Origin of the sequence: Vibrio sp. Vb1166 (genome assembly GCF_033338695.1) — a bacterium.
GTDB classification, from domain to species: domain Bacteria; phylum Pseudomonadota; class Gammaproteobacteria; order Enterobacterales; family Vibrionaceae; genus Vibrio; species Vibrio alginolyticus.
The window spans coordinates 114,712-161,694 of the sequence record NZ_JAWOTE010000009.1 but is presented as its reverse complement, the minus strand read 5'-3'; the positions used below and the strand labels follow the sequence as shown (position 1 = coordinate 161,694).

The following is a 46,983-nucleotide window of genomic DNA, read 5'->3' as shown; positions in this document are numbered from 1 at the left end:
TCAACAATCTCAACTGTGCCTTGCGCTTCAGGTACAGACGCCGATTCAATCGACAGCTTATCGCCATCGATGTCAGTGTCGTTTGGCAGAACATCAATCGTCACTGGCGTGTCTTCGTCAGTGACAGCGGTATCATCTTTTGCCACTGGCGCATCATTCACTGGTGTGACATCGACGTTCACCGTGGTGAATTCCGATACCCCACCGGAGGTAACGATGTAGGTGAAGCTGTCTGTACCGTGGAAGTTGTCGTTTGGCGTGTAAGTGACACTGCCGTCCGGGTTGACCGAGACCGTGCCGTTGGCTGGTCCATTGTTGGTATCCAGCGACACCACTTTGTCGTCGCCTTCAAACGTGTCGTTACCTAGGACGTTAATGATGGTCGGCGTGTCTTCCACAACCGTCGCGCGGTCAGATTCAATATCTGCCACAGGCGCAACCATAAAGTTTACCGTTTGGCTGACGCTTTCACCGCTTGGATCGGTAGCCGTAAAGGTTAACGCTTCTGAGCCGTTCCAGTCTGCCGTTGGGCTAATGGTCGCGATGCCATTTTCTATTGAGACATTGACATTACTGTTGCCTGAGACGCTAAACGTTAACTCACCATCGGCGTTATCCACATCACTGAAGGCCGTATTCAGATCGATGCTGTATGGCGTAAAGTCTTCCGCCAAGGTTTGGTCTGCAATGCTGCTCTCAACCACTGGCGTGTCGTTTACGGCATTTACGGTGACGTTGACCGTTGCTTGGTCGGTCAGCGCACCATCGGTGATGGTGTAAGTGATTTCAGCGTCACCATGGAAGTTCTCAGCTGGTGTGAACACCAATTTGTCGTCAACAATCTCGACTGTGCCTTGCGCTTCAGGTACAGACGCCGATTCAATCGACAGCTTATCGCCATCGATGTCAGTGTCGTTTGGCAGAACATCAATCGTGACAGCGGTATCTTCTTGTGTTGTTGCCGCGTCATCTTTTGCCACTGGCGCATCGTTCACTGGCGTCACATCGACGTTCACCGTGGTGGACTCTGATACCCCACCTGAGGTGACGATGTAGGTGAAGCTGTCTGTGCCGTGGAAGTTGTCGTTTGGCGTGTAAGTGACGCTGCCATCCGGGTTGACCGAGACCGTGCCGTTGGCTGGACCGTGATTGGTATCGAGCGACACCACTTTATCGTCGCCTTCGAACGTGTCGTTACCTAAGACCTTGATGACGGTCGGCGTGTCTTCCACTACCGTCGCTTTATCTGCCACGATGTCCGCCACAGGCGCTACCGTGAAGTTCACCGTTTGGCTAACGCTCTCGCCGCTTGGATCGGCGGCAGTAAAGGTCAGCGCTTCAGAGCCGTTCCAGTCTGCCGTTGGGCTAATGGTCGCGATGCCATTTTCAATCGACACCAACACGTTGCTGTTGCCAGAGACGCTAAACGTTAACTCGCCATCCACGTTATCCACATCGCTGAAAGCGGTATTTAGATCGATGCTGTATGGCGTAAAATCTTCCGCCAAGGTTTGGTCTGCAATGCTGCTTTCAACCACAGGCGTGTCGTTCACCGCATTCACGGTGACGTTGACCGTCGCTTGGTCAGTCAGTGAACCATCCGTAACGGTGTAAGTGATTTCAGCATCACCATTGAAGTTCTCAGCTGGTGTGAACACCAATTTGCCATCAACAATTTCGACTTTACCTTGTGCTTCAGGTACAGACGCCGATTGGATAGACAGCGTATCACCATCAATATCAGTATCGTTTGGCAGGACATCAATCGTGACAGCGGTATCTTCTTGTGTTGTGGCCGCGTCATCGTTTGCCACTGGCGCGTCATTGACTGGCGTCACATCGACGTTCACCGTGGTGGACTCCGATACCCCACCGGACGTAACGATGTAGGTGAAACTGTCTGCCCCGTGGAAATTGTCGTTTGGCGTGTAAGTCACGCTGCCATCCGGGTTGACCGAGACCGTACCGTTAGCTGGACCGTTGTTGGTATCGAGCGACACCACTTTATCGTCGCCTTCAAACGTGTCGTTACCTAAGACCTTAATGATGGTTGGTGTGTCTTCCACAACCGTCGCGTTGTCTGCCACGATGTCCGCCACTGGCGCAACTGTGAAGTTCACCGTTTGGCTAACGCTCTCGCCGCTTGGATCGGTGGCCGTAAACGTCAACGCTTCTGAGCCGTTCCAGTCTGCGGTTGGAGTGAACGTAGCAATACCATTGACGATCGCCACTTGAATGTTGCTGTTGCCAGAAACGCTGAAGCTCAGCTCGCCATCCACGTTATCCACATCGCTGAAGGCCGTATTCAGATCGATGCTGTATGGCGTAAAGTCTTCCGCCAAGGCTTGGTCTGCAATGCTGCTTTCAACCACAGGCGCGTCGTTCACCGCATTCACGGTGACGTTGACCGTCGCTTGGTCAGTCAGCGCACCATCGGTGACGGTGTAAGTGATTTCAGCATCGCCATGGAAGTTCTCAGCCGGTGTGAACACCAGTTTGCCGTCAACAATCTCGACTGTCCCTTGGTCACTCGGCACAGATGCTGAGTCAATCGACAGCGTATCGCCATCAATATCGGTGTCGTTTGGCAGGACATCAACCGTTACTGAGCTATCTTCCTCTGTAATTGTTGTATCATTAGAGGCAATAGGCGCATCGTTAACTGAGTTTACTGTTACCGAAACTTGAGCTTCATCCTCTAACTCACCATCTGTGATGGTGTAGCTAATCGTTGCATTACCGTTGAAATTTTCAGCCGGAGTGAAAACAAGCTTACCATCGATAATCTCAACGATACCTTGCTCTTCTGGTACAGAAGCAGAGGTAATGATTAAATCATCACCTTCAATATCACTGTCGTTAGCGAGCACATCAATTACAACCTGGGAATCCTCGTCAGTTTGAATCGCATCATTAGTTGCTATTGGCGCGTCATTAACAGGCGTAATATCTAAGTTAGCAGTGCCATTAATAACACCGCCATCGTTATCAATAATGTCATAGGAGAATGACACTTCAGTGTCATCATCAGCCTCTGGAATGTAAGTCCAAGATCCATCGCTGTTATCAATTAAGGTGCCATTCCCACTCTCAATAGTGACGTTTGTAATGACAAGAGTATCGGCATCATCAATATTGACATTAGATAGTAATTCTTCAGTAGTTATCGTGATTGGATCGCTATCTTCCTCAACAGCGCTTAATGTCACTGGAGAATTAGTAAGTGGCTTACTTGAGCCATCCCCACTTGTCTCGATACCTGTTGTGAAGAAGTCATTTAAGGTCAACGCTTGTGTTTCAGATAAGCCGAGGGATTCTAGGCCAATAGTTTCAAAGTTTGTTGAGGCTAGCACTTCAGTACCATCTCGTACAATCGTGGCACTATTTTGCAAACTGGAGCCACTATTTTCACCCGCTGCAGGTGCGAGTTCTTCATCAATAGCAGAAGGGTCTTGACCTTGCTCAATAGCACTAATAATCTGTGCTACATCGTCTGAAATATCTTTTAAGCCTTGCTCTTGAGCAAGCTGAATTTTCAGGTCTTGAGGCGCAGCATCTGTCATTGCCACTATCACTTCACCTGGTAGAGGCTGCTGTCCTTCTGCAAGGACTCTCAGCTGCCCATCCAAACCTATTACGACGACTTGATTACCGAGTGGCACTAATGCTGTACGATCCATATAAACCTTAACCCTAAATAACTGTCAAGTTTTTGACTAACAATACTAATTTGCTATATATTGCCCTAATATATAGTGCAATAACAGCAATTTGATGCTCAATAAAGTAATTATGTGTCATACATCAATAAGAATCCAGATGCATAAGTGTTTTATTTTATTAAAATCTGGACACTCGTTTCTAGCCATTACCTCCATCTTTAATTTGAGATCTTAATTCAAGTTTTAGGCAGATTTAGTAGGTTGATTTATCAAAATTGAAACAAATGAACAGCGAATCAACAGGTTACTTCATCGCATATTAATGTTATTGTGCGCTAAATTATTGACGCCCTTATAAGTATTCCACTTATAAGCCCTATCACCTCGAGAATTTTTACCATTATCTAGGAGAATCACAGTGAAGTGGACTCGTGCCAACGCCTTTTGTATTGGTATGTTCACCGCTAGTCATGCGTTTGGGCAAACGCTAGAGCAAGCGGTTGAAAACACATTAAAAACCAATCCTGACATCAAAAGTGCGTTCAATGAATTCGTTAGCAAGCAGTATGTGAATGAAGCATCTGGTGGTGCTTACCTCCCATCCGTAGACTTAGATGCCGGTATCGGTTACGAAGGAATCAAACCCGCAGAGTCAGGGCGAGATTCAACCGACCTGACAAGAAAAGAAGCCACCGTGACACTAACCCAGCTAATATGGGATGGCTCAGCGACACTTAATGATATGGATCGAACAGCAGCTGATGCTGAATCGGTCCGTTATCAACTTCTAGCTGATGCCCAAGACACCGCTCTAGAGGTCGCGAAAGTTTATTTAGACTCAGTAAAAGCTTATGAAATTCTTACACTTTCCGAGAATAACTTGAAAGTGCATAAGAAGATCTATGAAGACATTAAAAAGCGAGTTAACTCAGGTATCGGTTCTACAGCAGACCTAACCCAGGTAGAGGCTCGTTTAGCAAAGGCTCACGGTAACTTGGTGGCAGCTCAGAACAACTTATATGACAGCCACACCACCTTTACACGCCTTGTCGGACAGTCACCACAAGGATTGATTTTCCCAAGAGCGGACCAAAACTTTATTCCCTACACCATCGATGAAGCGATTGACTTGGCATTCGAGTCACACCCAGTAATCAAAATCTCGGTAGCTGATGTGGACTCTGCAAAGTTCCAATACAAGCAATCTAAGGGAGCTTACTACCCAACGATATCGGTAGAAGCGGCTCAAACATGGCGTGATGATGCAAGCGGTATTGAAGGAAGCAGCGAAGAGACAACAGCGATGTTGCGCATGCGTTACAACCTCTTTAACGGTGGTAGTGACGTAGCCAACGCTGAAAGTTTTGCCTACCAACTAAATAAAGCAAAAGACTTAAGAGAACGTGCATACCGCCAAGTCGAAGAAGGTCTTCGTCTATCTTGGAGTGCGTTAGATTTAACACTTCAACAAAAAGAGTTCCTAGCGGATCACGTAGATTCGGCCTCTGAAACTGTCATCGCCTACGAAAAGCAGTATCGCATTGGAAAACGCACTCTGCTGGACTTGTTAAATACTGAAAACGAACTTTTCGAAGCGAGAAAGAACTACTTGGATGCTCGATACTCAGAGCAGTACGCCAAGTACCGCGTTATGAACGCGACTGGCCAATTGTTAAATGCCTTGCGTGTCGATGTACCTACAGAATGGAATGAAAAGGTGGAGTACTGATCATGAAACCAGTGAAGATTCTATTTGCATTGGGTATGCTCGCCATCACTCAACACGTTGTTGCTGAAGACGAATATGAGTATCGTCCTGTACCAAATGCAGAACAAATAGCAGATTTGCAAGATGACGATAACGATGGTGTCATCAATGCTCGAGATATGTGCCCAGGTACACCTGAAGGCTCAGAGGTCGACAACGACGGTTGTGGAGAATACATTAAAGCATCAGATAACATGCAAGTGCGGATACTTTTTGCTAACGACTCTGATGAGATCAATCCAGTCTTCAGAAGACAAGTCCGAGAGCTTTCCGACTTTTTAAAAGAGTACCCTACTACTTCGATAGAGCTGCACGGCTATGCTAGTAAAGTTGGTGGTTCAAAGCATAACCAAGATCTTTCTGAAAGACGAGCACGCAATGTCCGTGAAGCCCTACTAAGCTACGACATCGAACCGAGTAGAGTCCGCATTGTTGGTTTTGGTGACACTCACTTAGCACAGCAAGGGACCGATGAAGTCAGCCATGCTTTAAATCGTCGAGTAACCGCATCAGTCGTTGGTTACAAAGGCGAGATAAAAAGAGAGTGGACAATATTCACAACTCTTCCAGAAAGGTAAAGTACCTGTTTTTGTTTGCTCTGCAAGCACAAAGCAAACAAAAACGAGTGAATACTTAACCTCAGAAAAGGAGCTTCGGCTCCTTTATTTTTACTCATTTCGACAACCGTATTATGCTTTAGGAATCGGCACTTTAGTGTTACTCTAGCCACGTCATAACAACGAGAGTTTTGAAATGAGCAAACTTACATCAGATATCCAAGCGAACCTTGACCTTTTTGTTGCAGAAACGAAAGAAAACCAATTGGTTTGGGGTTTACGCAATGAAGAAGGTTGGCTATCTTGCGATTCAACTGAATTCGAAAACAGCGAAGTCATGCCTTTCTGGTCTTCTAAAGAAGATGCAGAAGCACATAATGTTGAAGAATGGGCAGATTTTACTGTACTAGAAATCCCATTAGATATCTTTGTTGAAGATTGGCTTTTGACTCTTGCTGAAGATGGTGTTCTTGTTGGAACTAACTGGAACGATCAGTTAGAAGGCAAAGAAATGGAGCCTCAAGATCTAGCAAAGCTTTACATTGATTAAAGATTTCTGACCTCAACTTTATGTTGAGGTCTTTCTTTTTATGCCTCTTCTTTCAATATCTCGACCAAGTGCATAGTTTCACTACTCTTTTTCTTAGTACACCCAACTTAATCACAACGCTGATGCGTTAAAAGCGCTATGATAACTCAACTTTAAAGGCACCTTAAATTAAAGGCTCGTTTAAACATGCGCGTGCTCTATCCCTTGCTTGCGTCACTTTTGCTCACTCCAGTATATGCAAGCGACACTCAAGATATTGAACCAAACCAAAATATCACACAGTGGCACTCTGTCTACCAAACCACACTACGAAGCAACCCTGAGTCGGCATTGAGCATGCTTCAAGATCGCTACCATACAGCGAAATCGGACAGCGAAAAGCTCTACGTAAGTGGATTGATTTATGAATATATGTCAAACATAAATCAGCCTTACTACGGCAGCAGTCAAGTCTTAGACAACCCTTTTTCTCAATTAGAATCAGAATATATTCTTGCCTTAAATGAACGTAAGCATGGTAGTTACGAGGCCTCAGTAGATAGCTTTTCTTCTTTGCGACAGACAATGAAGAAAATATCCGATTCCGAAGGCAAGGCTCTGATGAACTATCAACTTTGTTATACGCTGAATCAACAAGGTCGTTATCACAAAGCAAACTTTTATTGCTCATCCATAGAGAGCCACTTAAATCATAAGCATCAAGAAAACTTCCCTGTTGATCTTGCTTTGCGCGTGGTAGCAAATAACTACAATTACCGTGGTGACTATGAAAAAGCCTTAAGTTTGTATCGACAGTTGATGGCCAACATGTCGACGCAAAGCGATCCTTCAGGGATTTACAATGACGTCGGCAATTTACTTGCAGAGCTGGGGCAATTTGAACAATCAGAGCAATATCTCATTCAAGCCTTACTGGTTCGCCAAGATGAAGGGACACCTCTTGAAGTTGCGCAAGTCGAACATAGTCTAGGAGCGATGTACAGAAAATCCAAAGAACTCGATAAGTCCATCAGCCACTACAAAAATGCATTAACGATTCTCGAACAACTTCATTATCCATACGGGCAAGGGTTGACCTATTTAGGGTTATCTGCTGCTTTGGCCGATTCTGGGCAATTGGATACCGCGGTAGATTACATTGGAAGAGCATTAAACATTGCCCAAACTTATGAGAATACGCACCTTGAAACAGAGGGTCATTTGGCTGCTGGATTGGCATATTTAAAGAACCATACACCCGAAAAATCGATTGAACACGGTACAATTGCGTTAAGATTAGCGGTAAAAAACGCTAGGCCCTTATTGCAAGCGCAAGCCCAATTACTCCTCTCAAAAGCATACCAAGCTCAAAATGATTACAAAAAGGCGCTGGAGCATCACAAGGCCTACTCGACGATTGAACTAACGAACCGAGACGCGAGTAATATCAAGGCGTTAGAGGCACTAGATCTCACTAAAAAAGAGTATGAATATGATCTACAAGTCGCGCAGTTGAACAACGAAACTCTTCAAAGTCAGTACCAGTTTGAAAAACTCACAGACCAACAACGCACTTATAATTTTGTTGTTTTCTGTTTATTGGTTCTCCTCGCTCTGGCATTGATGGTTCAGCGACAAACACGCTTAAAAGCCAAAATAGACAGCTTAACGTGTGCATTAAACAGAGCGGCAATTATAGAGACGATTAAAAGCCACACCTCCAAAGCGGAAGGAGACTTCCGCTACGTTCTAGCATTAATCGATCTAGATGACTTTAAGGCGATTAATGATCAGTATGGTCATCCGACTGGCGACTTAGTACTACAACAGGTATGCAAAGCGCTTAAAGCTAAACTTAATAAGGGAGAGTACTTGGGTCGTTTAGGTGGAGAAGAGTTTATCTTGCTATTGAAAAACGTCGATGAGATTGACGTTCCCTTTAGAATACAAAGTCTGCATAAAACAATTTCAGAAAAGAGTGTACATTCGCTTAATAACCATCAATTGAATATATCTGCGAGTCTGGCCTATCTATCAACCTCAATGCCACTCACCAACTTTGATGAGCTCTATTCGATATTAGACCAAGCGTTATACAATGCTAAGAAGCAAGGAAAAAACTCCCTTGTGGATGCATACAACGAGCCGATCAGTTTAAGTGCTGAGTATATTCTCTAATAAAACCAAACCACCAGCGTAGTGGTTTGTTATAGGTGGAAGCATCAGTAAGCCATTCAGATGCAACACCATCATCAAGGAGTCTTTGTGCCCAAGGCAAGAAAAAACATTCAGTCTCTAGAGCGAGGTTTTCTAATCCTCGAGTTGCTCTCGATGAGTGAGTCTCCCCTATCATTACAGACGATCAGTAATGCGATCCAGTTAAATAAGACGACTGTTCACGGGTTACTTGCGACTCTACACTCTCTTGGATATGTATCCAAACACAACCATAGCTACAGCCTAGGGTTTAGATGCTATGAACTGTCTAAGCCGATTGAACAAAAAAACGAAGCTATCCGACAGCATTTTGTTCCATTGCTGAAAAAAATGGCCCAAATGACTAACAACACTGCTTACCTCGCTGTACAAAGTGGCGCTAAAGAGTACTTGTATATCGATGCTATAGAGCAGGATAACCCTCTTACTATCCGTAGCCCGAGAGGGAAACGAGAAGGACTCACAACATCTGCGATCGGCAAGGTTTTTCTTAGTTTTGATGATGAGCTTCGCCGAACATTGCGCCTTGAAAGCCAAATATCCCCCACGTTAGAAACTGAACTTAATCAGGTTGTATTATCAGGTTACGCACTCGATTTAGAAGAGGCAGAGCCAAACCTCAATTGCTTAGCGATCCCCCTTTATTTGGATGGTAAAGTCGTTGCTGTTGCAGGTGTTAGCGGTGCTGCCTCCGAACTGACGGTCACTAGGCTAAAACACTTTGCCAGCATCTTTCTCAAATTTTAAGATTTGACAATGTCGAATCCTAGGCCATTTTTATACTGTTTTGATTACATGCTTATACGTCGCCTCTAATATGGTCGTTGTTCAACTCAACAACGTAGGAGAAGCGATGTCTACTGTATTAATCACCGGCGCTAACCGTGGCTTAGGCTTGCAATTTGTCCGCCACTACCTTGGAAAAGGTTGGCAAGTTATCGCAACTTGTCGTTCACCAGAAAATGCTAAGCAGCTCAATGAACTAGTAACCCAATCCAATCAACTTCAACTGATGGCTCTAGACGTCACTAACCAACAAGATATCGATCAGTTAGCCACTCAATTAGCGGATCGTCCGCTCGATCATTTAGTTCTTAATGCAGGTGTATTAGGCGAAGAGTGTGCAAAGCTTGGCGAAATGACCCAGAAAAAATGGCTAGAAGTACTAAACATAAATACCGTCGCACCTGCCCTGCTAATTCAAGCCCTACAAGACAACGTTGCGAAAAGTCAGCACAAAACCATCGTGGGAATCTCAACCCGAGTTGCGAGTTTAAGCGATAACAGTTCAGGTAACATGTACAGTTATCGAGCATCTAAAGCAGCGCTTAATCAGGTTCTAGTATCAGCAGCACGCAATCTCGAATCGCGAGGAGTAAAAACTGTCGCAGTTCATCCCGGCTGGGTAAAAACCGATATGGGCGGTGAGGACGCAACCTTTTCTGCCGAGGAAAGTGTTGCAGGCATTGTTTCGGTCGCAGAACAGCTAACACTTAAGCTATCCGGAAGCTTCCGCGTATTTGATGGCTCTACAATCGAATGGTAACTGTTCTCTAAATGACGTCTCCCGGCCAAATTGAAGGCCGGGAGAATACAGTAAACTAATAGGCCAAAAAGATAAAAGCTCGCACTATCGTCAGACAAGCGAGCCGTTATCGTCTATGGTGTTGTACTACCGTCAAACGCTGAGGAAGTCAGCGATTGCAGAGGTGTCATTTAGACAATGATTTCCCGTGAAACTCACTCAATCATCCCACTCAGGCGCTAGCCCTTCAGGGTTTACTTCGCGGCCATTTCTTTCCAACGCATCTATCTTTGCAATCGTCTCTTCACTCAGATTAAGTTCAAGTGCTTTCAGGTTACTTGCCAAATTCTCTCGTTTAGTTGAAGACGGGATCACCGCGTAACCTTTTGACAAAGCCCAAGCAAGCGCGACTTGAGCGGGCGTGGCCTGATAGTCCTCAGCAATACCTGCAATAGTTGGGTCCCCAAGTACTTTCCCATATGCCAAGGTCATGTAAGACGTTACCTGAATATCGTTTTCCTGCATGAAGCTGACCAACTTACGATTTTGCAAATAAGGGCTAAGCTCGATTTGGTTAGTAACAATATTCTCTTTACCGACCACTTCTATCGCTTGTTGCAACAAGTCAATATTAAAGTTGGATACGCCAATATTACGGGTTAACCCTTGCGATTTAGCTTCAAGTAATGAAGCCATGTATTCGTTCAAGTTATTGTTATTGCCAGGCCAGTGGATCAAGGTCAAATCCACATAATCTGTATTTAGCTTTTCTAAGCTCTCTTTTAGACTTGGAATGAGTTGTTCCGTGTTCATGTTATCAACCCAGATCTTGGTCGTAATGAATAGCTCATCACGTGCAATACCGGACTGTGTCAATACTTCACCGATTTCTGCCTCATTACCGTAAATCTGTGCAGTATCAATTACGCGGTAACCCACTTCTAACGCATTACGGACTGAATCCTTAACTACTTCACCCTCTAAACGAAACGTGCCGACGCCAAATGATGGTACTTTCATCTAAATCTCCTGACTTATCGATTTTATAGTTGATTCGAAGCAAAACTTTACGCCGCAAGAAACTTTCCGTAAAGTTAACAATACTCAAATCTAATTTGAAATATATTCAACAATGAAAGCTACTCTAGATGAAATGCGCACCTTTATGGCCGTGGTCGATACGGGTTCAATCAGCTCTGCGGCTGAACTGTTATCGATGACCGTCTCTGCGGTGAGTCGATCGGTATCTCGGCTAGAAGCCAAACTCGAAACGACCTTGTTAAATCGCACAACCCGTAAGTTAGATGTTACTAATGAAGGAACGATATACCTCGATAAAGTCAGACATATTGTAGAAGCAGTAGAGAATGCCGAAGCACAACTGAAAAGCCAGAAATATAAGCCTTCTGGCCTCCTACGAATAAACGCAGCTACCCCCTTCTTACTGCACGTACTAACGCCGCACATTGCTAAATATCAGAGCTTGTATCCAGAAGTCGAAATCGATCTCAATTCCAATGAGGAAAATATTAGCCTTTTGGGAACAAAAACCGATATTGCTTTTCGTATCGGTGAGCTACAAAACTCAACCATGCGCGCGATATTTCTTGGTAAAAGTCGGATTCGAATCGTCGCGAGTCCAGAGTATTTAAGACAACATGGTACTCCAACCTCAATAGATCAGTTACTCAATCACAAGCTACTTGGATTCAACAAGCCGGAGTATCTTAAGGAATGGCCGATCATGGATGATAAGAACAAACTTCTGCGTATTATGAGTAGCCTAAGATCTGATAATGGCGAGACGCTAAGATGTTTAGCCTTACATGGTGCGGGGATAGCTTGCCTGTCTGACTTTATGACCTACTCTGACCGACAAGCTGGTCGCTTAGTGGGCGTGCTTAGTGAACACACGCATAATGTCGAACAGCCCGTTCATGCGGTGTATTACAAAAATGCCAGTACCTCACGCCGGATCAGCTCTTTTATTGACTTCATCAAGCAAGAAATCAAGGTAGAGAACCAGCAGTTCCTTTAAAGACCACCGCTGTTTGTGGCAAAACACTTTTGTCTTTTTGCCGCTTTTTCTCACAACAAAAATCTCATAGTGTCCTGAATATCAGGGAGGCACCTTGCCTCCTAGTACTCAAAGTAATAGTCAGGCTTCATAATGCATAAAGATTTAAGTAACAGATTCACCATCGGGGTTGAGCTCCCCCTAGATAATGACTGGACCCAAGAAGGCCAGAAAAAACGCCTGCTCCAACGAGAACCGTTCGGCGTACCAGACATGAGTGCACATAAACAGCGTATTATGTTAGCCGATAAGTTAGGCTTTAACGTAGCGTGGGTGAGAGATGTCCCGTTGTACGACCCTAACTTTGGAGACGCGGCACAAATTTATGAACCGTTCAGTTATCTTGGCTATCTCTCTGCGTGCACCGACAACATTCTACTAGGGACAGCAGCGATAGTATTACCGTTAAGACAACCTTGGCTAGTGAAAAAAGCCGCTGCGACCATCAACGAGTTAAGTGGTGACCGCCTGATACTCGGTGTGGCTAGTGGAGACCGCCCTAGTGAATATCCCGTTTTTAATGCCAACTTTGACAGCCGTGGCTCAGCTTTTCGAGAAAGTGTAGAGATTTTGAAAGATACGCAAAATGATAAGCTGGGTAACGATCTACAGTTATTACCCGAGTTTGCTGATATTCCTATCTATGTCGCAGGGTTAGCGCAGCAAAGTCCACAATGGATAGGAGAAAACCTAGACGGCTGGCTCGCCTACCCAGGCACACCTGATGATCATGAACACCGCGTTGCACTTTGGCGCTCCGTAGCGGGAAACAAACCCTACGCCAGCTTTATTCATCTTGATTTAGTCGATAACCCAAATGCACCAGTCGTTCGGCATCATTTTGGTATCCAGGCCGGAGTCAATGGCTTGAGCGATGAGCTAGAAAAAATGCAAGAAGCAGGAGTCAATCACATCGGGTTGCATTTCCGTCGTAATAGCCAACCAATTGATAAATCAATGGAACAGATCGCTCAGTACGTGTTGCCACGCTTTAACTAAGATCAAATAAAAATATGTGCCACCTTACTAAGGGGTGGCACGCTAGGCTTGGCAGTTGGAAAAACAAAAGCCGCAATAACGGCAAAACTCTTTTGTTAAAACAACAATAATAGTGTTATTTTAAAGTAAGTCTTGGTTGAATAAAGTCGATGAACGCGGAAATACGTTTAGAGACTGAAGAAGATTTGTAGAACACAGCATTGACCTGTTCTCGTCCAGTATTTGTGATTTTTTCCGATTCAAACAATGCCACTAACCGTCCAGAATCAAGATCATCTTTCACCATAAAGCCAGATAAACATGCAATGCCGTTCCCTGCCAACACTAACTGTCTAACCGTTTCACCACTGCTGGATAGGATATCAGGCTCTATCATCTCAAACCCTCGTAATGGCCACTGATTTAACACTTTAGCGCCAGAAAAACCGATCAAGTTATGACTGCGCAAATCGCTCACCGCTTCAGGGAAACCTCGTTTAGATAAATAACCAGGCGTGGCAACGATAAATAGTGGGCTTGTTCCTAAAGGTTTAGCATGCAGTGTTGAATCCGATAATCGTCCAATACGTATCGCCACATCGGTTCTTTTTTCCAATAGATCCACAAAACCCTCATTAGAGGTAAGATCGAGTTGAATATCAGGATAAGCCTCTTTAAATGGCTGAATTAACGGCACGAGTTGATGTAAAACAAATGGGCTAGCGGCATCAACTCTTAAGCGCCCCTTGGGTAATTCACCTCGTGTGATGATCTCTTCTTCAGCTTGCTGTATTTGTAGTAAACCTAAGCGAACCGCTTCAACAAACTGATGCCCTTCCTCAGTAACTTCCACTCTGCGCGTCGTGCGATTCAGCAAGGTTACCCCCAGCTGTGATTCAACTTTACTAACCGCACGAGATACCCTAGCGACTTGAATACCTAGTGCATCAGCAGCGGAAGAGAATCCACCACTATCCACAACTGCCATGAGAATCTCTAATTCATCTGATCGGGTTAACATTTCATCCCCTTTCTTAACTGCGCATTTTCATCATTTATAACAAAAGTATTTTGTAATAAACACCATTTTTCGCAACGAATAACTCTTTAATAATACACGACATGGAAACGGGCTATTCGTTTATCCATTCATATTCAATGATTATAAGAGAGAGTTGTTATGCCTTTAGCTTTACTTGCATTGACGCTGAGCGCCTTTGCTATTGGAACCACGGAGTTTGTAATTGTCGGTCTGATACCGACTATGGCCTCCGACCTCAACGTATCATTACCTTCAGCGGGTCTTTTAGTTAGCCTGTACGCACTTGGTGTCGCGGTTGGTGCTCCCGTTTTAACAGCGCTGACTGGTAACTGGAAAAGAAAGTACGTTCTGCTTTCTGTTATGGCACTGTTTGTTCTTGGCAATCTGTTAGCCTGGCAAGCACCTGGATACAACACACTAGTTACAGCAAGGATACTGACCGGGCTTGCACACGGTGTGTTCTTTTCGATCGGCTCGACTATCGCCACTGGCCTAGTGTCAAAAGAAAAAGCCGCTAGCGCAATTGCTATTATGTTTACCGGTCTCACCGTAGCTCTAGTGACGGGCGTGCCACTTGGCACCTGGATTGGCCAGACATTTGGTTGGCAGGCAACCTTCCTAATCGTCGCGATCCTTGGAATCATCGCACTGATAGGAAGCGCTCTGCTAGTGCCGAGTAATCTGAAACAACCACCAGCAACCAAGCTGTCATCGCAAGTAAAAGTCTTGACTCAGCCTCGTCTACTTTTGGTGTACGCAATCACCGCGCTCGGTTACGGTGGTACGTTCACAGCCTTCACTTACTTGGCTCCTATTTTGGAAGAAGTTTCGGGGTTTGGCTCTAGCGCTATCAGCCTAATTATGTTGGTTTATGGTGTATCAGTCGCATTCGGCAACATCTGGGGCGGAAAGATGGCCGACTCTATGGGGCCAATCAAAGCTCTGACAGCGATTTTCTCGGGCCTAATTGTGGTATTGCTCGTGTTTAGTGTCACAGCATTTAATCCAATTTCTGCAGTAGTGACCATTCTTGTCTGGGGTGCCTTTGCCTTTGGTAACGTTCCAGGACTTCAAGTTTATGTTGTCAAACTAGCAGAGAAATATTCACCTGATGCAGTCGACGTCGCTTCTGGTCTCAACATTGCTGCATTTAACGTAGGTATTGCACTGGGTTCTTGGGGCGGTGGCCTTATCGTGGCCAATGCTGGGCTGATGCACACACCTTGGATTGGCGCGATCGTAGTATTAGGTGCTCTACTACTAACCCGTTTCAGCGGAATGCTAGACAAGCGTGGAGAGCAGCACGCAACGGCACACTGATTCACGTTCCGAATCGATAAAAATCACTTAAGTTAGCCCGGCATTACGTCGGGCTTTCAATACAGAGTTTAAATACACCATTGACTGAGGTAGAAAGTTTATTCTACCCTTAGGTAAAACAAACGTTCTACCTGGTATGTCAAATAGTGAAAGAAAAAATCGCAGCAAGCCTAGAAAAAGCATTCAGTCAGTATGGCTTCGCCGAGCCGAGCGTACCCCAACTCAAAAACGCCTGCGAAGTCAGCCTGAGAACCCTGTACAAATACTACCCCTCCAAGGAAGCGATGATTGTTGCAGCTCTCGAGCATCGCCATCAAAGGTATTTGAGTTTTTTGCTCGAAGACGCCCCTGCCAATGGAACACCGGCTGTATTACACCTATTCACTCGCCTCGAGGATTGGATGAAGGAGTTTGCACCGAATGGCTGCATGTCCATCAATGCATTAGCAGCCTATCCAGAAAATCTATCGATTAATCAAGCAGTAAAACAACACAAATTGGCGGTCCGTCAGCTTATGCTCCAACTAAGTCAGCGAGAAGACCTCGCAACCACACTCTTCTTGTTACATGAAGGTTTATCCAACGCATGGCCGGTTCTCGGTCACGCTGCCTTTGCATCCGCTGAACACACTCTGCTAGAACTAATGAAGGAGAACAATCAATGACCACAATCCCGAAAGTAATGAAAGGCGTCCAACTTATCGGTCATGGTGGGCCAGATATGCTTCGTTACCGCGATGATATACCTGTGCCAGTCCCCTCGCCTGATGATGTATTGATCCAAGTAGCCGCCGCCGGAGTCAATAACACCGACATCAATACCCGAACAGCATGGTATTCTAAAAACGACGCCAATAGCATGGATGCAAGTTGGTCAGGAGACGCGCTATCTCTCCCTCGAATCCAAGGTGCCGATGTATGCGGTACCATCGTCGCTGTTGGTGAGAATATCTGCCCATCACGAGTCGGCCAGCGCGTGCTCATCGAACCATGTATTACGCGCTTCAACAGTCAAGCACTTAGCTTGCCTTGGTACTTCGGTTCAGAATGTGATGGTGGCTTTGCTCAGTTCACTGTTGTTGACAGTAAACATGCATATGCAGTGAATAGTAGTTTATCGGATATCGACTTGGCCTCCTTCCCTTGTTCTTATTCAACTGCAGAGAACATGCTTGTCCGCTCTAATGTCACAGCGAGCGATACCGTACTGATTTCAGGGGCATCCGGTGGTGTTGGCTCTGCCGCAATCCAACTGGCGAAGGCGCGTGGAGCATACGTCATTGCTATCGCCAGCCCAGAAAAGAAAGAACAGATCACGGCATTAGGAGCAAACCAAGTTATCCCTCGCGATGCAAATTTAACAGCGACTCTCGGAGAAAACAGCGTTGACGTAGTGATTGATTTGGTCGCAGGAGAGCAGTGGCCACAATTTCTTCAGGTACTAAAGCCAGGATCAAGATACGCTGTTTCCGGCGCCATAGGCGGCCCAATTGTCGAGCTGGATGTAAGAACTCTTTACCTTAAAGACCTAGCGTTATTTGGTTGTACCGTTTTGGCACCAGAAGTATTCGGTAACTTGGTTCGCTATATCGAACAGAACGCAATTCGTCCCTTAGTCGCGGAGTCATTTCCCTTGAACCAGATAGGTCAAGCGCAAGAAGTATTTTCACGCAAGCAACATATTGGGAAACTGGTTTTGGAAATCACATAGCTTTTGTGATTAACAACGACCTATACAAGTCATTGTAATTTGAGAACCCTTTAAGCATTCTACAAAATGTTCAGTAATTAGGAGTACGCTACGGTTGGCTTAGCTTGTTATCCCTTTTCATCACGCTAAGCCAGCTTGTAAAAATATGCGGTGTTTGCTTCTGAGTTATAAATGTTTAATACCAACATTATCTTACTTCTGGCGTTCATGAACAGAACCGAGATCTGAACGACTTCGGTGTTAAACCTACGATTCTATTAAATATTTTCCTGAACGCGCTCACATCTTGGTAACCCACTCTAAATGATATTGCGTCAAATGTTAGGGTTGTCGACTCAAGTAAATCACAAGCTTTTTGTACTCTTAAGCTTTGTATGTATTGGTTAACATTGAAACCTGTCGCCTTTTTAAAGCGTCGCTGCAATGTCCTTTCTGTTAAACAACTCAACTCTGCAAGCTCTTTATTGCTCAGTTTTCCTTGATAATGATCGTTTATATAGTGCTGTAGTTGAACAATTACCCCATCACCATGTTGGAAGTTTGGAGTAAACTGTTGATAAAAGCGTTGCTCTCTCGGACCAGTATCAATAACCAACATTTTTCCTAGCAGGCGCATTACTGCCGGTGACGCAAATAAGGAAACCAATTCCAAACCTAAATCCACCCATGACATCATACCCCCAGCCGTAATGATCGTTCCTTCGTTAATAAGGATGGCTTCTTGTCTTACGTGGATATCGGGAAACTGACTCGCTAATGAAGGAGCCAAGCCCCAGTGTGTTGTACAAGACTTATTGGTCAACAACTGGGTTTGAGCAAGAATAAAAGTACCGGCGCAGGCGGAGGCTAAAATCGCACCTTTACTATGTTGGACATTTAACCAGTCGAGTAGCTCTGGCTCTGGTTCTAAGTAATATTGACCAGTGCCGCTAGGCGGAATCATTACCGCTGTTTTCACATCGAAGTGCGTGTTTGGCCAGTGATCCAATATCTCTACTTCAAAGTGCACATCAACGCCCAATTTAGCCGCCGCACGGTTTGCCATCTCGAAGAGTTCGCTTAAACCATATACGGAGGCTTGCGAGCTATCTGGGTAATTAACGAGTGCTATTTTCATTTATCTTCAAGTGTCGCTTTTTGACTCTTTTGTGTCATTTTAGACTCTAAAGAAGGTGGCTAAAAGTCTTTATATTATTCGTACCGCAATGATCCTCAATAAAAGGAAAAGAAAATGACTCAAAAAGCCCTACTTGTAATTGATTTGCAAAACGACTATTTCCCGGAAGGAAAGTTTCCTTTATGGAATACAGAATCGACTTTAGACAATGTTAAGAGAGCAATAACTAAAGCCAATGAGCAAGACATTCCTGTGATTCATATTCAGCATATTGCCGACCCTGCCATGGGTATTGCCCCATTCTTCAATGAAGGCAGCGACGGTGCCAATATTCACCCAGAAGTTCTTGCTTTAGCGCCGAATTCCGAAATCGTGGTAAAGCACTTCGCAGATAGCTTTGAAGGAACACGTTTAGAAGAAGTATTGGCAAGCAAAAATGTAACGGAGTTACTTGTATGCGGAATGATGACACAAAACTGCGTGACACATACTGCTATTTCAAAATCTGCGGACAAGTATGATGTTTCGATCTTAATGGATAGCTGTACCACGGTCGATGAAATGATTCACAACATTGCACTTCACGCTGTCTCAACGAGAGTTCCCCTCGTAACTATTGAAGATAAGCTGTAATACACGCAAAACCTTTCGCTCACACAATGCGGGCGAAAGGTCACACATATATGCACTTCCATTGATATTTGCTTACTTTGTGTTAAACATTGGTTTCCAAATAGTTACAAGGAAACGTTTATGAAATGGATAGTCGTATTGTTTATTAGCTTATTTTCAGTTTTCAGCCATGCGAAAGAGTGGAAACAAATTCGCTTCACTGTTGAAGGGGCTTACCCCCCATTTAGCTGGACGACAAAAGAGGGAAAGCTAGAAGGGTTTGAAGTCGACCTCGCTAACGCGTTATGCAAAGAGTTAGAAGTAAAGTGCGTTATCTCAAAAATGGATTGGGATGGCATCATCCCTTCTCTCCTTAGTCGCAAGAACGATGCGATTATTGCTGCAATGACAATCACAGAAGAACGAGAAAAGAAAGTCGATTTCACCGTCCCTTATGCAAAAGTACCGACTCGTTTTGTAATGAAAAATGATAGAGAAATCAACATGGATGACGGCAGCCTAAATCGTTTATCTATTGGAGTTCAAAGAGCCACAATTGGTGATAAGTACCTTTCTGCCTTGTATCCAGATATTGATATTCGTCGTTATGGTACGTTCGATGAGGCATTTACCGATCTACTCAATGGACGGTTAGATGCTGTATTTGGCGGCTCAATCGGTTTAAGTGCTGGTTTTCTTGAAACTGCACAAGGTAAAGGCTATCACTTTACTGGACCAGCGTTTACAGAGGAAAAGTGGTTCGGCCGTGGCATTGGCGTAGCAGTGAGAAAACAAGACAAAGAATTAAAAGCATTACTCGATAGCGGAATACAAAAATTGATCCAGAGCGGTAAGCATAAAACCATCGCCAGCAAGTATTTCTCCTATAGTATTTACGAGTAACCTCGTTATTTTTTTATAGTCTGCGCGGTATAGGAAACTTCCCTTTCCCTATATGGCGACAAAAACAGAGCCCTCGAGCAATCGCCCGAGGGTTATTTTTATAAAAAAGCCCAGCTATATAAGTAACCCGCTCCCATGGCCATCGTTAAGATAACGATTAGGAAGGCAGCGATCATTTGGTTCTTAAAAATTGATTTCAACAAAATCACTTCTGTAAGACTTGCGCCAGCACTACCAATAATAAGCGCCATAACAGATCCAAGAGCCATACCTTTTTGTACTAGTGCCGCGCTAAGTGGAATGACCGCCTCTGCACGGATGTACAATGGAATACCAATGATTGCTGCGACCGGAATCGCGTACCACTTCGCTTCACCAGCGAACTCCGCAATGAACTCCGTCGGGATGAAGCCATAGATAAATGAACCAATCGCAATGCCCATCATGAGATAAGGGAACACTTGCTTAAAGTCTTTCCAAGTTGATTGCCAAATACGTGCCCAGCGGCTAGGTTCTTTCTCTTCCAAGACTGTCGCTGTTGCACTACCGTCTGATGAGCAGCAAGACACTTCCACTTTAGGTTCAGGTTTTGGTGCATCACCACAACAAGATGTTTTCGCCGCAACTGGCGTAGGTTCATTGCAGGCGCTGGTACCACAGATTGATGCTGGTCTCGCTTCTTCTTTTTTCTTGCTTGAATCGCCACAAGAAGTACCGCACGAAGAAGAACCTACCGCTTGATATGCTTCTGGTTTGACGTAACGTTCAAACCCTAGTTTTTCAAGTACATAGCCTGCTACCACTGATACTGACATCGCGATAGCAAAGTAAAATACCGCAACTTTCCAACCAAAAGTCACCACAAACAAACCAATAATCACTGGGTTAAGCAACGGGCTTGCAAATAAGAACACCATCATAGGTCCAAAACCAGCTCTTGCACGCAACAAGCCTTTTAAGAAAGGAATGGTCGAACACGAACAGAAAGGCGTAATCGAACCTAGCAACGCAGCAATGAAGTAACCTTTACCCTTTTTCGAGCTGAGAATAGATTGAATTTTTTCTGGCGTTAGAAAATCTTGCAACACACCGACAATGTAGCTAATTGCCAGAAATAAGATGATAAGTTCGGTTGCTAGAAACGCAAACATATCCAGCGCTTCTTTAGCCATAGTTATAATTTCTGTATTCACATTTACTCTCCTCGTCATTTTTCGCTAACAAGCTTACCTGATAGACAAGTCTTTATTTTGATATTTCTGGAATTATAGAATCACAAAACAAAAAATCAACAGAATATTTCCATAAAAATGGAATAATAAAACTAGTCATTACTTATCATAAAGTTACATGTCGTTAGCTATGCAGACTGGTTGTCTATGATAATTTCAGAGCATCTCGAATCCTTTTTATCAAACATAACCTAAAATTATCAAAATAAGAAAAAACCATAATTATTGCAGCAGCACCCTCTGAGTTAGTATGACTTTCGACCATTCTTAATAATAAGGAAAACCTATGAGAGCGATAACTTACCAACGAGATAACGATACTTTCTCTTTATCCGAATTACCTACACCAAAACTAGAAACCCAATTTGATGTATTGGTTAAAGTTAACGCTGTTGGTTTGAATCCTGTCGATGCAAAAATTCATTATTGGTCAGACATGGTCACTAACATGGATAACAATTTTGTTGGCGGGTTAGACGTATCAGGAGAAATAGTCTCTGTAGGCGATGCGGTCGTTGATTGGAAGGTTGGCGATAAAGTGTTGTATCACGGAAACATGAGACGCCATCACGGAGGATTCGCTGAATTTGCTATCCATGATTCAAGAACGCTTATAAAGCACCCTCAGGTTCCGGTTGAAGTAGCAGCATCTACACCTTGCGCAGCCTGGACCGCATATCGCGCTTTGGTAGACAAGCTCGATATTTCAAATCGAAGCAGCATTTTTATCGCCGGAGGTGCTGGCGGCGTTGGAAGCTTTGCTATTCAGCTAGCAAAGACATTTGGTGTTGAACAGATCATTGCTACTAGTTCAGAAGCTAATCACGCATATTTGTCCTCGTTAGGAGCAACCCATACGATTGATTATCATCATGAAGATGTAGTTCAACGAGTAATGGACATTACCGGAAATCATGGCGTTGAGGTTGCACTCGATTGTGTAGGCGGTGATAACGACCGAATTGCAGCCTCGGTGTTAACCTTTGAGGGAGAAATGGTGGAGCTCGTCAAGACTGTCGACCCTTCTCAATATCCAGATGCCTTCTTAAAAGGCTTGGGCTTCCACCAAATAAGTTTGGGCTCTGGTCATGTCTTTGGCGAGAGAGGGTTTGCAAGTATCGTTAATGCCGGAAAGGAAGTGTCTGAGCTATTAGAAAATGGAGAATTGGAAGTACCGAAACTGAAGATCATCGGCTTAGAGGATGTAGGTAACGCACTCTTGGACATGCGAAATCAGAGAACAGTTGGAAAGATTGTCGTTAATCTGAACCAAAAATAATTAATAAAGATCTCGAGGCAAACTGGCAAAGTAATGAGCAAGTTAAAGCATCTTGTTACTTTGCCAGATATGAAAGACCTTTATTTTGTCTATAACGATGAATGAAAAACAAAACCTCTTGCCATACTTCCCTGCGCTTCACCAAAATTAGGCGTTTTCGAGAGTGTCTCTCCAAGTCGCTAGCAATTTAATATGACGTGGTTCAATCCCACAGCAACCACCAATAATGCTTGCTCCCTGCGCATGCCACTTTTTAGCATACTCAAGATATTCAGTCGGAGAGAAATGACGAACTTCCTGAATGGTCTCGTTGGCTTGGTGCGCTTGCTTTATCGGAGCAAAGCTATTTGCGAAAACACCTATCGTCAATTCTCTACCTGACTCACTCAATACTGCTTGTGTATCTATGATCGCTTGCTCGACAACTTCAGGAATAGAGCAATTGAAAAAGATACCTGAAACATTTGTTTTCAACAGCGTATTAACCGCGACTTTAAGAGATTCCCCTGAGCGAAGGCGAGGCAAAGAGTTAGGCTCATCCATTAAGGTGAAAGCAAGATAATTGGGCTTATCTGTTTTGGCTAAAATTATTGATAGAACTTCAACTTCAGCGAGGCTAGACACGGTCTCAGCTAACCAAATATCAACATATTGATCTTGAGCTTCAAATAACTCAGAAGCCACTTCCAGTGCCCTTTTCGGCTCGAATAATTCAGGCCTGTAAGACCCCATTACAGGAGGAAGAGAACCCGCAACGAGCACTCTATCGTTAGAGCTGGTGACTACATCTCTGGCAATTTTGGCTGCAGATTTTGCTAACTCAATCCCTCGCTTCGCATAGAGTTCCTCTCCTAAGTGAAATGGAACACATGCATAACTGTTAACAGTGATAATCTCAGCGCCAGCGTCTATGAAATTCTCATGGGCCATTTTTACATATTGTGGTGATTCAATTAGCGCTTGTGCACTCCAAAGCGGCTGAGAAAAAGGGGCGCCAATACGTTTTAACTCTCGCCCCATGCCACCATCTAAAATTGTTACTTTCTTCATTTAGACATCCATACCGCCAAACATCCATAAGCTCTATTCAAACACAATTTTTATCAATTCAAAATGAAATTGTTATGTTTAAAGTGAACAAAACTTAATGGCTGATTAAACACTCTAGTATTTACCAGACCTTTCATTCGGACCAAGATAATGTTATCGCCATTAACTTCGAGTAAAAAGCCCATTATCTATGTCTCTCGGCGAGGCGGGCGTTACGAGCCACAATAGTGCATGAAGTGATTGAGGGACTCGCCCTCAATCAAATTTTCTTTTTATTATAAGACTTTAGATAAAAACTTCTGCAATCTAGGGTTGGTGGGGTTATCAAAAAATCGCTCAGGAGAGTCAGAAACCAAAAGCTCACCATCTTCCATAAACAACACCCTATCAGCGACCTCTTTTGCGAAACCCATTTCATGAGTAACCACGACCATCGTCATTCCGTCCTTGGCCAAATCTTTCATCACATCAAGAACTTCTCCAACCATTTCAGGATCTAGTGCTGATGTGGGTTCGTCAAACAACATAATGTTGGGCTTCATTGCTAACGCACGAGCGATTGCGACGCGCTGTTGCTGTCCGCCTGATAAATGATTAGGATAATTATCCATTCTCTCCGACAGACCGACTTTATAAAGCAAATCTTTTGCTTCTTTCTTCACCGATTCAGGGTCACGTTTAGAAACCTTTAAAGGTGCTAACATGACGTTCTCTATCGCCGTTTTATGTGGAAAAAGGTTGAAGCCTTGAAATACCATGCCCACATCAGCGCGTAGTTTATTGATATCCGTAGATTTGTGGTACATATCGATACCATCTACGATTATAGACCCACTATTTATTGTCTCTAATTGATTGATCGTCCGTAAGAATGTTGACTTACCAGAACCTGACGGTCCTACGATGACAATCACTTCCCCTTTTTCTACATTTACCGATACGTCCTTGAGCGCATGGCAGCCATTAGGGTAAATTTTATTAATTGTTTTTGCTGAAATAATGTATTCCATTAATGACTCCACCATTAATCACTTGCTGCCAATTTCTTTTCTAACGTTTGTATTGCCCAAGATAAGGTACTAGTCAGAAGCAAATAAAGGGCCGCTACGGTAAACCAAACTTCAAATGGGGCAAAACTACCACTTACGACTTCCCTGCCCGCTTTTGTCAGATCAGTAATCGAAATCACGGAGACAAGTGAGGAATCTTTTATCAGGTTGATAAACTGCCCGGCTAAGGGAGGTAATGTCTGCTTAAACGCTTGAGGTAAAATGACATAAATCATCGCTTTGGGATAATTCATTCCTAGTGAACGCGCCGCTTCCATTTGTCCTCTTGGGATTGACTGGATTCCTGACCGCACAATTTCTGCGACGTAAGCGGCGGTAAACACGGAGAGCGCTATCACTCCCGCAGTAAAACGCTCAAGGTCAAGCACAGTACCAATAAAGAAGTAAACGATAAAAATCTGTACTAAAAGAGGCGTTCCACGAATGACCTCGACATACACAAGCGCCAGCTTTTTTAATGCCGGATTGCTGGATATGCGCATTAGTCCGACAACTAAGCCCAACGCTAGAGCAATGATAAGTGACCAGAGTGAGATTTTAATGGTCGTCACAACACCATCTAAAATTGGGCCAGAGCGCCACTCTTTTATAGTTGCTAAGGTATCTCCTTCAAAAATAAGATCACCTTCATAGACGTCGACAGACTTATATTGGCTTAGTTCAAGAACAATATCACCATGAATACTCTCCAGAGCCAGTTGGTTATTCTCGTCGAGAATGATGTTCCCATCGACAGGCGCGGTAATGGATGAAGCAGCGTTAGTGGCAATATAAGGAAGGACACGCTCCCAATTCCAGCTGTAATCGATTCGCTTACCTGACAGATAGACAAGACCGCAAATTGATAGCAAAACAAGAACAAAAACAGCGTTCCACAATAGGGATTTAAAGTTATTTTGCATGTGATTCCGAGAATGACTTTGATTAAAGTTGGTTGGGTATTTGAATAAAGAAAAGCGTTAGCTTCACAGCACGAACCGTTTGGTTGGCGATGAACCGAGCCAGAAGCTAACCGCTCCTCTACAATAACAAAATGATTACTTAACTTGCTTTAACCATTTATCGTCGTTAAACCACTTATCGTAAATGCGATCGTAAGTTCCATCGCCCTTAATTTGACGTAAATAGTTGTTTAAGAAGTTAAGCGTATCTGGATTTCCTTGCGGCACAGCCCAACCCAAAGGCTCGTAAGTAAACGGTTTAGCCAAGTGCATTAACTGCCCTTTGTTTTCCGCCACATAAATAGAGTTGTAAGGAAAGTCATAAACAAACGCATCTACCTTTCCGTTGGCAACCTCAAGTACCGCTTCAGACTGAGTTTCGTATAGATTTATCTTAGCTTTCGGAAGGTATCGTTTTACCGCTTGCTCACCCGTTGTCCCAAGCTTAGTTGCAACAACATAATCTGGACTATTGAGATCACGGTAACTAGACACTTTACCTTCATGCTTGAGATCTACGAGAATAGATTGACCAATAACCACATAGGGATCAGCGAAATTCACCTGAGTATTTCGCATAGGTGTGATAGTCATCCCGCCCATAATCATGTGACACTTACCAGTCAACAGTGTTGGGATAATGCCATCCCATGAAGTGTTTACCGGCACAAACTTAACATCCATGGCACGCGCCATTTGCTTACCCAAATCGATATCAAACCCGATGTACTGCCCATTTTTTGCTGTCATTTCAAAAGGCATATACCCAGAATCAAAGCAGACTTTTAGCTCCCCTGTACTTTTGATGTCGTCTAAAATTGGGTCTGCATTAACCGTCGTCGAAACAGCTAACCCCAGTGCAGCAAAACACAATAACTTTTTCATGGATATTCCTTTATCATTTGTTGTAAAGTTTTTTTATACACGACAATAGAATAAAAAACCACAAACAATGACTTTTTAATCACTAGAATTTGTAGGATCGTTACTAAGCTGGAAGATCTGAATGAAAATCTATACCAAGCCATTGCAATTGAATTGCATGCATTAAGTGATTAAGTTGTAGGCAGGTCACTATAACGACAAGAAACATACGCTTTGACTGAATAGTCAGCGTTTCCGAGAGTGGTTTAATTAATAACGAAACCATACAGATATTCGCTTTTTCACATTGACCGTAATGTCAAAAGTGCTTGAGTTTTATTGTTGACAATTCTTCCATAGTTAATGGTCACAAATGTGATGTACAGCACATTTCTATAATGGCACTATCACCTTTGTCGAGAGATATTAACAAGGATTCGTTGGACATCTTGACTTTGTAATACAAATAAAAAGGTGACTATATGAAAAAACTAATGACGCTCTCATCACTATTATTATTCAGTTTATCTGCTACTGCTGGTATTCATGTCGAACACTCTACAAACAAAGTTGTTCTCAATGACTTTACGACAAAAGATGCCGCTTATAGCTCTGCGTTTGATCTTGTCGATGAATACCAAACGCTATCAAAACATGAACTTAGAAATCGTCTAAACATCATTGGAAGCGGTTTCCCTCGTGATATTGCAATCGATGATAGTAAAGTGAGAGTTGAAGAATACGCACTTAACCGTGATGAAGTTAAATATCGTGCAATCATAAACTTCGATTATCACTTCAGAACAAGTGACGGCGGTAAAAACTAAAAAATCATCTGCACCTTTACTTTCTTAGAGCCCTTCCTATTTTAAGAAAGTAAAGGTGTCTAATCATATTGAAACGACTGCTTTTCATAAATCGCTCTCTCCTTACATAAACAGTATCAATCCCTACCTCTATCGTTTACATAAAAATAATTTTTCCAATCTTCATTGAGATACATTTCGTCGTTTGGCGCTTTATCATTCACTTGGTTCGCCATATGGATTCCACATCACTTAAATGAAAAAGACCCTTGAAATTGAGTTCACTTTTTTATGAAGATTAACTCAACCTAAGATTGACAATTTTCGTTATATTTTTCTCGTTTATAGCAATATATAAAAAAACTCTTTTTGTTTTAATTAACCATAAGACGTAAAAAAAAGGCAACAAGATACTTCTTGTTGCCAAAGAAAAAATCATCATTCAAAAAATATGAAAATGAAAACTAGCAGTGGACTAGCTAACAAAACAATTATATCCAAAACACTTTAACAAGTAACGATCAATATAATCCATTATATATGGATGAAAATCAGCACTTATAAAATTACACCGATAAATAAAAAGCCTGAAAATAGTTTCAGGCTTTTTATATTTATTAATTTTTTAGAATGAATATCTCGCAGCTATTGCAAGAATATCGTCTTCATTGTCTACATCTGTAATTCTGTATTCTGCTAGTGCTTTAAAATTAGAAGTCAAATCGTACTCTGCACCTAGTGAGTAGTAATCGACGACATCTTCATCATCACGCTCTAGATTGTTATAGCCAACTAGTGCCCAAAGCTTATCTGTTACTTCATAAGTGGCAACTGCTTCAATACCGGTGTAATCAATATTACTTTCAGAACCATCTTTAGCCCAGTTTTCACCATCACTGTATAAAACAGAGGCATAAAACTTGTCGTATTCAAATGCAATAGCACCCGTTAGCAGCTCTGCATCTTCTGCACCCGATTGCCCTTCACCTTCGTTGTAACCAAGCGCAACTTTGAAGCCATATGGCAACTTGTAGTCCGCCGCCGCACCATAAGAGGCTGCATCTGTTGACACTTCATCGTTTTCAGCCTGATAGCTAACATGAATATTCAAACCTTCATAGCTTGTCGTTAGCTTAAATACTGAATCGGAGCGACCGGTACCATATAGATCCGCACTTACGCCAGCAGCTTCATTACCAAACTCCGGGAAAATATCCGTGTAATCAGATACTAAAGTGACCGCACCGTATTGACGTCCATAACTTACTGTTCCGTAATCTGCACCAACTCCTACATAGCCTTTTCGGATATCAAATTCATCATCTTCAATCTCATCAGCATCTCTGCGATTAGACTTAAATTCCAACTCATATAAGCCGAAGGCATAAAGATCTTCATTTATTTTAGACTCACCTGAAAGTCCTACACGAATGTAGCTATTATCTCCGTCAGCATTTTTATCATCAGAGAAATAATACATCCCTTGCGCTCGGCCATGAATATTTAACACTGATTCTTGATCTTCATAAACTATGGCTGAATTTGCAGCACTTGCAGAGAAAAGTGCTGCGATTGCGATCGACGTTCTTGTCATTTTCATTTAATTACCACTACTTGTGTTGTTTGAATCGAGTGAAATTATGAACAGTGGCAATTATTTTTAAAGTGCAAATTCAACCATATTCTATGGATAAATATAAACAAGCCCTCAATCTAAAACATTATGTCCTAGTACTCATATTAGTTGAGATAATCCATCCAAACAGGAGGCGTCCCTATTATTTTTTGAACAGTATCAATGAATAGTTTGGCTAATGGTTGTTGATTTCGGTGAGTATACATTGCATATATTTCCCCTATTGCGGGAAGATTATAATCAGGAAGCAACTGGACAAGATCTTGTTTACTCAAACTCTCCTGAAGAAAGAACTGCCCTATTAAAGCATACCCTATATCAGATTTTACGGCATCGAGCATTAACTCAGTTTCATTCACGAAGTACTGCCCGTTGATATTATACGTTCTAACGTCGCTTGATGACTGGCTTGGCGCTATACGTAGTTTATCCGCCTTAAAGTTAGCATTAGAGTATATTACTGCTGGCATTTTTATAAGCTCTTCTGGAGAGCTCGGGGCTCCATACTTGTCAATAAAACTCTTCGATGCAACCAGTGCCATATTATTGCTTGCCAACTTACGCACTATCATGTTGGACTCTCGGATTGGTCCGATACGAAACACAACATCAAAACCTTCGTGGATAACGTCGACTCGATTATCATCGAGCAGCAGCTCTACAGTAATGTTTGGGTACTGTTTTATAAACTCTTTAACTGCCTGATTTAAGTATGCTCTGCCAAAGAAAGTGGAGCTTGATATTTTCAAGTTACCCTTCGGTTCATCCTGAAATGTAGCAGCAATACTACGAGTTTCGGTTAGAACCTCTCTTACTTTCTTGGCTTGCGCCACCATCTCAACACCTGCATTGGTCAGGGATAGCGAACGCGTGGAACGGTTTAACAGCCGTAAGCCCAATTCATCCTCTAGCTTTTTGATCTGTTTTGACAAAGCTGAACGATCTATATGATTTCTGTCAGCAGCCTTAGCAAAAGTTCCGTATTCAGAGACATCCAGTAGTAATTCAAGTTGGCTTGCGAGATCCACTGCACAATTCCTTATTTAGTTTTTATTCTTTATGTGATGGGAAATGGATTTTACAAAATTAATTTCAATTTTTTATGGTTCAAATTGCATCAGTGAATTGCAAATAATGCACGAATTAAAAACGCTTTAATTTTCGTCGCTATCTTTAGCTTCTGTTTAGTTATTCCTATCTATTATGGCTTATTACATTTAACAATACTCCACGTCTTTAAAACCCTAAACTGACCTTTTTCAAACCAAAAAGTGAGCATTTTGACCAATATTTAATCGTGCATTTTTATCACTACTCTATGTTCGCTGAGGGCCTATTTACCCATAGGTACAATGAATACAATGCCGTTCCTTTTAGTATGAACAGAATCATTTAGGGCGCGACAAATGTTAAAGAAAGTTTTCGGCATTGGCCTTTTATCCGTTTTAGCTGCTTGTGCAGACGAAGAGATAACCAAACAACCTAATACTCCCTTACCTACGATAGACGTCTCCAAAGTCATCTATGAGCCCGTTCAATCGTGGTTCACCTTTACAACAAGGCTTCAAGCCCCAGAGAAAGTTTCTTTAATGCCACGCGTTTCCGGAGTTATTGAAACGGTAGAATTCAAAGACGGACAGAGTGTCAACAAAGGTGACTTACTCGTCACTCTTGATGATCGAACCTTCAAAGCTCAGGTCTCACGACTTGAAGCGCAAGTTAAGAGTGCTCGAGCTGCGCTAGAGCAAGCAGCAAACGAACAAAAGAGAGCCGCCCAACTGGTTAAGCGAAAAGCCATCTCAGCGGAACAAGCAGAGGCCCGAGATACCGCAGTAAAGCAACGCTCTGCAGAACTAATGGCCTTGCGTGCTCAGTTAGAATCCGCAAAGTTAGATCTTGAGTTTACGAAGATATATGCCCCTATTAGCGGCACTATTTCAAGAGCATTCATTACTAAAGGAAACAATGTAAACGCAAATCAAAGCGTTATATCAAACATTGTCTCTAACGATCAGGTATATGCATACTTTGATGTCGATGAGCGAACTTGGAACCGTTACTTCTCGACAATCAATGCCGACTCTAACTTACCTACTCGTCTTGAACTATCTGGACAAAATGGGCAGGTGTTTTTTGGACGCGTTGACTTTGTCGACAACTCCATCAACGAAAACACCGGTACTTTGCAGGTTCGAGCGGTATTCGATGCAACAAAATCAAACTTAAAAGTGGGATCGTTTGGCCGAGTTCAGATATCAACAACCAAACCAGTTGAACGAGTTCTCGTTCCAGAGCGTTCTATTGGCACAGATCTAGAAAACCGCTTTGTATTAACACTCAATGAAGAGAATACGTTGCAATACAGCATCGTAACCTTAGGCGAACGTTACGGAACATTTCGTGCTATCGAGAATGGCTTGAACGCCGACTCAATTATTGCGGTAAATGGCCCAGCAAAAGTTGGCCCAAATAGCAAAGTCACACCAAAAAATGTCACGCTAGATATTAGCAATACTTCATTGATTATGGCTTCAAACTCAACATCGTTGCCAAACAAACGTTTAGCTCAAGACTAAGAAGACAACCGAATGAAATTTGCACACTTTTTTATTCAAAGACCCATATTTGCCTCTATGTTATCGCTATTGATATTAATAGTAGGCGCAATTTCACTTTTGCAGTTGCCTGTGAGTGAATATCCAGAGGTTGTCCCTCCTACAGTAGTAGTTACAGCAAACTATCCTGGTGCGAACCCAAAAGTAATCGCAGAAACAGTTGCTACGCCTCTGGAGCAAGAAATTAATGGTACAGAAAACATGTTATATATGTTTTCACAGGCAACCAGTGACGGCAGAATGACATTGACCGTAACCTTTGCTTTAGGTACGGACTTGGACAAAGCTCAGGTTCAAATTCAAAATCGCGTCACTACAGCTTTGCCCCGGTTACCAGAAGCCGTCCAACGGTTAGGAGTTGTTGCCGAAAAAGCCTCTCCTGATCTCACCATGGTTGTGCATATATATTCTCCAGATTCTAGCCGTGAAGTCAGTTATTTAGCTAACTACGCTAATTTAAACTTGAAAGATGAGATAGCTCGGCTCGGAGGCGTTGGTGATGTGCGCCTTTTCGGTGGTGACGAGTACTCAATGCGCTTGTGGTTAAATCCAGATGAGCTCGCTTCTAGAAATCTAACCGTAATGGACGTTGTCTCCGCCGTCCGATCTCAAAACCAACAGGTGGCAGCAGGCTCATTAGGTGCGCAACCAGCCGCTAATGAAAACCAATTCCAAGTTTTGTTGAACGTAAAAGGCCGCTTGGAGAATATTGATGAATTCAACGACATTGTAGTAAAAGTTGACGAAACAGGGGCTTTGACACGTCTTAAAGACGTTGCACGCGTAGAGCTAGGTCAAAACTCTTATGCACTGCGCGCCTTGTTAAATGGTAAACCAGCGGTGGCGATGCCCGTATTCCAACGCCCTGGTGCTAATGCTATTGAGCTATCTAATCAGGTTCGTTCAACCATGGACCGTTTACAAGCAGCCTTTCCAGCTGGAGTTTCATATGAAATAGCCTACGACCCGACCGTCTTTGTTCGTGGATCGATAGACGCGGTAGTTCATACTCTGCTAGAGGCAATTGTACTAGTTGTTGTCGTAGTCATTTTGTTTTTGCAAACATGGCGCGCGTCTATCATCCCTATCATTGCGGTGCCTGTTTCATTAATCGGTACGTTCGCCGTAATGCAAATGCTTGGAGTATCGATTAACACGCTTTCGTTGTTTGGGCTTGTTCTCGCCATAGGCATCGTCGTCGATGACGCCATTGTCGTCGTCGAAAACGTGGAACGGAACATCCATAATGGACTTGCACCACTAGAAGCAACGAAACAAGCAATGACCGAAGTTACCGGGCCAATTATTGCAATTGCTTTAGTGTTATGTGCGGTGTTCATCCCGACGACCTTTATTACAGGGTTATCCGGTCAGTTTTATAAGCAGTTCGCACTAACAATTACGATCTCGACGATTATTTCAGCAATTAACTCGTTGACGTTATCGCCTGCTTTATCAGCACTGCTATTACAAGATAAGAACGCAAAACCCGATCGGCTAACCAAGCTCTTGGATGCGGTTTTTGGTAAGTATGTTTTTGCGCCATTCAATAGAATTTTTGAGTATAGCTCGAACCAATATCAAGCTCTGGTCAAGAAGCTGATTCGCTTTAGCCTTGTTGTTGTGGTGGTATACATTGCGTTACTCGGGGGAACGGTTTCTCTATTCAAAGCTGTTCCTGGAGGATTCATTCCTCAACAAGATAAGCAGTATTTAGTTGCGATCGCCCAACTTCCAGATGCAGCAAGTTTAGATCGAACAGAGTCCGTTATTAAAGAAATGGAAAACCTCGCGCTGGCAACACCTGGCGTAGCACAAACCATTTCTTTCCCAGGCTTATCGGTCAATGGTTTTACTAACAGTCCGAATAGTGGCATCGTTTTTGTTACGCTTGAGGACTTCGATAAACGAAATGATCCAACTCTCGGAGCAAATGCGATTGTTGCATCTTTGAATAAGAGCTTTTCAATCATTGATGAAGCCTTCGTTGCGATTTTTCCACCACCACCAATCCAAGGACTTGGCTCTACTGGCGGCTTTAAACTTCAAATCGAAGACCGTGCGAACAAGGGGTTTGATGAGCTCTTCAAGCAATTGAACTTGGTAATAAGTGAGGCATCAACAAGACCCGAGCTGATGGGATTATATTCCACATTTCGTATACAAGTGCCGCAGATGGACATCCAAATAGATCGTGAACAAGCGATGCTGCAAGGTGTTCCTCTAGAGCAGGTTTTTGATGCGCTTCAAGTTTATTTAGGATCATTATACGTCAATGACTTCAATATGTTTGGTAGAACATACAAAGTGAATGCCCAGGCAGACATGAACTATCGTCTCGAACCTGACCAAATACTTAACTACAAAGTAAGAAATGCTGCCGGACAAATGGTTCCTCTCGGCGCTGTACTGGAGATCATACCCACGATTGGGCCTGACCGCGTGATGCACTATAACGGCTACCCTAGTGCAGAACTAAACGGCAGTCCTGCTTTTGGTTACAGTTCAGATCAAGCCCAAACGGCTATTGAGGAAGTACTGGATCAAAACCTAGCAGAGGGAATGGTTTATGAATGGACTGATGTAACCTACCAGCAGATTTTGGCTGGTAACACGATGGTGTATATATTCCCACTTGTTGTCTTGTTAGTTTTCATGGTGCTAGCTTCGCAGTACGAGAGTTTAAAACTGCCATTCGCTATCATTTTGATCGTTCCTATGACCATTTTTTCTGCACTAGCAGGTGTTTGGTTCATTGGTGGTGACAACAATATATTCACACAAATTGCTTTGATTGTCCTTGTGGCTCTAGCGTGTAAAAATGCCATCTTGATGGTGGAGTTCGCTAAAGAACTTAAAGACAATGGCCAAGATACCTTATCAGCGATTTTGGAAGCATGTCGTTTACGTCTTCGACCGATTCTAATGACATCAATTGCATTTACCGCTGGTGTTATTCCATTAATGATTGGTACAGGGGCCGGAGCGGAAATGCGACAAGCAATGGGTATTGCCGTATTCTCGGGTATGGTAGGCGTAACGGTATTTGGATTACTACTCACACCTGTTTTTTACATGTTAGTGAGTCGAAACAAAAAACGTCAAACACTATAACCATAATATAAATACTCATTTAAATTCATACTAAAGGGAGCTATTGCTCCCTTTTCTTTTGGTTATTAAGTATATTAATAATTTCTAGACAGAGCAGTAGTTATACATGAAACTAATACGCTAATATCTAACTTGGATAAACATTGTGGATTTAGCAAATAAACTACACCTGCTTTTAGAAGTCTCTAAAGCTGGATCTTTTGCAAAAGCAGCAGATGGGATGAATATCGACCGCTCTGTTTTATCTAAACACATCAAGCAGTTAGAAGAGCACTTAGGCGTTAGGCTATTAAACAGAACAACTCGCTCTCTTTCATTAACACAAGTCGGCCAGCAAATAGTTGAAAAAGCAGACCAAATATCTCAACTCCTTGATGATACTCAACAAATAGCGGAGAACTTTCAGACTGAGCCTTCAGGGAAAGTACGAATTTCAAGCTCAACATTATTTGGAAAACTCTATCTACAACCTTCGATAGAGAAGTTTTTACATAAGTACCCAAAAGCAAGTGTTGAACTAATGCTAGATGATCTTCATGTAGACGTGATTAGAAGTAATTTTGATATTGCTTTTCGAATCGGACCTATGAGGGACTCATCAATGGTAGCAAGAAAATTAGCAAAAAATACGACTGCAATCATTGCTTCTCGAAACTTAATTGAAAAACATGGTAACCCAGAAACGCCTGATGAGTTAGTTAAGCTACCTTTTATTATTTATTCAAATGGTAATTTTATTGTCGACAAACTTAAATTCTACGACAAAGAAAAATCAGATGGTTTAGATACATACCCAATATCAGGGTCATATATGGTAAATGAAGCTGAGCTAATAATTGAAAGCGTAAAGTCAGGTCTGGGCGCAGCACTTATAGGTCAATTTATGCTTCCTAACAACCTAGAGTATTCTAATTTAGTTCAACTTTTACCAGAATATGAAACTCAAGATTTTGGTGATATTTATGCTATGTACTCACACCGTCAGCAATCACCATTGGTTAGGGCATTCATTGATATCGTTCAAGAAGAAATTGGCATACCACCAATATGGGAAAAGCATTTCAATAAAAGCTAGGCGATTCTATTTAACCAAAATTAACAGAAAAAATCAAATAAAATCAACAAGTTAAACCATAAAGAATTTAAGATTCAACGAAGTTTAATGTTAGGTGAATTAAGTTCCATTCTAAATGGCGCTTAATTCACTAAATATAAAACATTCTTGGTTTATAATACTAACAAATCCATCACCTATACAAGTTACGATGTATATTAAAGAAAAACACACCTCGGTCACTAGTTTGTTAGTATATAAAATATCTTATCTTATTTTTTTGGTTATTTATACGTTAGCAACGATTTATTTTAGCGTACAAATGGACAAAAGCACATCGGAGAACTCTCTTATAGAAATGACTCAAATAGCATTTGTGCTTTTTTCATCGTTAATGTGTTTGTATAAATCTAAGGAATATCTTGAACTCAAACACATATTAGTAATAATGTCTTCATTTTTTATGGTTATATTCGTTAGAGAAATGGACTACCACATAGAGCAGTATTTCTCTCACGGTTCATGGAAGTACCCTGCTTGGATTATAATAGTCTCGGTCTGTTATTTTTGTTTTAATAACATAGTTAACATAAAAAATGAGGTCAAATTTTTCATTTCTCATTCTAGCTTCACGACATTAACGATTGGCTTTTTCATTGTTTTCTTATTCTCACGCTTTGCAGGGTATGGTGATTTTTGGGTCGAGTTTATGGGGAACTCATACAATAGAGACGTGAAAAACTTGGTCGAAGAAAGCTTAGAGTTACTAGGTTACGCGATACTTTTAAACGGTGTTTTACTTATTAAAGTAGAAAACCACTAAGTATAAATAAAAGTTCATAGCTTGTAGTTCAAGCTTTGAACTTTTTTGGTTAAAAAAAAGCAGCAAATTATATTTGCTGCAAATGATGAAAAAAACAATATGCGTAAGTTAACTTCCTAGCAATGGATGCGTTAACGAGTTAATAATAACGAACCGTAACAATTAAGTCTCGTTGAAAATAATCCATAAAGAATGGCATTTATTACACTGTTAATTATGTAATCTAATCTAGTTATCACACGCCGTCGTTTTTATATCTTATCTCTTTCCGTCAATAAATAGCTCTTCACATCAGATCCCATTTATCATCCCACAACAGTCGGATTCAAAACAAAGCAATAAAAATCAATAAATTAGAAGTAGCCACTTAAAAAATAAAAAGGAGTAAAAACGAAACTATATCAGATAGAACATATTAAAGATCACCGACTCTGAGAAGAAAGCCGTTCATACTCGTTACGCATACAATCAATAAAGACTTCCATCGCCGGCGTCACACACTTCCCAGCATGATAAGCGCAGAGTGGCTTGATCATCTGTGAAAATTCGGTGAACTCAAGCTCTTGTAAACTGCCCTCTTGCAACTCTTTTTCAACCGTAAAACGAGGTAAGTAAGAGATACCAATATTACTCTCAACGCAATTTTTGATCGTATTAATACTGCTAAGTTCGATCATGTTGTCGATGCTAATATCACGCTCCTGAATAATGCTCTCAAACATCCGTCGAAAAAGGCACTTAGGGCCATTGCTTATAAACCCTAAATCAATATGTTGCTCTCTCTTCTTTAAATCTAGCCCTTTTAAAAGCGGTGAAGCAACCAATACCAGTGGCTCGTGCTCAAACTCGTGGACCTTGAGCGTATCGTCATTACCTACTCGATAAAACACACCTAAATCAGCTTTATCCGCTATCAACTCATCTCGAATCTGATAGCAATTTTGTGATTGCAGAGAGAGTCTGACATTGGGCGCTCTGATCCTGAACTCTTTTAAAACATTAGCCATCTTATAAGCAAGTTGAGTCTCAGCAACCAGCACTTTCAATTCACCGGTCGGCTCCGAGTTTTCTTGCTGTGCTGTTCCCTCAATATTTTCCATCACTCGCGACAGTTCATAGACGTAAGGCAGTATCTTTTCTCCCGCTTGAGTCAAAACCATCTTACGCCCTATTTTTTCGAACAGCTGCAGAGACAGATCTTGTTCCAACTGCTTGATTTGAAAGGTGACGGTTGATTGCGTGCAATAAAGCTTCTGTGACGCTTTTAGAAACGATCCTTCTTCAACAATAGCTTTAAAAGTAAGAAAGCGTTTTAGATTCATGACTAGACTCCACAACCAACAGTTCAATAAATTAAAAGTCTAAGTTTTAATTTATTCAATTTTTTAATCAATTGTAGCGAAGTATAGTACAGTAAAAACAGGAGAGATAGAGATGACCGCCATCTACACCGCATTTTTTACTTACGTAATCATTACTTCAATTACACCAGGGCCAAACAACATTTTATCGCTCAGCATCGCGACGCAATATGGACTAAAACGCTCAACAAAAGTGATTTCGGGGATGTTTTGTGGCTATGTTGTTTTGATGCTACTTTGTGGCGCTTTCACGTATAACATGATCAGCCTCTTGCCCGTGATTACACCTTGGCTAACATGGATTGGAGCAGCTTATATTGTTTGGTTGGCTTGGGGGCTTGCTACGAGTGAGATCAAAACTTCATCGGATAATTCTAAAGGTATCAGTTTCTTAACAGGTTTCGGTTTGCAGTTCGTTAATGTGAAAATCATTCTTTATGGAATTACCTCTATTTCTACGTTCGTACTGCCCCACACTCAGAATATCTACTGGATCTTAGCGACTAGCCTCATTCTTGCTTTGATCGCACTTCTTAGCAACGTAGTCTGGGCCGTTGCAGGAAAGCTACTTCAATCGCAATTCCAGAGATATGGCAAAGTCATCAATATGAGCTTAGCAGCAGCTCTGATCTATTGTGCGACACAGTTATTTACTTAAGTATATAGTTGATCATCAAGAACAATATTGCTCTTCAACTTAGACGACTACGTTTATGTGAAGAGCAAATTCTGCTCTACAAATCGCTGCGGTTTCTCGTGCCCTTACTCGCTCCTCCCGCTCCTTCATACGGCAGTTTTTGAAGAAGTAGATTCAACGTCACTTAATCAACCTAAAGATACGAAATCTTTTTTAGTTATACAGACACGGCCTTGGCGACCTCGGCAATAACTAAGCATTACTTAGTATACACAAATCAGAAAAACTAAGATAATCTTAGTCATCCAAGTCCTTCGTATGAACTTTAAGTGTTGTTTAATAATCCACTCCCAGCCCGCCTTAAGCATGCGCGTAAACAAGCGAATCTATCCCAAAAAGCACTGGGCATCCGTATCGGCATGGATGATAGTTCTGCAAGTGCAAGGATGAATCAATACGAAAGGGAGCGCCATACTCCCGACGTAAAAACGCTCAAACTTATCGCAGATGAGCTAAACGTACCTCTAAACTATTTTTTTTGTGAAGATGAAATCACCGCTGAACTTGCTGCGAATCTCCACAAGCTGTCAAATGATGACAAGCAAAGAGTGCTTGAGAGCACAGCCCAGTTGATTGCGGACGCAATCGTCACGAACAAGTCGAGTACGTAATTGGGATTAAACGCCTAAGAATACGTATCAATACCAAAGAATCAAAGAGCATAACTAAGGGTTCAACATGGCTACAACAAAAGCACTTGTGGTTTTTTCCGGTGGGCAGGACTCTACGACCTGCTTAATCGATGCATTAAATACATATGATGAAGTTCATGCTATAACGTTTGATTATGGCCAGCGTCATTCAGATGAAATAGATATCGCTATCGAATTAGGTAAGCAACTTAACATCAAAAGCCACAAAGTCCTGGATGTAAAATCAATTAATGAGTTAGCGATAAGCTCGCTGACAAGAGACAACATTCCGGTATCTAATGACTTAAGCGACGCTAACGTACCCAATACATTCGTTCCAGGGAGAAACATTCTCTTTCTTACTTACGCATGTATCCATGCTTACCAGCTTGGCATTCAAGACATCATTACGGGAGTTTGCGAAACAGACTTTAGTGGTTACCCTGACTGCCGAGACAACTTTATTCGCTCTCTAAATCTCTCTTGCAATTTAGGTATGGATAAAGCCTTCAATATTAAGACTCCTTTAATGTGGCTTACTAAAGCCGAGACCTGGGCTCTAGCTGATAAGCATAATATGTTGGAATTTGTTCAAAACAATACTTTAACATGTTACAACGGAATCGTTGGTAAAGGCTGTGGTGAATGCCCAGCGTGCCTACTGCGACAAAGCGGCTTAGAAGAATACTTAGCGAGCAAATAGTCTTTGTTAGCGGTAATAGCGCTGGGATAAAACCTTTTGCGTTAGCTTCTAAACGTTTTATCTCAGCGTGAAACTCCAGCCAACAGAGCTTCATTTTGATGCCGCCAGATTGGTGGCATCAATTAAATGCGAAACGATTGTCGAACCAAAGATAGCACCACACCACAACAGCCAACACTGCTTAGCTTTTACAACGCTATAAATTGTTTAGATATATCGACAATGTTTCGATAGCAAAGCTACCAACGGCATTACTCGCGAAACCGGAATTAGATAGAAAAGCTACCTCGAATGATGACGAGTCTCTCGTCTAAGCAATACTCAAATATTTATGAGTTTGAACAGACAAACGCCAATTGCGGGCAATGCACGTATCAATACACAATTGCGTAGCACGAGGCTTCTGGCTAATTGGTTGTAGTGCAATGATAGTCTCAGCCGCTACGTTCGCATTTGCTAAAAGATCATCAAGGTGGTCGATGTCTTTCTGGGTGCCGACTGGATGCTTAATCTCATTTGCCCGCTCTAATGCGCTATTAAGCACTGGTAATTTACCTTTCATTGCTACTTTTGGTGACACTGTCACCCACGTATTTTCTGAAGTAATCACTTCTGATGTGCCACTGGTTTCAATTTGGCATTGGCACCCCATATCTTCAAACGCCTTTGTTAAAGGGCGCAGATCATAAATACAAGGCTCTCCACCAGTAATCACGATATGCTTAGCATTAAAGCCTTGCTGTTGATATTGCTCTACGATGTTCTCGGCAGATGCAACACACCACGTCGGAGAATCTTCCGTTTTCACCAGAATATCGCCTATTTGACGTTGATCATTCTCATCTGCATACCACGTTTGTTTGGTATCGCACCATGAGCAACCAACCGGACACTCTTGAAGCCGAACAAAAACAGCAGGGACTCCAGTGAAAACCCCTTCCCCTTGGATGGTTTCAAACATCTCATTTAGCTTATACAACGCAGAACTCACTCAACTCATAACATTTCGAGGCGAAGACCATAATGGACACGCGTGTCTAGGTCAATTTAAACCAAAAATTAATTGTTAAAATAGACCATTTTGTAGTTTCATAGCGTAATGAATATAGGTTTCTGGTTAACGTTAAACCAAGCCTTATTCACTGACAGCTCCCAAAAAACTTTAAGGTAAGAAATGATGTATAAACTGATCGCACTAGATATGGATGGCACGCTACTCAATAGTGATAAAGCCATTTCTGAAGAAAACAAACAAGCGATCGCAAGAGCTCGAGAAGCAGGCGTTACTGTCGTTCTCGCTTCTGGTCGCCCATTAGAAGGAATGCAAGACAAGCTCGACGAACTGAATATCCATTCCGATCGAGATTTTGTTCTTTACTATAACGGTTCGATGGTCAAGAACGTAGGCACAAACGACATCATCCACCAGCAAATCATAGATGGTAAAGCTGCAAAATTGGTGGCGCGAAAAGCCGAAGAGCTAGGTGCGTACGTCCATGCTTTTAGTCAAGTTCATGGTTTAATCACCAACGAGCACAACTCTTACACCGATATTGAAGCAAAGATAAATGGCTTAAATGTCACCGAGATGAACTTCGAATCACTAGAAGACGATCATCCAATCATCAAAGCTATGATGGTTGCAGAGCCAAGCAAACTAACAGAAGTTATAGCAGCACTGCCAGCTGAAATGCGCGAAGCGTTTACGGTTGTTCAAAGCGCTCCGTTTTTCCTTGAGTTTCTTAACCCTGCGAGCAACAAAGGTATTGGTGTTGCCGCAATTGCCGAGTATCTGGGAATTAAACCGGAAGAAGTTATCTGTATGGGTGACGCAGAAAATGACCACCACATGCTGAAATACGCTGGCCTTGGTATCGCGATGGCAAATGCAATGGAAGAAACCAAGCAAATCGCTGACTACATTACGGCAAGTAATGATGAGCACGGTGTCGCTAAAGCTATAGAAAAGTTCGTGCTCAATGCATAGCCCTTTCCGCCATGTCTGTTGCGTTAAGCTTCTTACGTTTAACACCCCTAGCCGTCCAAGATAGGCAAGCGGCGTTTTTCGTGGACTAAACGTGTAAAAGCCTTGCTGTAATGCAAGGCTTTGTTTTTACTCAAATACTAATAGATAACAAATACAGCCATCAATCTAGCAACGTTTTGCTCGGTTGGTTTTCACAAGTCAGCTTCCTTGCAAGCAGCATAAATAACAACATTAATAATGGATAATGTAACGTCGACAAGACTAATGACCACAAACCGCTAAACGATACGATAATAGCCGAGTACAAATAGAGTTGATCAACAAGCAACAATGCCAGCGTTACAAAGATCATCTGCCGAGTATCTAAATGTGCTTTCGACTCTTTAAATGTCATGACCAACGCTGATGCAGTGATTAAAATTGCTAGCCAGCGACCAAACACAGGTAATGGCCAGATGACGGAGATGACCGCTGTTGTCGCAGTCATAATGAACCAGACGCCTTTTGAGCTTAGAACTTGATCAACGTTCACATCTTGATTTGTCTCCAGTCGAAGAACATGCCAAGCCACCAAGCTACCTAACAGCGCGCCAAATAACATATCTAAAATAAAGGCACTGCCGAGGAAAAACTTACCTGACACCACTGTAAGAGTGATGAACACGAAGACTGCCGTTGTTCCATTCAAACCAAAATACTGGGTTCTATGAAACAAGAACGTCAGCACACAAAACCACACAGCGATAGGCAAGCTAGGAAAACTAAAGCCAAAGCTGTGCGTTAACTCCATCATTGGTATATAGACATGTGGGCGCGGTAGCGAAAAGCCTTGTTGAGCGACAAGCACCATAAGCGACGTTGCACTAATTGCGAAAAAAAGTCGGTACACAAACCGGCTACCAAAGCGCATCATGGCAAAAGGAAATAGAAAGAGTAGTACCGTTGGTTCTGTCAGATCTATAACGAGTTTCGAGATCTGACTAGCTACCTCGTAACTCGTTTCTGACAACGCCCCTACCCAACTCTGTATATCTATCAGCCACGCCAATTCAACCTGACGAAATGAAGGCGCGGATTCAATCAGCTGAGTCACATAAGATACAGATTGCTTTGTAGCTTGATCAAAAAACTGAGTGACTTGTGGCCATTGCTCAGGATAACGATACAAAGATGATGGTAATTCAGATGGGCTAAGCAGCATAGCTGACGCAACTTCTACTCCATAATGAGGGGCAAACCAAATAGGCAGTTCATTTCCACCTAAAGAGTTATTCATAGAAAAAGCGATAATGTCAGAGTCTGATATACAGTCGTAAAAAATCGCAGTGTCCGTTCTGCCAAGCTCCTCTCCAACCGTAACCACTATACCGGTTTCTTCCCACGTTTCTCGTTGAGCAGCAACTTGTGGAGACTCACCATCAATAATGGTTCCGCCAGGTAGAGAAATCTTATCCGTTAATACTTCATGAACTAGCACTAACTTGTCATCAGCGCGAACAATACAGAGCGCTCCTTTAACTTCGCTCGCAGTGGCTTTAGCCGTAGAGATCGGTGAAACAGGTAACAAAATAAAACAAAGGATGAGTAATAACAGCTGTCTCAACACAAAATATGACCTTAAATAAACATAATGATAACCAATGAATCATGGCAGTTAATCTTATCTTTTTCGACAAAAATTAAGTAACGAGTTATGCCAAACTGAGTTGATCGCGTAAAACCTGATCTCAACGCTCACTGGAGAATAATTTAATGCAAACCTGACAAAAATCAGACAAAACATAAAATGTTGATCGCAATTCTGCCAGTTATATAAAGATAACGTCAGGAAAAAGTCATACACATTTTGTGGGTTCTCATAGTTGACACAATAAAAAAGGGCTTATTATTCGCAAACAATAAACCCCAGTTATGGTAACTATGTACTGATCGTTGAAACCAAGAATGAATCTTATCTCATGGTCAACGAATCAAATTCACTGGCCCGATCGTTAGTTAGACGTGCAATTCTCATCGCCTACTTTTTGCCAAACACCCCAAGGCCCTGAGTCTGCTGGGTTATCACCTTGAGTCCACCACTGCGCTTGCCAAACTTTACCATTCCAAGTGACCGTATCTCCTTTGAGATACACTAAGCTGGCTTGCCATACAGTTGTACAGCTATCTGTGGGAGGCGTTGTCACCGTTTTCGCTTGAGCAGATACTAACGCTTGGTATTGTGTGCTGGTCTTATCAACGTTGAAGTTCAAAGCCACTCTTGCTTCTCCGCTCTGAGTAGCACCAAATTCAACATCAACACGACAACTTGCATTCATTGCTAACGTCGCCTTAGAGCACTGATCATTGGCAATAACAGCTGCATCAGTAACACCCGAAGCAAACGCGCGAACATTTTCCACAGTGAACGTGGTGTTCCCTGAATTCTGGATAACAAAGCTATGTTGCTGTAACTCCCCAACATAAAATGATGCCAGTGTCTGTTCGGTGGTGTATCCAACAGAAACATTCTCTTTTGGTGGTGTTGCTGTTCCGATAACACCATCGACAAAATTGCGCATAGCAGCGATATCGCTATAAACCCCATACATACCAGGACGAGCACAACCTATTCCCCAACTGACCACACCAAGTTGAGTAATTACACCACTGCGATTAATGACGATTGGACCACCACTATCTCCCTGACAAGAATCTATCCCACCTTGAGGAATACCCGCACAGAATGACACTTCTCCAACCGTTGTGTAGTTGCCACCGGCTTGACGGCAAGTCATATCCGACACAAGTGGGACGTCAACCTCTTGCAATCGAGACGGAGAGCTTCCTCCTTCAGAAGTTCGCCCTAAGCCAGCAACACTAAGCCAATCTCCGATGCTCGCGTATTGCGTTAGACTGCCATCGGCAATTTCAACTGAAGAAACACCTTGAGGAACAGAGTCGAGCTTCAATACCGCGAGGTCATGAGAAAGCGTCGCGCGGCGATATGCCGGGTGCATATGGATCTCACTGACGTTTGCACGAACACCATCACTACCGTTATAAACAACGCCACCGATTTTAACCGCAATCTGATTCGGAGAATCACCCTCAACACAATGTGCAGCAGTCAGGACGTAACCATTCCCGATATAACTGGCCCCACAATATGATCGGTTACCATAACGACTAACAATTTGGGTGTAGAATTTCCAGTCACGTGGGTCGGCAGTTACTCCGCCTACGATCTGGGGTTGGATAGTATGATTTTGCGTCTGTGACAAATCATCAGCACTTGCGAACATTGGCAAAACGGCTAAAGCAAGTAACGATTTTGTTAGTTTCAAAATATTGTCCTCTTGTTTTTGTAAGCACGATCCTCGTGCTACTAATAAACAAGCAGACAAAAACGCCGATACCAATGTGGGTGCATATCAATTTGTTAACATTGCGAGCAACTTATAGAGAAAAGTCTATTGACGAACTGAATGATTTCAATTCGATCGAACCTAAATCACAATATTAAAGTTAAATACGATTATTCGTTCAGCGGTTTTCTTAAATAGTGGATATGGTGTGCAAACCCTTGTTTTTCATACAAAGATATTGCGCCCTGGTTAAAATGCCATACTTCAACAAACATCTGTTTTGCACCGTAATCAGAGAACGTTGACTCAATTTTATTAATCAAAGCCTGCGCCGTACCTTGTTTTCGATATTCAGGCAGCACATAGAGCTCATCCACGCTTCCCATCATAACTGGCTGGCTGACGGTAGAAATAAGTTCACAGAAGTGACCAGAAATAAAGCCAATAATTTCATCTCCTTGTTTTGCTACGTAAACAAGGCACTCAGGGTCGTCAATATATCGAGCAATGCTTTTTTCTTGTTCTATCTCCTCTGCCGTTTTGAAAAGCTCAGGAGATTGAAGATGATGCTCATCATGAAGCTCGAACATAAGATCGTTGAGCAACTCTAGGTCGCTAAAACACGCAGGTTTAATCGCAAACGTGGTCATACAAAGGGTCACTAAAAATGGAATGGCTGTAGTTTGTGAGGAAAACGTCGTATTGGCAAGTCACAAATGCTTTCACGATACGTTTGTACTGTTTGAACAACAAAAAGGCCCCTGCACTTAATAAACGTACAGAGGCAGAACCAACCAACAGAGTTCGAGGATCAGGGGTTAGTTAGAATTGAGTTTTTCTCAGCGTCGTAGCACTCGCTCAATTTCGTTCAAGCTACTTGGGTCATCAATCGTTGACGGAACGGTGTATTTTTCACCATCAGCTATTTGACGTATAGTTCGACGCAAAATTTTACCTGAACGTGTTTTCGGTAAACGGTCTACAACCAACGCATGCTTGAAGCAAGCAACTGCACCTATCTCACTACGCACTTTGCCCACAAGCTCACCTTCAAGGTCTAGCTCATCCACTTTTACACCGTCTTTTAGTACCACAAAGCCAAGTGGAAGCTGACCTTTTAGATCATCGTGGATACCAACCACCGCACATTCTGCAATCGCTGGGTGGCCTCCTACTATTTCTTCCATTTCACCTGTCGACAATCGGTGTCCCGCGACATTAATCACGTCATCAATACGTCCCATAATAAACAGGTAACCGTCTTCATCCAGATAGCCACCATCACCTGACACGTAGTAGCCTGGGAATTGGCTAAGATAACCAGTTTCAAAACGGTCATGATTACGCCAAACCGTTGGCAGACAGCTTGGTGGTAGCGGACGTTTTAATGCGACAAAGCCTTGTAGGTTAGGCCCGACAGCCTCTCCAAGTTCATTCAGAATCTCGACCTGATAACCCGGAATGGGCTTCGTCGAAGAACCAGCTTTAACTGGCATCATTTCGACACCTGTCGGGTTGCCCGCGATGGCCCAGCCCGTCTCGGTTTGCCACCAATGGTCAATAACGGGCTTGTCCGCTTTGCTCTGAACCCACTCCAGTGTCGGAGGGTCAAGGCGTTCTCCCGCCATAAAGATGGTTTTCAGATTCGACAAGTCGTACTGTTTTAAGTGCTCGCCTTCCGGGTCCTCTTTCTTAATCGCACGAAACGCCGTTGGTGCAGAGAACAACGCATCTACTTTGTATTCATCACACACTCG

Annotated in this window: 39 protein-coding genes (1 of these 39 only partly in view); 22 read left to right on the top strand and 17 right to left on the bottom strand. The window is 42.6% G+C overall.

The window, feature by feature from the left end:
• Positions 1 to 3,680 (bottom strand): tandem-95 repeat protein (locus R7E51_RS11920; RefSeq protein WP_318128308.1); only part of this gene is annotated, 3,680 nt, incomplete at its 3' end.
• Positions 3,681 to 4,080: 400 nt separating this feature from the next.
• Here R7E51_RS11920 and R7E51_RS11915 point away from each other — a divergent pair.
• The 6 genes from R7E51_RS11915 (at position 4,081) to R7E51_RS11890 (ending at position 10,279) form a co-directional block, all read left to right on the top strand.
• Entirely contained in the window at positions 4,081 to 5,391 is a 1,311-nt protein-coding gene (locus R7E51_RS11915) for a TolC family outer membrane protein (protein ID WP_017821962.1), read from the top strand.
• 2 nt (positions 5,392 to 5,393) lie between these two features.
• Entirely contained in the window at positions 5,394 to 6,008 is a 615-nt protein-coding gene (locus tag R7E51_RS11910; protein WP_005377354.1) for an OmpA family protein, read from the top strand.
• A 175-nt stretch (positions 6,009 to 6,183) separates the two neighbouring features.
• Entirely contained in the window at positions 6,184 to 6,537 is a 354-nt protein-coding gene (locus R7E51_RS11905) for a DUF2750 domain-containing protein (RefSeq protein WP_005377352.1), read from the top strand.
• 186 nt (positions 6,538 to 6,723) lie between these two features.
• On the top strand, positions 6,724 to 8,694 hold the full coding sequence (locus R7E51_RS11900) for a tetratricopeptide repeat-containing diguanylate cyclase (protein ID WP_021033902.1): 1,971 nt from the start codon (positions 6,724 to 6,726) through the stop codon (positions 8,692 to 8,694).
• 87 nt (positions 8,695 to 8,781) lie between these two features.
• Positions 8,782 to 9,480, top strand: coding sequence for an IclR family transcriptional regulator (locus R7E51_RS11895; protein ID WP_017821666.1), 699 nt, complete (start codon positions 8,782 to 8,784; stop codon positions 9,478 to 9,480).
• Positions 9,481 to 9,586: 106 nt separating this feature from the next.
• The gene (locus R7E51_RS11890; RefSeq protein WP_017821667.1) at positions 9,587 to 10,279 is read left to right on the top strand and encodes an SDR family oxidoreductase; all 693 of its coding nucleotides are present in this window, start codon (positions 9,587 to 9,589) and stop codon (positions 10,277 to 10,279) included.
• 198 nt (positions 10,280 to 10,477) lie between these two features.
• Here the strand turns inward: R7E51_RS11890 and dkgB are convergent, their stop codons facing one another.
• Positions 10,478 to 11,278 (bottom strand): 2,5-didehydrogluconate reductase DkgB, encoded by an 801-nt coding sequence (dkgB, locus tag R7E51_RS11885; protein ID WP_017821668.1) that lies wholly within the window; start codon positions 11,276 to 11,278, stop codon positions 10,478 to 10,480.
• Positions 11,279 to 11,390: 112 nt separating this feature from the next.
• Here dkgB and R7E51_RS11880 point away from each other — a divergent pair, with 112 nt between their 5' ends.
• Together R7E51_RS11880 and R7E51_RS11875 are read left to right on the top strand one after the other, a co-directional pair.
• The gene (locus R7E51_RS11880; RefSeq protein ID WP_017821669.1) at positions 11,391 to 12,296 is read left to right on the top strand and encodes a LysR family transcriptional regulator; all 906 of its coding nucleotides are present in this window, start codon (positions 11,391 to 11,393) and stop codon (positions 12,294 to 12,296) included.
• Between the two features lie 132 nt (positions 12,297 to 12,428).
• Positions 12,429 to 13,334 carry a TIGR03571 family LLM class oxidoreductase gene (locus R7E51_RS11875; RefSeq protein WP_017821670.1) on the top strand — a complete coding sequence of 302 codons (906 nt, stop codon included), beginning with the start codon at positions 12,429 to 12,431 and terminating at the stop codon, positions 13,332 to 13,334.
• A gap of 115 nt (positions 13,335 to 13,449) precedes the next feature.
• On the opposite strand, the gene R7E51_RS11870 is transcribed toward R7E51_RS11875, so the two are convergent.
• The gene (locus R7E51_RS11870) at positions 13,450 to 14,334 is read right to left on the bottom strand and encodes a LysR family transcriptional regulator (RefSeq protein WP_005377338.1); all 885 of its coding nucleotides are present in this window, start codon (positions 14,332 to 14,334) and stop codon (positions 13,450 to 13,452) included.
• Positions 14,335 to 14,493: 159 nt separating this feature from the next.
• On the opposite strand from R7E51_RS11870, the gene R7E51_RS11865 reads away from it, so the two are divergent.
• The 3 genes from R7E51_RS11865 to R7E51_RS11855 all read left to right on the top strand — a co-directional run bounded on the left by R7E51_RS11865 (position 14,494) and on the right by R7E51_RS11855 (position 17,386).
• A complete protein-coding gene (locus R7E51_RS11865; RefSeq protein ID WP_017635963.1) occupies positions 14,494 to 15,675 on the top strand; it encodes an MFS transporter in 1,182 nt (393 codons plus the stop codon).
• A 143-nt stretch (positions 15,676 to 15,818) separates the two neighbouring features.
• On the top strand, positions 15,819 to 16,340 hold the full coding sequence (locus R7E51_RS11860) for a TetR/AcrR family transcriptional regulator (protein ID WP_042523849.1): 522 nt from the start codon (positions 15,819 to 15,821) through the stop codon (positions 16,338 to 16,340).
• A complete protein-coding gene (locus R7E51_RS11855; protein WP_042523727.1) occupies positions 16,337 to 17,386 on the top strand; it encodes an alcohol dehydrogenase family protein in 1,050 nt (349 codons plus the stop codon). The genes R7E51_RS11860 and R7E51_RS11855 overlap by 4 nt, the downstream gene beginning before the upstream one ends.
• A gap of 205 nt (positions 17,387 to 17,591) precedes the next feature.
• On the opposite strand, the gene R7E51_RS11850 is transcribed toward R7E51_RS11855, so the two are convergent.
• Positions 17,592 to 18,503 carry a GlxA family transcriptional regulator gene (locus tag R7E51_RS11850; protein ID WP_033906137.1) on the bottom strand — a complete coding sequence of 304 codons (912 nt, stop codon included), beginning with the start codon at positions 18,501 to 18,503 and terminating at the stop codon, positions 17,592 to 17,594.
• 114 nt (positions 18,504 to 18,617) lie between these two features.
• On the opposite strand from R7E51_RS11850, the gene R7E51_RS11845 reads away from it, so the two are divergent.
• The gene (locus R7E51_RS11845) at positions 18,618 to 19,136 is read left to right on the top strand and encodes a cysteine hydrolase family protein (RefSeq protein ID WP_033906138.1); all 519 of its coding nucleotides are present in this window, start codon (positions 18,618 to 18,620) and stop codon (positions 19,134 to 19,136) included.
• Between the two features lie 120 nt (positions 19,137 to 19,256).
• Entirely contained in the window at positions 19,257 to 20,018 is a 762-nt protein-coding gene (locus R7E51_RS11840) for a transporter substrate-binding domain-containing protein (RefSeq protein ID WP_086046774.1), read from the top strand.
• A gap of 98 nt (positions 20,019 to 20,116) precedes the next feature.
• On the opposite strand, the gene R7E51_RS11835 is transcribed toward R7E51_RS11840, so the two are convergent.
• The gene (locus R7E51_RS11835) at positions 20,117 to 21,190 is read right to left on the bottom strand and encodes a permease (RefSeq protein WP_240354742.1); all 1,074 of its coding nucleotides are present in this window, start codon (positions 21,188 to 21,190) and stop codon (positions 20,117 to 20,119) included.
• Between the two features lie 346 nt (positions 21,191 to 21,536).
• Between R7E51_RS11835 and R7E51_RS11830 the strand changes: the two genes are divergently transcribed.
• A complete protein-coding gene (locus tag R7E51_RS11830; protein WP_005377328.1) occupies positions 21,537 to 22,529 on the top strand; it encodes a zinc-binding dehydrogenase in 993 nt (330 codons plus the stop codon).
• 147 nt (positions 22,530 to 22,676) lie between these two features.
• Here R7E51_RS11830 and R7E51_RS11825 read toward each other — a convergent pair whose 3' ends face one another.
• The 4 genes from R7E51_RS11825 to R7E51_RS11810 all read right to left on the bottom strand — a co-directional run bounded on the left by R7E51_RS11825 (position 22,677) and on the right by R7E51_RS11810 (position 26,475).
• Positions 22,677 to 23,579 (bottom strand): homocysteine S-methyltransferase family protein, encoded by a 903-nt coding sequence (locus R7E51_RS11825; RefSeq protein ID WP_158173916.1) that lies wholly within the window; start codon positions 23,577 to 23,579, stop codon positions 22,677 to 22,679.
• 275 nt (positions 23,580 to 23,854) lie between these two features.
• A complete protein-coding gene (locus R7E51_RS11820) occupies positions 23,855 to 24,589 on the bottom strand; it encodes an amino acid ABC transporter ATP-binding protein (protein WP_170893395.1) in 735 nt (244 codons plus the stop codon).
• A 14-nt stretch (positions 24,590 to 24,603) separates the two neighbouring features.
• The gene (locus R7E51_RS11815; RefSeq protein ID WP_005377325.1) at positions 24,604 to 25,551 is read right to left on the bottom strand and encodes an amino acid ABC transporter permease; all 948 of its coding nucleotides are present in this window, start codon (positions 25,549 to 25,551) and stop codon (positions 24,604 to 24,606) included.
• Positions 25,552 to 25,686: 135 nt separating this feature from the next.
• Positions 25,687 to 26,475, bottom strand: a complete 789-nt coding sequence (locus R7E51_RS11810) for a transporter substrate-binding domain-containing protein (RefSeq protein ID WP_017821680.1) — start codon at positions 26,473 to 26,475, stop codon at positions 25,687 to 25,689.
• Between the two features lie 461 nt (positions 26,476 to 26,936).
• Between R7E51_RS11810 and R7E51_RS11805 the strand changes: the two genes are divergently transcribed.
• Positions 26,937 to 27,281 (top strand): DUF3316 domain-containing protein, encoded by a 345-nt coding sequence (locus tag R7E51_RS11805; protein WP_005377323.1) that lies wholly within the window; start codon positions 26,937 to 26,939, stop codon positions 27,279 to 27,281.
• A gap of 604 nt (positions 27,282 to 27,885) precedes the next feature.
• On the opposite strand, the gene R7E51_RS11800 is transcribed toward R7E51_RS11805, so the two are convergent.
• Together R7E51_RS11800 and R7E51_RS11795 are read right to left on the bottom strand one after the other, a co-directional pair.
• A complete protein-coding gene (locus R7E51_RS11800) occupies positions 27,886 to 28,860 on the bottom strand; it encodes a porin (RefSeq protein WP_206958248.1) in 975 nt (324 codons plus the stop codon).
• 140 nt (positions 28,861 to 29,000) lie between these two features.
• Positions 29,001 to 29,924 carry a LysR family transcriptional regulator gene (locus tag R7E51_RS11795; RefSeq protein WP_065274560.1) on the bottom strand — a complete coding sequence of 308 codons (924 nt, stop codon included), beginning with the start codon at positions 29,922 to 29,924 and terminating at the stop codon, positions 29,001 to 29,003.
• Positions 29,925 to 30,302: 378 nt separating this feature from the next.
• Between R7E51_RS11795 and R7E51_RS11790 the strand changes: the two genes are divergently transcribed.
• From R7E51_RS11790 to R7E51_RS11780, 3 genes are all read left to right on the top strand, one after another.
• On the top strand, positions 30,303 to 31,472 hold the full coding sequence (locus R7E51_RS11790) for an efflux RND transporter periplasmic adaptor subunit (RefSeq protein ID WP_025768141.1): 1,170 nt from the start codon (positions 30,303 to 30,305) through the stop codon (positions 31,470 to 31,472).
• Between the two features lie 12 nt (positions 31,473 to 31,484).
• Entirely contained in the window at positions 31,485 to 34,625 is a 3,141-nt protein-coding gene (locus R7E51_RS11785; protein WP_005377311.1) for an efflux RND transporter permease subunit, read from the top strand.
• Positions 34,626 to 34,770: 145 nt separating this feature from the next.
• Positions 34,771 to 35,700: a LysR family transcriptional regulator gene (locus R7E51_RS11780; protein WP_065274561.1), complete on the top strand. Its 930-nt coding sequence runs from the start codon at positions 34,771 to 34,773 to the stop codon at positions 35,698 to 35,700.
• Between the two features lie 1,224 nt (positions 35,701 to 36,924).
• On the opposite strand, the gene R7E51_RS11775 is transcribed toward R7E51_RS11780, so the two are convergent.
• Positions 36,925 to 37,824, bottom strand: a complete 900-nt coding sequence (locus R7E51_RS11775) for a LysR family transcriptional regulator (protein WP_206958246.1) — start codon at positions 37,822 to 37,824, stop codon at positions 36,925 to 36,927.
• A 112-nt stretch (positions 37,825 to 37,936) separates the two neighbouring features.
• On the opposite strand from R7E51_RS11775, the gene eamB reads away from it, so the two are divergent.
• From eamB to queC, 3 genes are all read left to right on the top strand, one after another.
• Positions 37,937 to 38,521 (top strand): cysteine/O-acetylserine transporter, encoded by a 585-nt coding sequence (eamB, locus tag R7E51_RS11770; RefSeq protein ID WP_005388201.1) that lies wholly within the window; start codon positions 37,937 to 37,939, stop codon positions 38,519 to 38,521.
• A gap of 308 nt (positions 38,522 to 38,829) precedes the next feature.
• Positions 38,830 to 39,171 carry a helix-turn-helix domain-containing protein gene (locus R7E51_RS11765; protein WP_005377299.1) on the top strand — a complete coding sequence of 114 codons (342 nt, stop codon included), beginning with the start codon at positions 38,830 to 38,832 and terminating at the stop codon, positions 39,169 to 39,171.
• Between the two features lie 67 nt (positions 39,172 to 39,238).
• On the top strand, positions 39,239 to 39,895 hold the full coding sequence (gene queC, locus R7E51_RS11760) for a 7-cyano-7-deazaguanine synthase QueC (protein WP_005377298.1): 657 nt from the start codon (positions 39,239 to 39,241) through the stop codon (positions 39,893 to 39,895).
• 310 nt (positions 39,896 to 40,205) lie between these two features.
• Here queC and queE read toward each other — a convergent pair whose 3' ends face one another.
• The gene (queE, locus tag R7E51_RS11755) at positions 40,206 to 40,856 is read right to left on the bottom strand and encodes a 7-carboxy-7-deazaguanine synthase QueE (protein ID WP_005377296.1); all 651 of its coding nucleotides are present in this window, start codon (positions 40,854 to 40,856) and stop codon (positions 40,206 to 40,208) included.
• Between the two features lie 216 nt (positions 40,857 to 41,072).
• Here queE and R7E51_RS11750 point away from each other — a divergent pair, with 216 nt between their 5' ends.
• A complete protein-coding gene (locus R7E51_RS11750; protein WP_005377294.1) occupies positions 41,073 to 41,882 on the top strand; it encodes a Cof-type HAD-IIB family hydrolase in 810 nt (269 codons plus the stop codon).
• 160 nt (positions 41,883 to 42,042) lie between these two features.
• Here R7E51_RS11750 and R7E51_RS11745 read toward each other — a convergent pair whose 3' ends face one another.
• The 4 genes from R7E51_RS11745 to R7E51_RS11730 form a co-directional block, all read right to left on the bottom strand.
• Positions 42,043 to 43,488, bottom strand: coding sequence for a bifunctional NUDIX hydrolase/phosphatase PAP2 family protein (locus tag R7E51_RS11745; RefSeq protein WP_206958244.1), 1,446 nt, complete (start codon positions 43,486 to 43,488; stop codon positions 42,043 to 42,045).
• Between the two features lie 385 nt (positions 43,489 to 43,873).
• Positions 43,874 to 45,205 carry a trypsin-like serine protease gene (locus tag R7E51_RS11740; RefSeq protein WP_206958243.1) on the bottom strand — a complete coding sequence of 444 codons (1,332 nt, stop codon included), beginning with the start codon at positions 45,203 to 45,205 and terminating at the stop codon, positions 43,874 to 43,876.
• Positions 45,206 to 45,396: 191 nt separating this feature from the next.
• Positions 45,397 to 45,876, bottom strand: coding sequence for a GNAT family N-acetyltransferase (locus R7E51_RS11735; protein WP_005377290.1), 480 nt, complete (start codon positions 45,874 to 45,876; stop codon positions 45,397 to 45,399).
• A 189-nt stretch (positions 45,877 to 46,065) separates the two neighbouring features.
• A protein-coding gene (locus R7E51_RS11730; protein ID WP_206958241.1) for a propionyl-CoA synthetase crosses the window boundary here: on the bottom strand, positions 46,066 to 46,983 show its end. 960 nt of this gene lie beyond the right edge of the window; only the last 918 of its 1,878 coding nucleotides appear in the window; its start codon lies beyond the right edge, outside the window; the stop codon is at positions 46,066 to 46,068.

Excerpts from the sequence above, each read along its gene's own strand:
- R7E51_RS11910 (WP_005377354.1), top strand. The coding sequence starts at position 5,394 with ATGAAACCAGTGAAGATTCTATTTGCATTGGGTATGCTCGCCATCACT.
- R7E51_RS11905 (WP_005377352.1), top strand. The coding sequence starts at position 6,184 with ATGAGCAAACTTACATCAGATATCCAAGCGAACCTTGACCTTTTTGTT.
- R7E51_RS11900 (WP_021033902.1), top strand. The coding sequence starts at position 6,724 with ATGCGCGTGCTCTATCCCTTGCTTGCGTCACTTTTGCTCACTCCAGTA.
- R7E51_RS11890 (WP_017821667.1), top strand. The coding sequence starts at position 9,587 with ATGTCTACTGTATTAATCACCGGCGCTAACCGTGGCTTAGGCTTGCAA.
- dkgB (WP_017821668.1), bottom strand. The coding sequence starts at position 11,278 with ATGAAAGTACCATCATTTGGCGTCGGCACGTTTCGTTTAGAGGGTGAA.
- R7E51_RS11880 (WP_017821669.1), top strand. The coding sequence starts at position 11,391 with ATGAAAGCTACTCTAGATGAAATGCGCACCTTTATGGCCGTGGTCGAT.
- R7E51_RS11875 (WP_017821670.1), top strand. The coding sequence starts at position 12,429 with ATGCATAAAGATTTAAGTAACAGATTCACCATCGGGGTTGAGCTCCCC.
- R7E51_RS11870 (WP_005377338.1), bottom strand. The coding sequence starts at position 14,334 with ATGTTAACCCGATCAGATGAATTAGAGATTCTCATGGCAGTTGTGGAT.
- R7E51_RS11865 (WP_017635963.1), top strand. The coding sequence starts at position 14,494 with ATGCCTTTAGCTTTACTTGCATTGACGCTGAGCGCCTTTGCTATTGGA.
- R7E51_RS11855 (WP_042523727.1), top strand. The coding sequence starts at position 16,337 with ATGACCACAATCCCGAAAGTAATGAAAGGCGTCCAACTTATCGGTCAT.
- R7E51_RS11850 (WP_033906137.1), bottom strand. The coding sequence starts at position 18,503 with ATGAAAATAGCACTCGTTAATTACCCAGATAGCTCGCAAGCCTCCGTA.
- R7E51_RS11845 (WP_033906138.1), top strand. The coding sequence starts at position 18,618 with ATGACTCAAAAAGCCCTACTTGTAATTGATTTGCAAAACGACTATTTC.
- R7E51_RS11840 (WP_086046774.1), top strand. The coding sequence starts at position 19,257 with ATGAAATGGATAGTCGTATTGTTTATTAGCTTATTTTCAGTTTTCAGC.
- R7E51_RS11835 (WP_240354742.1), bottom strand. The coding sequence starts at position 21,190 with ATGGCTAAAGAAGCGCTGGATATGTTTGCGTTTCTAGCAACCGAACTT.
- R7E51_RS11830 (WP_005377328.1), top strand. The coding sequence starts at position 21,537 with ATGAGAGCGATAACTTACCAACGAGATAACGATACTTTCTCTTTATCC.
- R7E51_RS11825 (WP_158173916.1), bottom strand. The coding sequence starts at position 23,579 with ATGAAGAAAGTAACAATTTTAGATGGTGGCATGGGGCGAGAGTTAAAA.
- R7E51_RS11820 (WP_170893395.1), bottom strand. The coding sequence starts at position 24,589 with ATGGAATACATTATTTCAGCAAAAACAATTAATAAAATTTACCCTAAT.
- R7E51_RS11815 (WP_005377325.1), bottom strand. The coding sequence starts at position 25,551 with ATGCAAAATAACTTTAAATCCCTATTGTGGAACGCTGTTTTTGTTCTT.
- R7E51_RS11810 (WP_017821680.1), bottom strand. The coding sequence starts at position 26,475 with ATGAAAAAGTTATTGTGTTTTGCTGCACTGGGGTTAGCTGTTTCGACG.
- R7E51_RS11805 (WP_005377323.1), top strand. The coding sequence starts at position 26,937 with ATGAAAAAACTAATGACGCTCTCATCACTATTATTATTCAGTTTATCT.
- R7E51_RS11800 (WP_206958248.1), bottom strand. The coding sequence starts at position 28,860 with ATGAAAATGACAAGAACGTCGATCGCAATCGCAGCACTTTTCTCTGCA.
- R7E51_RS11790 (WP_025768141.1), top strand. The coding sequence starts at position 30,303 with ATGTTAAAGAAAGTTTTCGGCATTGGCCTTTTATCCGTTTTAGCTGCT.
- R7E51_RS11785 (WP_005377311.1), top strand. The coding sequence starts at position 31,485 with ATGAAATTTGCACACTTTTTTATTCAAAGACCCATATTTGCCTCTATG.
- R7E51_RS11775 (WP_206958246.1), bottom strand. The coding sequence starts at position 37,824 with ATGAATCTAAAACGCTTTCTTACTTTTAAAGCTATTGTTGAAGAAGGA.
- eamB (WP_005388201.1), top strand. The coding sequence starts at position 37,937 with ATGACCGCCATCTACACCGCATTTTTTACTTACGTAATCATTACTTCA.
- queC (WP_005377298.1), top strand. The coding sequence starts at position 39,239 with ATGGCTACAACAAAAGCACTTGTGGTTTTTTCCGGTGGGCAGGACTCT.
- queE (WP_005377296.1), bottom strand. The coding sequence starts at position 40,856 with ATGTTTGAAACCATCCAAGGGGAAGGGGTTTTCACTGGAGTCCCTGCT.
- R7E51_RS11750 (WP_005377294.1), top strand. The coding sequence starts at position 41,073 with ATGTATAAACTGATCGCACTAGATATGGATGGCACGCTACTCAATAGT.
- R7E51_RS11735 (WP_005377290.1), bottom strand. The coding sequence starts at position 45,876 with ATGACCACGTTTGCGATTAAACCTGCGTGTTTTAGCGACCTAGAGTTG.